The organism is Thalassotalea fusca (assembly GCF_053485835.1).
The window spans coordinates 288,357-346,027 of record NZ_JBQRUN010000004.1 but is presented as its reverse complement, the minus strand read 5'-3'; the positions used below and the strand labels follow the sequence as shown (position 1 = coordinate 346,027).

Here is a 57,671-nt window from a genome sequence, read left to right as displayed (position 1 = left end):
AGTACGTGAAAAGCTACCAGAAGGTTTTCAACGTAGTGAATTCTTATTAGAGAAGGGCGCAATAGACATGATTGTTGATCGCAGAGATATGCGTGATACATTGGCACGTGTTGTGGCTAAATTTACTGGTCAGGTTAGTCCGGTAAACTGATTATTCGCACACTAGCCAATAGTTAACTACTGCTTACATTAAACGTAGTATATATATGACACATGAAATTCAAAGCCACTCACAAGATAAAAGTCTTGATGAGTGGCTTTCTTATTTAGAGTCAATTCACGCTGTAGAAATTGACTTAGGTTTGGCAAGGATTAGCCAGGTTGCTGAGCGTTTGGCAATTGATCTATCTTTTAGCAAAGTGATCACTGTTGCGGGCACTAATGGCAAAGGCACAACGTGTGCATTTCTCGAAAATGTTTTGCTATCAATGCAACACAGTGTAGCTGTTTACTCATCCCCTCACATTGAGCGATTCAATGAAAGATTAAGACTAAACAAAGCTAATGTTGAGGATATGCCATTAGTCAGTGCATTCGAACAAATCGAGCAGGCACGTGGTGACATATCATTAACCTATTATGAATATACTACTTTGGCCGCGATGTTAGTGATGATGGCGCAACAACCTGAGTACATCATCCTCGAGGTTGGATTGGGCGGTCGCTTAGATGCCACAAATTTAATTGATGCTAATATTGCCGTAATTACAACGGTTGATCTTGACCATCAAGCGTTCCTTGGTACTGACCGAGAATCCATCGGATTTGAAAAAGCCGGCATTTTCCGTGCTAAAGGCATAGCCGTTATTGGAGATTTATCCCCTCCAAACAGTGTCATATCGCATGGTGAACAGTTGCAGGCAACTATGTTGGTCAGACAACGTGATTTTGATGTCGCTATCGACGAGAATCTTGCTGTTTGGCAATGGCATGGTGGGGATATTGTTTTTGATGAGCTGCCAATGCCACATATCCCTCTCGACAATGTGGCTACTGCTATTCAAGTACTAAGATCGCTAAAACTTCCTATCAATAAAGAGATTCTAGCGTCGAGCATTGCCTCAACAAGCGTTGACGGCCGCACAGAATTGTTCACGACTTCAACATGTGATGTCATGCTTGATGTTGGTCATAACCCGCTAGCTGCAAGGTATTTAGCAAATGTTATTGCTAATGCGCCTTATGACAAAGTACATGCGGTTTTTTCGTTATTAGCTGATAAAGATTTACCAAATACTATTGAGCCGCTATTACCATATATTGCATCGTGGAATGTTGCTAAACTAGATTGCCCACGTACGCGTACGGCCGAAGAAATGTTAAGTGTTATGAATCCTTTAGGCGCGAATGTTAATTGCTTTGACAATATAGAAGATGCCTATAGAATGACAGTTAATCAGGCTGGTACTAGAGATTTAGTGTTAGTTTTCGGATCATTTTTTACAGTATCTGCAATAAGAAAATTGTTGGTTTAGGAGTTATTTTGTCTACGCCTTTTCAGAATAGATTGGTTGGTACGGTTATTGTTGCGGCATTAGCGATTATTTTTCTGCCTGATATTTTAGATGGCGATAAGCAATCGTATCAGGAAGAATTTGCGAGTATCCCACAGGCACCTTCTGTTGATATAAAAACCGAGAAAAAAAGCTTTCCTACGGATAAATTGGCACAAATCCCTCAAGATGAGCTGTCAGACGAAACTGCGTTGGATGATAACGAAGACATTGCTCAACTCGATTCGTCAGTCGTTGATAAAGGTGGTAGTGATACCGTTAAAGTAGCAACGCTTGAAAAAGAAACTAATTTCTCATCAGCAAATGCAGCAACGGCTGAACAGACCATTGAAAATAATTCACGCAAGCTGCCTGAAAAGTCAGCGCCTCGTGAAGCTTGGGAAATCCAGCTTGGCAGCTTCCGCCATAAGAAAAATGTTGATGAGCTCGTAACCAAGTTAAGAAATAATGGCTATACCGTATTTACTAAGCCCATTAACACTAAGAGTGGTCAGCTAACGAAAGTCATTGTTGGCCCTGAATTTTCTAAAGTAACGCTAGAAAAACAACTGCCTGAATTAAAGAAGTTAACGGGCGTGCAAGGAAAAATTTCCAAGTTTACACCAACAAAATAACAAAAATTAATGGTTAAATAGGTATGCATTCTGTTAGAATGCGCGCCTCTAATCAATGAGAAAGCTCTGTTTATGGTTTGGATAGATTATGCCATTATAACTGTTATTGGCATATCAACACTTATTAGCTTAGTACGAGGTTTTGTAAAAGAAGCCGTGTCCTTGGTTATATGGGTGACCGCGTTTTTTGTCGCTAGTTCTTTTTATCCCAACCTGTCTACTCTACTTACGAACATCTCTGACCCACTACTGCGTAATGCCGCATCTGTTGCTATATTATTTATTACCACGCTGATACTAGGCGCCATGGTAAATTATGTCATCGCTCAGCTTGTTTCTAAAACAGGCCTGTCAGGCACAGATCGCGTACTTGGTATCGTGTTTGGTGCACTGCGTGGTGTACTCATAGCCAGTGCCGTCCTATTCTTTATGGATGCATTTACGCCTGCGTCATCGAGTTCATGGTGGAGTGAGTCTCAATTGATACCAGAATTTACATTAGTTATTGAGTGGTTTTTTGAATATTTAAAGCACTCATCCAGTTTTCTGAATAAAGCTTAATTCGGCGGAGAATAAGTTCATGTGTGGTATAGTTGGCATTGTTGGTAATTCACCAGTTGGTCAGTCTTTATATGATGGTTTAACGGTGTTACAACATCGTGGTCAGGATGCAGCAGGTATTGTGACCATTCACGATAATACCTTTAGATTGCGTAAAGCAAATGGTCTCGTTAAGGATGTTTTTCATACGCGCCACATGATGCGCTTACAGGGTAATATTGGTATTGGCCATATTCGTTACCCAACCGCAGGAACATCGAGTTCTTCGGAAGCTCAACCTTTCTACGCGAATTCGCCTTTTGGTATTTCGCTTGCGCATAACGGTAACCTAACAAATGCGGAAGAGCTAAAAGATTGGTTGTATACAAACGCTCGTCGCCACGTTAATACAACATCAGACTCAGAGTTGTTGCTTAATATTCTTGCACACGAATTACAGCAAGCAGGAAATATTGAATTAACGCCAGACGATATTTTTAGTGCGGTCACCAATGTGCATAAACGCATTCGTGGAGCATATGCTTCAGTAGCGTTAATTATTGGTCATGGCATGGTTGCTTTTAGGGACCCTAACGGCATTCGCCCTATGGTGTTTGGTAAAAGAGAGACTGAAAACGGCACTGAATACATGGTGGCTTCTGAATCGGTAGCACTTGATGCCAATGATTTCGAATTTGTCAGAGACGTAGCACCAGGTGAAGCGATTTTCTTTACTGAAAATGGCCAGTTGCACAGTAAGCAATGTGCTGAAAATCCTAATTTCTGCCCATGTATATTTGAGTATGTTTACTTTGCTCGTCCAGACTCTACAATCGATAAGATTTCTGTTTATGGCTCACGTGTTGAAATGGGTAAGAAGTTAGGCGAGAAAGTAGCGCGCGAATGGGCTGACGAAGATATTGATGTAGTTATTCCAATCCCTGAAACTTCTTGTGATACTGCACTGCAAATCGCACAAACGTTAAATCTTCCTTATCGCCAAGGCTTTGTGAAGAATCGCTATATCGGCCGTACGTTTATCATGCCTGGCCAAGAGCAACGAAAGAAATCCGTACGTCGTAAGCTCAACGCTATCGCAGCCGAGTTTAAAGGAAAGTCTGTGTTGTTAGTTGATGACTCAATTGTACGCGGTACAACTTCAGAGCAGATTATTGATATGGCACGTGCAGCAGGCGCTAAAAAAGTATACTTTGCCTCTGCGGCACCAGAAATCAGGTTCCCAAATGTTTATGGTATCGATATGCCAAGTGCAAATGAATTGATTGCACATGGGCGTGAATTAGATGATATTTGTGAATTGATTGGCGCTGATAAGCTTATCTTCCAAACAATTGATGATCTCAAAGAAGCGGTAGGTATCGCTAACCCTGATATCAAAATGTTTGAAACGTCAGTATTTAATGGTCAATACGTTACTAATGACATCGATCAAAGCTACCTAGAACGCTTAGATGCACTGCGTAACAATGAAGTAAAAGAACAGTCAGATAAAAATGCCGATTCAATTATCGACATGCACAACGAAGGTGCAGAGTAATTGAAAAGTGTCAACCTTATTTAGGACGGGTCAGACACAATAAAAAAGGCACATCAGTGCCTTTTATTTTGTCTTAAGATTTATTGGCAAAGCTATCTGATGTAATCAGAACCGAATCCCATACCAAACATGATGGCACTAGCAGCCATAAGTGTTACGAGCAGCACTAGACCACAGGTTACAACAGAGCTGGCATAAATAAAGCCTTTTTCCTCTGGAATGTTCATCATGATAGGAACCCCAGAATAGAGTAAATAAACTGAATAAGACAACGCTCCTAAACCAGCAAGTGTCATAAACCACAATACAGGATAAAGTGCGGTTAACCCGACCATTAACAGTGGTGTTGCTGTATAAGCGGCTAATTCCAAACATTGTGTGAAATCAGGTTTTGCATCAAAAGTTACCGCCATCCATTGGATCAAATAAGCTAATCCAAATACGCCTATTACTAAGCCAGCATACATTGCAATTGACATGAGTAGTGCGGCATTCTCGGGTAGTTTGATTAAATCACCGACACCAATTGACCAGCCAATATGTGCGGTCGCAAAATAACTGCATATAGCAGGAATTAAGGCTACAACCAAAATATGTATTAGGCTGTAGGCCAAGCTCTCGTGACGCTTTTCGATAGTCTGCCATTCTTCTTTTGGGTGTGCATATAGCCCCCATATATGATTTAGTATCATAGTAAACCCTCTTGCTGTCCCCAAAATACGCTAATTGTGGTTGATATATAGTGAACTAAGTGATTGGTAAATAATTTAGTTCGCTAGATACGAGTTATTATTATCCACTAGCGTGTGCTCTCAACGTTGTTTTTATTATTGTTGATGATCTATTTATGAAATATGTCGAACAATTCGTCAAGAGTTGTTTGTATTTTGTGCTTAAAAAGTGTCTGTTAATACTATTTAGGAATGGAAAGGCGAGTTTTTATGCAATCATTAACTTATTTTAAGTCTCACTACTTTGAAAATTTGAATGTCAAAACCAGCAACGCTTTCATTCGTGCTGTAATAAGTGATATTAACTCGGTGGCCAATTAACGAACGGTATTGTTGTTTACGCTTGTATTTAAAAGGCGTAGAAACATTTTCAACCATTATGGTATTGAGTATCCATTCTCCTTCTTCGCGTTGCACGTGACTAGTTACTTTTAAGGCGTCACTGTGGATCAAGTCTTTATGTTGTGCTGTGAGTTTACTTGTTGCTTTGTTCATAGAGGTTATTTCTTTGACTTATCAGAACTAACACTGGAAAGATGTAATGTCAGCTTTTAAAATAGCCCTAGTTAAAATTAATGATTTCTATTATGCCTCATTCTTTGTTACTAAAACCAATCTTATCTTTTCTCCAAACGGAAACTCCAGAACCATGGATAGAAAAGGCTAAGCAGCCAGAAAATCTACCTGTGTTACTGACAGATCACATGATATGTGAGCTCAAAGCAGGGCAAACTGCGATGTGGCTTATTCGAAAATATGCGGCGGACAAACAAAGTAGTCAATCTTTGCTTGAGTGGTTGCAACCCTATGAAAAGTTCGTTTATCGCAAAGAGGGCAGTTTGGCTTCATTGAAAGCTCATCAAAAGTTCTCTAAAGCGATTGCGCCGAAAAGTACGTGTACATATGGCCAATCGTTGATTGATAAGATGGTTCTACTCATTAAAGAAGAGTTGCATCATTTCTATCAGGTATTAGAAATTATTGAGGCAAGAGGAATTGCATATGAAAACATCACTGCTAGCCGCTACGCCAGTGGTATGATGAAACATGTGCGAACGCATGAACCCGCTATTCTTATCGATAAGCTCATTTGTGGAGCATATATTGAAGCGAGATCGTGTGAGCGATTTGCTAAATTGGCACCACATTTAGATGATGAGTTAAATAAGTTTTATGTGTCGTTATTAAGATCGGAAGCAAGACATTTTGAAGACTATTTAACGCTTGCTCAGGAAATTGCTGGCGAAGATATCAGTGATCGAATTCGTTTATTTGGTGAAGTAGAAGCGGAACTTGTCTCATCGCCTGATAACGACTTTAAGTTCCACTCTGGCGTCCCTGCTTAATCAATAGGATATTGTGCTACGCCATTACACACTTATTGCGGCCTGTTGATTTTGCTTGATATAAAGCCTTGTCGGCACTATTGAAAACATCATGCCATTCTTCGCCGCTAGAGCGCTGTGCGATGCCAATAGATACTGAAATCGAAGGTAAGTAGGCATTGGTTTTTCGGTGTTTTAGCTTGAGTTCTGTGACGGCATTGCGAATATTTTCAGCTATCGCTTTACCGTATGACTTGTCTTTATTCACAAACAGCACCAGAAATTCTTCGCCGCCATAACGCACTGCAAAATCGTCTTCAATTAGGAAATTTTTAATAGTATCGGCCACCCGTTGTATCACTTTGTCGCCAATGAGGTGACCATAGTTATCATTAATACTTTTAAAACGGTCGATATCAATAACTAATGAAGTATGCGTGCTTGCGTCATCTAAATCGTCAAGTTTTTCATCGCAACCTCTGCGGTTATATAACCCTGTCAAGTTGTCAAATAGGGCCTCCTGACGACTCGCCTCAAGTAATTTTTTTATTTCGGCTAGTTGTGAGCGGGTCTGAGAAAGTTCAGAGAGTAACGCTGTGTGTTGTTCTCTTGACTGGCAAACTGAGCTTTGCATGTAATGTACGAGTTTTAATAACACCTCGCTTGACACTTGACCTTGATTACTTAAAGTGTCATTTACTTTATTGAGATTACTTTCAGTCTGCGTCTCACAAGCAACCTGTTGCTCTATATAATCAATGGTATCTTTCAAGGTCGCATCAAATGGCGTAAAGAACTGATTTTCTAGATTGTTGGTGTGGTTAATATGGTCCAAAAACAGTGACTCAAGAAACACTCCATCAACCGTGTTATGTTGAACAAGTTGCTGGTCTATTTTTTTCGATAATGATTCGCTTTCACCACTGTGGTACAAGTAAACAACACTATAATTAATCGGGTTTGGCGCGATGTTGTGAGAAGATAGGAATTTCAGCGCCTTGTCGCTATGGTTCTTAGCAACAGTGGGGGATGCGTTGGTAAACATGTATACCTCAATGAATAAAATTTATAATTATTAGTGTAGAAAATAAAAAGCGAATTGCTCAACGTATTCTTAATTCAGTTAAAAGTTTCCAATAATTTATCGTTTGGATGATTGTTATAGTTTTTAATTCAATTGGAATTAACTGTTGGAAAAATCTTTAGTTATTAGTTCGATATTGTCAGGTTGAACCCGCAAAATTGAGCCTTGTTCATACCAATCTCCCAGAACGATACGCTTCGCTTCTTTTTGTTCTACGCTGATTTTATGAATCGCAGGCCTATGGGTATGGCCGTGAATTAATAGATGTGTTTGATACTTTTCAAAGCAGTGGATGACTTCGTTGGGGGTAACATCCATGATTTCAATTGGTTTAAGGTGAGTTGCTGCTGCACTCTTTTCACGGTAATTCTGGGCGATCTTTCTTCTAATGAATAATGGCAAACTTTTGATAATGCCTTGCCACCACCATGTACGAGATTTACGGCGAAATGCTTGATAGTCAGTATCGAGCGTACATAAAGTATCGCCATGCATTATAATGATTTTTTGTCCGTAAAGTTCAATGAGTGCTTCTTCAGCCAGTAATGTCATACCGCTTTTTTTGGCGTATTTTTCACCAAGTAAAAAGTCGCGATTACCATGGATGAAGAAAATATCGACACCTGTGTTTTTTAACTTGCGTAATGCGTCTGTAATGTCATTTAAAAACACAGAATCGTCATCGTCGCCTATCCAATACTCAAAAAGGTCACCGAGAATATAAAGTGCTTCTGCTGCAGGTGCATCATTTTCGAGAAATGACAAAAAACAGGCCGTGATGTCTGGCCTGTTTTCTGTAAGGTGTAGGTCGGCGATGAAGTAAGTAAAAGGGGTTGCTACTTCAGCTGACATAAAAACTACTTTTCGATACTTGCTGACAAGATAACAATTTCTTCTGTCGGCACATCATCATGGTAGCCTCTACGGCCTGTTTCAATGACGGTCATTTTATCGACAACATCCATGCCTTCAACAACTTCGCCGAATACGCAGTAGCCCCAACCTTGAATAGACTCATTTTTGAAATCTAAGAAATCATTATCAACTAAGTTGATAAAAAATTGTGCTGACGCAGAGTGTGGATCTTGTGTTCTTGCCATTGCTAATGTGCCGCGTTTATTACTTAGACCATTATGAGCTTCGTTCTTAATTGGTGCGCCTGCATCTTTTTCTTCCATACCAGAAGCAAAGCCACCGCCTTGCGCCATGAAACCTTTGATAACACGGTGGAAAATCGTACCTTCGTAAAAACCATCTGCTACGTATTTTTCAAAATTAGCTGCAGTAACCGGTGCGTTTTCATGGTCTAATTTTATTTTGATATCGCCTAAGGTTGTATTAAATGTAATCATCTTAATATTCTCATTTTTTTGAATGAGTGAATTGTAACGCATTACGGAATTCTGTAAAGGGAACTGGTGATTCTACTTGACGCATAAGGTACAATGGCGAAAAATTCATTCTTTCATAGAAACTATATTAAAGGAACGCTGTTACTTATGTTGCAAATATACAATACGCTCACTCGTCAGAAAGAGACATTTACCCCTCTAGTCCCCGGTAAAGTTGGCTTGTATGTTTGTGGTGTTACGGTATACGACTTGTGCCACATTGGTCATGCTCGCACTTATATTAGCTTTGACAATATCGCTCGCTATTTACGCTTCAGCGGATATGACGTTAACTATGTCCGCAATGTGACAGACGTCGAAGACAAGATTATTAAGCGTGCACAAGAGCGTGATATTAGCTGTGATGAACTTGTTGACAACAATATTGCCGAAATGTACAAAGATTTCGATGCATTGAAGATGAAACGCCCGGATATTGAACCGCGCGTGACAACGCATATGCAAGAAATTATCGACATGATTGTCACTCTCGTAGAAAAAGCTAATGCGTATATCGCTGATAGCGGCGATGTACTCTTTGATGTGACTAGTTTTGAAGCCTACGGCAAGCTTAGTGGTCAAAACCTTGAGCAATTGCAGGCTGGTTCACGCGTTGATGTTGATGAAACGAAGCGTAACCCGCTTGATTTTGTGCTGTGGAAAATGGCTAAACCTGGTGAACCAAGTTGGGATTCACCTTGGGGTAAAGGGCGTCCAGGGTGGCATATTGAATGTTCTGCAATGAATGCTAAAGAACTAGGTAGTCATTTTGATATTCATGGCGGAGGCTCTGATCTACAGTTTCCTCATCACGAAAATGAAGTTGCACAAAGTTGCTGTGCACTAGACACGCCTTATGTGAACTATTGGATTCATACTGGCATGGTGCAAGTTGATCAGGAAAAAATGTCGAAATCGCTTGGTAATTTCTTCACGATTCGTGAGGTATTACAAAAATATGACGCTGAAACTACGCGTTTCTTCTTAACGTCTGGTCATTATCGCAGTCAGTTGAACTATTCTACCGACAACCTAGAGCAAGCACATGCATCTTTAGAGCGCATGTACACCGCACTGAGGGATGTAGAGCTGATTGACAACTTTGAGCTTAATCGTGAAGACGCTCATGTGGTTAAATTTATTCAAGCAATGGATGATGACTTTAATACGCCAGAAGCAATTGCTGTATTGTTTGAGTTAGCCAAAGAGTTAAATGTTGCTAAAAAAGCGAAAGATACCAATGCGAGCTACCTTGCATCGACCTTGATTGCTTTAGCCGATGTGATTGGCTTGTTACAGCTTTCGCCAACTGAGTTTCTTCAAGGCTCTCATGATGACGATGAAGTTGCTGAAATAGAACGACTCATTGAGCAACGTAATACCGCACGTGCTGAAAAGAATTGGGCCATGGCTGATGAAGCGCGCGACAAACTCAATGCGCTAAATGTTGTTTTGGAAGATGGTCCTAATGGAACAACGTGGCGAAAAGCGTAAACGTTCTTAGTCAGACCAAAAATAAAAACGCCAGCAAATTGCTGGCGTTTTTGTATGTACGAAACCTGCTGAATGCTTAGGCCTAGTTTTCGTTATATTCTTCGCATGCAATCAAGGTGTTTTCTATAAGGCTGGCAACTGTCATTGGTCCAACGCCACCAGGCACTGGTGTAATGAAAGATGCGCGCTCTTTGGCTACATCAAACTCAACATCACCAACAAGTGCGCCACTGTCGAGTCTATTGATACCCACATCGATTACAATAGCACCTTTTTTAATCCAATTTCCTGGGATAAATTCTGGCTTACCAACGGCGACCACGAGTAAATCTGCATTGCTTACTTTAGTTTTCAAGTCTTTGGTAAAGCGATGTGTAGTTGTTACAGTGCAACCTGCAAGTAATAACTCTAGTGTCATCGGTCGACCAACAATGTTCGAAGCACCAACCACTAATGCATCTAGGCCATGTGTTTTAACACCGGTTGACTCTATTAATGTCATGATACCTTTAGGTGTACACGGTCTTAATCCTGGCTGTCTTAATGCAAGTTTACCTACGTTAGAAGGGTGGAAACCGTCGACATCTTTTTTAGGTGCGATTCTTTCGATAACAAGGTTAGCGTCAATGCCTTCAGGTAAAGGAAGTTGCACTAGAATGCCATCAATCTCATTGTCATTATTTAACTCATCAATTAACGCCAATAGTTCTGATTCAGAGGTTGTATCAGGTAAATCATAAGAGCGTGAAACAAAACCAACTTCTTCACAAGCACGGCGTTTACTACCAACGTAAACTTCAGAAGCAGGATCATTGCCAACTAATATTACGGCTAATCCTGGCGCGCGCAAACCGTTTGCACTACGAGCGGCAACTTTATCTTTAACAGTATTTCTAAGTTGTTGTGCGATGGCTTTGCCATCAATTAGTGATGCTGACATAATTTCCAATAAGGGCTTAAAACAAATGACCCGCGTATTCTCGCATAACTTGTAATTGAGTTGTAGATTGATTTGTCATAATAAGGAGGATTGTTCACCATTTTTAATGTGTAGAATAATGAACACCTTTAAAGGTCGTATGCTTTGCTGGCTAAAATATACCTAAAACGAATGGTTTTTTGAGCAGTTCCGCCTGTGTTGCTGTAAAAGTGAGCGAACGCCATCTTTTTTTGAAAAAGTGTTTGACGCGCGCATGGCAACTCGGTAATATCCGCACCCGTTGAAAGCACAGATGCTTTTAATGATTAAGTCGGTGATTAGCGCAGCTTGGTAGCGCACTTGGTTTGGGTCCAAGGGGTCGTAGGTTCAAATCCTACATCACCGACCACTTTCTTTTGAAAGTGCCTTCTGTAGGTAATGTGCGCCCTTAGCTCAGCTGGATAGAGCAACGGCCTTCTAAGCCGTGGGTCGCAGGTTCAAATCCTGCAGGGCGTGCCATTCAGTGGTGGCTGTAGCTCAGTTGGTAGAGCCCCGGATTGTGATTCCGGTTGTCGTGGGTTCAAGTCCCATCAGCCACCCCATTATATATATCGGTGATTAGCGCAGCTTGGTAGCGCACTTGGTTTGGGTCCAAGGGGTCGTAGGTTCAAATCCTACATCACCGACCACCTCTCTTTTACGAAACATGCATTAAAGCTACTTCAGCTTGATATTATCAAACTCTTTTTCGATAAAACTGCTTATAATTTGGCTGTTTAGTGCCTTAATTGTCGATTATTTGAAATTAATTTGCATACATGCTCGACTCTTTAGCAAAGCATCGCTATAATTTTGCGTCACAATTTTCAATCTAAACGGGATTTATCCGGGCTCATACAGCTATTGCTAAGGGCTTAAAGCGAGATTCATATCCCGCTTACAATAGATAGATGCGTTAATGAAGGCGCAAGAAGCGCAAATTATTGAGGTAAGTAAATGCAAGTTTCAGTTGAGACTACACAAGGTTTGGAACGTAAGTTAACTATTTCAGTTCCGGCAGAAAAAGTAGATGTTGAAGTTAAGAATCGTCTTCGTCAAATAGCTAAGACACAACGTATCAATGGTTTCCGTCCGGGTAAAGTACCTCCATCAGTTATTCAAAAGCGTTACGGTAAAGCAGTTCGTCAAGAAGTTGCTGGTGACGTAATGCAGCGCAATTTTGTTGATGCAATTGTAGCTGAAAAAATTACACCTGCAGGTCGTCCTGAGTTTGTTGCTAAAAGCAATGAAGATGGGAAAGATTTAGAATTCGAAGCAACATTTGAAGTTTATCCAGAAGTGGCATTAGCTGGCTTAGATAAAATCAAAGTAGAGCGTCCAGTTGTTGACGTAACTGAAAGCGACGTTGATGAAATGTTTGTTACTCTTCAAAATCAACACAAAACGTGGAAAGAAAACAAGCGTAAGTCTAAGAAAGGCGACAAGCTGACGATTAATTTTGTTGGTCGTGTTGACGGTGAAGAATTTGAAGGCGGTAAAGCTGAAGGTTTTGAATTAGAACTTGGTGCTGGTCGTATGATCCCAGGTTTTGAAAAAGACATTATCGGCATGAAAGTAGATGAAGAGAAAACAATCACTGTTACTTTCCCTGAAGATTACCATGCTGAAAACTTAAAAGGTAAAGAAGCAGAATTCGATATTAAAGTATTGAAAACTGAAGGCCCTGTATTACCTGAAGTGAATGACGAGTTTGCTGAACTATTTGGTGTTAAAGAAGGCGGTGTTGAAGCGCTTCGTGAAGAAGTAAGTAAAAACATGGCTCGTGAACTAAACCAAGCGGTAAAAGCTAAAGTTAAAGAGCAAGTTATCGAAGGTTTATTGGAAGCTAACGAAGTTGACGTACCAAAAGCATTGGTTGCTCAAGAAATTGACGTATTACGTCAACAAGCTTTACAACGTTTTGGCGGTCAAATGGATCCGAAAAATATGCCACAGCTACCTGCTGACATGTTTGAAGAGCAAGCAAAACGCCGTGTTAAAGTTGGTTTGTTACTAGGTGAAGTTATCAAGACAAACGAACTTAAAGTAGACGAAGCTAAAGTTAACGAATTGATCGAATCTGCAGCATCTGCATACGAAGATCCAACTGAAGTAATCGAATACTACAAATCGAACAAAGAAATGAATCAACAAATGCAAAATGTTGCGCTTGAAGAGCAAGCAATTGACGTATTAGTTGAGCAAGCTGCTGTTAAAGAAAAGAAAGCAACTTTCAAAGAGATCATGAATCCTGAAGGTAAATAAGCTTTTTAATTTGACATTAGCTTAAGCAATGGCTTAAATGGCTTGTATGGAAACATACAAGCCATTTTTTTATAGAAAGGAAAAGTAGTTGTTTACATCTCTAAATAATTCACACGATATCAGTAATCTGACTGAAAGCGCTTTGGTTCCTATGGTAGTTGAACAAACTGCTAAAGGGGAACGTTCTTACGATATTTATTCTCGATTACTTAAGGAAAGAGTAATTTTTCTGTGCGGCCAGGTCGAAGACCACATGGCGAATTTGATTGTTGCACAATTACTTTTTTTGGAATCAGAAAGTACTGAGAAAGATATTTATTTATATATCAATTCACCAGGTGGCTCTGTAACTGCTGGTTTAGCAATTTACGATACTATGCAGTTTATTAAACCGAATGTTAGTACGGTGTGCATAGGGCAGGCTGCCAGCATGGGAGCATTTTTGCTTTCAGGTGGTGAAAAGGGCAAGCGTTATTGTCTGCCTAATTCTCGTGTTATGATTCATCAACCACTAGGTGGTTTTCAAGGGCAAGCTTCTGACTTTGAAATTCACGCAAAAGAAATTTTGTACATTAAAGAGAAATTAAATCGATTAATGGCTGATCATACGGGACAACCGTACGATAAAGTTGCCGAAGACACAGATCGTGATAATTTCTTAAGCGCAGAAAGTGCGGTTGAATATGGTTTAGTTGACGCCATATTAAGTCAAAGAGAAGTTAAGTAATCCTAGATAAATATTGTTATCTGGATAATTTATGAAATACTTAACAGTAATGAAGTCCGAAATATTAAGTTTAGAGGTACCGTATGACCGATGTTAAAAAAGGTGACGGTGAAAATGGTAAATTACTGTATTGCTCGTTTTGCGGTAAAAGCCAGCACGAAGTGCGAAAATTAATTGCAGGTCCATCGGTTTTTATCTGCGATGAATGTGTCGAGTTGTGTAATGACATTATCCGCGAAGAGATTAAAGAAATTGCACCGAAGCAAGACAAAGAAAGCTTGCCTTCACCAATTGAGCTAAGATCAAGTTTAGATGATTATGTTATTGGTCAAGATCATGCCAAAAAGGTGCTTGCTGTAGCGGTATATAACCACTATAAGCGATTGCGCAATGGCGATTCTCATAACGGTATAGAACTTGGCAAAAGTAATATCCTGTTAATTGGCCCAACAGGTAGCGGTAAAACGTTATTAGCTGAAACATTGGCGCGTTTGCTTGACGTGCCATTTACAATGGCTGATGCAACCACGCTAACTGAAGCCGGTTATGTTGGTGAAGATGTTGAAAACATCATTCAAAAGCTATTGCAAAAATGTGACTACGATGTCGAGAAAGCACAACGCGGTATTGTTTACATTGATGAGATAGATAAGATTTCTCGCAAATCTGATAATCCGTCAATTACTCGCGATGTTTCGGGTGAAGGTGTACAACAGGCGTTGCTTAAATTGATTGAAGGCACCATAGCGTCCGTACCGCCACAAGGTGGCCGTAAGCATCCACAGCAAGAGTTCTTGCAAGTAGATACATCTAAGATCCTATTCATTTGTGGTGGTGCATTTGCAGGGCTAGATAAGGTTATCCAGCAACGTAGTGAAATTGGTACTGGTATTGGTTTTGGTGCAGAGGTGAAAAACTCTGATCAAGGTAAATCCTTGACCGAGCGTTTTCAGGAAGTAGAACCAGAAGATTTGGTTAAATACGGTTTAATTCCTGAATTTATTGGACGTTTACCTGTAGTTGCTACGCTAAGTGAGCTTGACGAAGATGCCTTAATCGAAATTCTTCAGGCACCAAAAAATGCACTAACGAAACAGTTTAAAGCGTTATTTGATATGGAAAACGTTGAACTGGAGTTTCGTAAAGATGCGCTGCAAGCAATCGCCAATAAGGCCATGATACGTAAGACTGGCGCACGTGGTTTACGTTCGATTGTTGAAGGTGTATTACTTGATACCATGTATGAACTTCCTTCTATGGAAAATGTCAGCAAGGTAGTGGTTGATGAAACAGTGATTAAAGGTGAGTCCAAACCGATCATCATTTATGAAGCACCGCAGGACCAAGCTGCATCGGATAGCTAAATTACCGATAGCATCATTGATAAAGGCAACGCGAGTTGCCTTTTTTGTGTCCAAAAACGATGAAATTGTCCTTGCTACCATGATTTTTTTCAATCGCTTATTGAAAGCGTGTTGACTATCCCCATATACTTTTTACGTTTGGTCAAAAGACCACTTCAAAATTTATATTTCCAAGAGAGCCTCAAATGTCAGAAGAAGTGCTTGCTACTACCAATGTCAAAGAAATTCCTGTATTGGCGTTACGCGATGTTGTTGTTTATCCGCAAATGGTTATCCCATTATTTGTAGGACGAGAAAAGTCTATCCGTTGTTTGGATATAGCAATGGAAACCGATAAGCAGGTTTTCCTCGTAGCTCAGAAAGATGCTGCAATTGACGATCCCCAAGCTGAAGATGTTTACCAAACAGGAACGGTTGCAACAATTCTACAGTTACTTAAATTGCCTGATGGTACTGTTAAAGTGCTCGTAGAAGGTGTTAAACGCGCTCATATAGAAGAGTTTGTTGAAACAGAGCGCTATTTTACGGCCAACATCAATTATCTTAAATTAGAGCACGATACAGATGACGATATTGAAGTGTTGGTACGCTCTGCAGTGTCTCAGTTTGAAGGCTATGTAAAGCTTAACAAAAAAATACCGCCTGAAGTTCTCACGTCTGTATCGGGTATCGATGATCCTGAACAACTTGCCGACACTATGGCAGCACACATGCCATTGAAGCTAGCTGACAAACAAAAGGTGTTGGAAATTCAAAATGTCGCTGAACGTTTAGAGCATTTAATGGCGCTAATGGAAGGCGAAATTGATTTGCTTCAGGTCGAGAAAAAAATTCGCACTCGTGTAAAGAAGCAAATGGAAAAGAGCCAACGCGAGTACTATTTGAATGAGCAAATGAAAGCGATTCAAAAAGAACTTGGTGAAATGGACGATGTGCCTGATGAAGCAGAGCAAATCACCAAGAAGATAGAAGAAGCGCAAATGCCAAAAGAGGCGAAAGAAAAAACACTCGCTGAATTGCAAAAGCTCAAAATGATGTCACCAATGTCAGCGGAAGCGACAGTTGTAAGAAGTTACATTGACTGGATGACAAATGTTCCATGGAAGAAAAAGACTAAGTTAAAACGCAACTTAAAACTCGCCGAGGAAATACTCGAGAAAGACCACTATGGTCTGGAAAAAGTTAAAGAGCGCATTATTGAATACTTGGCGGTTCAGCAACGTGTATCGCAGCTGAAAGGGCCGATACTTTGTTTGGTAGGACCTCCAGGGGTTGGTAAGACTTCTTTAGGGCAGTCGATTGCTAAATCTACAGGGCGTAAATATGTCCGAATGGCATTAGGTGGTGTTCGTGATGAAGCGGAAATCAGAGGTCATCGTCGCACGTACATTGGTTCGTTGCCAGGTAAACTCATCCAGAAACTCGCTAAAGTAGGCGTTAAAAACCCGCTGTTTTTATTGGATGAAATCGATAAGATGGCGTCGGATATGCGTGGTGATCCTGCTTCAGCCTTGTTGGAAGTGTTAGATCCAGAACAAAACAACAGCTTCAACGATCACTATCTTGAAGTTGATTATGACCTGTCAGATGTCATGTTTGTTGCAACATCCAATAGCATGGATATTCCTGGGCCTTTACTTGACCGTATGGAAGTTATTCGTTTATCTGGCTATACGGAAGATGAAAAGCTTAACATTGCCAAGCGTCACCTTTTAACTAAGCAAATCGAACGTAACGGTTTGAAGGCGAGTGAAATTGAAGTTGATGATAGTGCGATTATTGGCATTATTCGTTATTACACGCGTGAAGCTGGTGTTCGTGGTTTGGAGCGAGAAATTTCGAAACTATGTCGTAAAGCAGTAAAATTAATTTTATTAGATAAATCTATTAAGAAAGTCACGATCAACCAAGATAATCTATCAGAGTTCCTTGGTGTACAACGTCATGATTATGGCAAGGCAGATGACCAAAATCGCATAGGTTTAGTCACTGGACTTGCATGGACTCAGGTGGGTGGTGAATTGCTCACTATCGAAACGGCATCTGTACCAGGTAAAGGCAAGCTTACCTTTACGGGATCGTTAGGTGATGTTATGCAAGAGTCTATTCAAGCTGCAATGACTGTTGTGAGAAGCCGCACAGATAAGCTACGAATCAATGAAGATTTTCATGAGAAACGTGATATCCATGTGCATGTGCCTGAAGGTGCTACGCCTAAAGATGGTCCGAGCGCAGGTATTGGAATGTGTACAGCCTTAGTTTCGAGTTTAACGGGCAACCCAGTCAAAGCAGATGTTGCTATGACCGGTGAAATTACACTGAGAGGTGAAGTTCTTGCGATTGGTGGGTTGAAAGAAAAGTTACTTGCGGCTCATCGTGGTGGTATTAAAACCGTCGTGATTCCTAAAGATAATGAGCGTGATTTGGCTGAAATTCCTGAAAATGTTAAAGCAGACTTGGCTATTCACCCTGTAAAATGGATAGACGAAGTGCTTGATATTGCATTAGAACATTCAGTGGAACGATTGAAAATCGACGCATAAATACACAAGTTTGTTGATTTTTTGTGTAAAAACATAAAAAACACAAAAAAAATCGCAAAAAAATGCAATTATCGCTTTCCAAACGCTGAAACTGTGGTAAGTTATTGTTGCTGAATTTGCTAGACCCCTTTAAATATACGGGCTTAGTAAAATATAAAGATTAAATTACTAAATATAAGTTTCTTTAACTCAGTGCTTGATGTTCAAAAAGAAGCTTGCTATAAAAGCTTCTGCAGGACGCTAAATACAATAGATAGCGCTGAATAATAACAAATGAAGGGGAATATACTGTGAATAAATCTCAATTAATCGAGAAAATTGCTGCGGGTGCTGACATTTCTAAAGCAGCGGCTGGACGTGCGTTAGATTCATTTATTGAAGCTGTGACTGAAGAATTGAAAGGCGGCGAGCAAGTTGCTCTAGTTGGATTTGGTACTTTCTCAGTACGTGATCGTGCAGCTCGCACTGGTCGTAACCCACAAACGGGTGCAACTATTGAAATTGCAGCGGCTAAAATCCCATCTTTCAAAGCTGGTAAAGCTTTAAAAGATGCTTGTAACTAATTAAGTAATTTCTTAGTAGTAAAAAGACCACCTTCATAGGTGGTCTTTTGTTATCTATGATTGTTAAATTCTTGCTAAATGAAAAAATAAGTGCATTTGTGAAAAATTAGCCAATCTTGACTTCAAGCTAAGCTGTCCATCTGTTAAAATCGCGCGCAAGAATTTAAATACACCTACGTGTAAAGAGAAGAAGATGTTAGAAAATATACGAGAGAGTTCTCAAGGATTGGTCGCTAAAATCATTCTTGGTTTTATCATATTAACGTTCGCTGTGGCAGGTATTGGTAGCTATACCAACTCTGTTGATACTTCAGTGGCTGAAGTAAATGGCGTTAAGATATCACAAAGTGAATTTGATAAAGCGTATCAATCACAGCGTAACCGCATGGCGCAACAATTCGGTGAAATGTTTGAAACGCTATCGGCAGATCCTAGCTACATGGCAAATTTCAGAAAGGGTGTGTTAGACAATTTAATCAGCGAAACTTTGGTTGACCAAGCTGCAAAAGACTTGGCAATACGTATTTCTGATGCTCGCATTAAAGAAACCATTCGTACTATGCCAGAGTTTCAAGTAAATGGCGTATTCGATAATAATCGCTATTTAGCGTTAATCAATCAAGCTGGTTTTTATCAGTCGTCTGATTTCCGTGATTATTTACGTGTAGAAATGGCGAGAAGACAATTAACGCAAGCGCTATTAGCTACTGAGTTCAGCGTACCATACCAGCACGAACAGCTGACAAAGTTACAGAATCAAAAAAGAGATTTAAAAGTTGCGCAAATTGCTAGCGAACAGTTCAAGACTGATATTGCGGTCACTGACGACGAAATTAACCAGTATTTTCTAGCAAACCAATCGCGTTTTGAGACGCAAGAAAAAGTTAAAGTAGATTATATCGCATTAAACGTTGCTGATATTGCTACAACGGTTTCAGTGTCAGACGACGAAATTGAAACTTACTACCAAGAAAACATGGTTAACTACCAAAAAGCACCTCAACGCCGTATTTCACATATTCTTATCGAAGGTGAAGATGATGCAGCGCAAGCGCAAGCACAATCTTTGCTTGAGCAAATTAAAAACGGTGCTGATTTTGCTGAAATGGCGAAGCAACATTCTGCTGATACCTTCAGTGGCGAAAATGGTGGTGATTTAGAATGGTTAGAGCCTGGTGTGATGGATCCTGCCTTTGATGAAGCAGCGTTAGCGTTAAATAATGTTGGCGATGTTAGTGAAGTGGTTAAGACTGACTTTGGATTTCATTTAATTCAGTTAACTGAATTTCAAGAAGGTAACTTGAAAGCATTAGCTGATGTAAAAGAAGATATTCATGCAGCCTTGAGCACTAACAAAGCACAAGATAAGTTTTTTGAATTACAACAAGAAATGGCGCGTTTAAGCTTCGAGTTCCCTGATTCGCTTGAAGATGCAGCAGGCGCAGTAAATGTAGAAGTGAAAACAACTGATTGGTTAAGTCGTTTTGGTAATGCTGCGCCATTTGATAATGCTAAAGCAATTGAAACAGCGTTTTCAGATTTAGTCTTACAGGAGCAACTTAACTCTGACGTTGTTGAAATTAACGATGACTTAGTAGTTGTGATGCGACTTAATGAATATCAAGCTGCTAAAGTTAAGCCGCTAGCAGAAGTGTCTGATCAGATTAAAGAGTTATTAGTTGCTCAAAAGGCAGCTGAGAAGGCACAACTTGCTGCAGATGAGTTGCTAGCTGGAGTGAAAGCAAATAGCGATGTTACTGCTCAATTAGCAGCGCTTGGAGCAACATTTGAACAGAAAGCCGATATCGCGCGTTATGGTTCAGATGTTGATGCAGCAATAGCTAGAGAAGCGTTTAAGTTACCACACCCAGCCGAAGGAAGTGTATCTGCGGGTACTGTGACTATGGGCAATGGTGACTTAGCGATTGTTGTGGTTGAGAATGTATCTATCGATGATAGTGTTGAAGTTCCTCCAACGTTCGCCCAGCAACAAACACAGCAATTAGCGCAATCAGCTTATAATAATTTTGTTGATTCTCTTAGAGAAAACGCAGAAGTTAAGCAAAAATCACTCGTAGTACAAGATAGTCAGCTATAACGAGAGTTAAGCGTTGATGTTGAAAAGGCCCGCAAGGGCCTTTTTTAGTTTTGAGGTGTCTTAATACCTTAACAATTAGCACTTTGAATTGAATTAACTGTTAGCGTCTATTAACTATTTGTTTAATCGTTCGTGAGCTTAACGGTGCAATAAATGCAGTTGTTGGCTCATAATGAGCTTTTTGGTGTACTTATGCTTTGGCGATTTAAGTACGTCTGCCGTCTTACCTTTTTCTACAATGTTCCCTTTACATAAGACCATCATTTGATCACTAAAGTGACGCACAATGCCTAGGTTGTGAGAAATCAGAATAAAAGCTAATCCCATTTGTTGTTGAAGATCTAAAAGTAAGTTTATCATTTGAGATCGTAATGAAGGATCTAGCGACGCAAGTGCCTCGTCTAATATAATGACTTGCGGTGACAAGATAATGGCCCTTGCAAGCGAAATACGCTGCTTTTGACCACCTGAAAACATGTGAGGGTAAAAGTTCATATGCTCAGGTAGTAGACCCACTTTTTGAAGTGTCGTACGTATTAACTCAGTTCTTGCTGCTTCGTCTAACTCTGTGTTCAGGTAGAGTGCCTCATCAAGCAACTGATGAATTGTTAAACTTGGATTGAGTGTCGTGCCAGAATCCTGAAATATCATCCGTACATACTGACAACGCTGACGGAAATTTCCCGGCTGTAGCGTTTGGCCATTTAACTTGATCTGACCTGTTGTCGGTGTTTCAGCGCCTACTAATAATTTGGCTAGCGTTGACTTGCCTGAGCCAATTTCGCCAACAATCGCTAGCGTTTTGTACGCGTCTATTTCAAATGATACTGGCGCAAGCGCTTGAAAAGTCGACTTTGAAAACCACAGCCTAGACAGTGAGTACTCTTTGCTTAAGTCGTCAACTTGCAATAGGGCTGTCATCTAGTAGGTTCCTTTTAGTGAATAATGGCAACTCACTTGATGGCCATGGTAGTTCTTAATTTTGGGTGCAATAACACAGGCTTTTTGCGCACGCGGACACCGAGGACCTAAACGGCAACCTATGGGTAAATGTTGCAGAATAGGAATACTACCCGGCAACGCCATTAAACGCGATTTTACGGGAATATCCAGATTGGCCTTCGGGCTACTGTCTACTAGCGCTCTAGTATAGGGGTGAAATGGCTCATTGAATATTTGGGTGGTTGTGCCTGCTTCAACAAATTGGCCGCTATACATTACAGTAATGGTATGAGTCCAATGTGTCACGTTTTCTAAATCGTGGCTGATCAATAGTACAGACATGTTTTTGAGCTGGTTCAAACTGGCAAGCAAACGGAATATTTGCCCTTGGTTGGTTGTCTCCATTGCTGCTGTTGGTTCGTCTGCAATAAGTAATATAGGCTTTCTAGCTAAAGCCATCGCTATCATTACACGTTGGCATAATGCCTCTGTGAGCTGATGAGGGTAGCTTTTTAAACATGCTTGGTGGTGTTTTATACCGACTTTATGTAATAAATTTATTGCCGCTTGCGCTCGCTGCTGTCTACGTTGCCAGAAAAAGCCAGATAGCTCTGTGTCAGATACTGCTTCTTCGAGTTGCTCACCAATCGTCGCTGTAGGGTCCAAACAAGCCATAGGCTCTTGAAATATCATGGCAGCATCTTTTGATATTACTTGTTTGCGCTCTTCTGGCGAAAGGCGCATTAAATCATTGCCACGCCAGTGAAACCGATCGGCATCCACATGCCATTTGTCATCAAGCACGCCCATGATCGCCTGAGCCAACAATGACTTTCCGGAACCAGATTCTCCAACCAAGCCACGAACTTCGCCTTCTTTCATTGTTAAACTTACTTTATCGACAGCTAATATGGTGCCTGTTGTGGTTTGTAATTCAATGGATAGGTTGCGAACATCAAGAATATTCATTAGCTTTCCTTACGAACCTTTAAGGCGTGTCGCATGCCTTCACCGACCAAGTTGGTGGCAACAACGGCAAATAAGATGGCTAGCCCTGGCAGGTAAACAGTCCAAGGGGCAATGTAGAAATAACCAATACCATTTGCTAGCATTGCTCCCCATTCCGGCATAGGAATTGGTGCTCCGAGCCCAAGAAAGCCTAATGTCGCTATATCAAGTATGGCCGCTGATTGCGCTAATGTCGCCTGACTGATGAGTTTTTCAATGATGTTAGGAAATATCGAATAGTAGACAATCCGAATATTACTCGCGCCGTCGAGTCTTGAAGCAAGCACATAATCTTTGGCGAACTCCTCTTTAACTGCATTGCGAGTGGTGTGTACAAATTGCGGAATTAATACAATGACGATTGCCCACAATGTATTGTTCAAGCCCGGGCCAAGTATTGCTACTATTACGATAGCTAAAAGTAACGAGGGAATAGACAATACAACATCTAAAAAGTGATTTAAAAAACTAGACTTAAACCCAGACGTTAGTGCAGCTAATGACCCTATAACAACGCCTACACCAAGTGACAACACGACAACAATAAAACTCAATCCAAAGGTCAAAGAAGTACCGTGCATTAAGCGTGACAGCATGTCTCGACCTAGATCGTCTGTGCCTAAAAGAAAGCTCACATTGCCATCGTCATTCCACGCTGGAGGGAGTAGCAAGTGATCAAGATGATTTTCAATGGAAGAGTATGGTGTAATTAAAGGCGCAAATATTGCGAGAACGACCAAAAATAAAAAACAACTAAAGCCAATCATCACGACCGGTGTCGATTTGAAATTTAACCATAATTGTTCAATCGGGGAAGGAAACTCTTCCTCTTGATAAATCTTATCGCGTGCCATGCTTAGAATCTCGCGCTATCGGGTTTAGTGCTGCGTAAATAAAATCTATGACGATGTGCACGATAAAGATAAAACTTGAAAGCGCTAACAGTCCGCCTTTAATGGCGGTGTAGTCTCTTAAGTAGACACTCTCAATTAGCCACCTACCAATACCGGGCCAATTAAATATCATTTCAGTAATCATGGTAATCGTGACAATGTTCGCAAATTGTAATCCAACATCTCTTATTACTTTTACCATAGCGTTGCGAATAGCATGATGGTAAATGATTTGACCAAACGTTAACCCTTTCGCTTTAGCCGCTTTTATGTAGTGAGTTTCTAATACTTCCATCATCGCACTACGCGCTAGACGCATAAATATGGTCGCTGGAGCCAGTGCAATGACCGATGCCGGTAAGATAATATGTGCAAAAGCATCTGAGAGTGCTTGCCATTTATATTGGTTATCGCTCATTAGAATATCGATCAATAAAAAGCCCGTTTGGTGCTCGATTTCGTATAGCAAACTTAATCGTCCTGAAGATGGTAACCAGGCGAGCTGAATTGAAAATATTAAGATAGCTAATAGGCCCAACCAAAACACAGGAATTGAATAACCGATCATTGAAATAGATAGGGTGATATTGTCAAAGGGCTTTCTATGGTTGATCGCTGCTATGAATCCAATTGGAATGCCAAGTATCATGGCGATGAATAATGCAACTAGACTCAATTCTATCGTAGCGGGTAGGTACGACATGATTTCATCAATAATAGGAAGTTGGCTCGACATTGAAATGCCCATCTCACCGGAAAACAACAATTTAATATACGCCCAATACTGCGCAAAAATGGATTGTTCCGTTGCGTAAACTTGAGACAGTTGTGCAAGCTGATCGCTTGAAGCGTATGCATGACCCGATAGATTAATGAGTTGGTTGCCAGGAAACAGAAAGCTCATGCTAAATGACAAAACTGTTAGCACTAACATAGTAAACAAAAACAAATTGAGTCGTCTGATGGTAAACAAAAACATTTAGTGTTTACTCACTTTATAAAAGTCGATACCGCCAAAGGCATTCAACAGTTGGCCTTCAATGTTATTTGCCCGTGCCTGAAACCGCTTCGCGTGTGCAATAGGGAGTAACGGCAGCTCTTCTGCTACTATTTGCAAGGCTTGAGCGTAATAGGCTTTTCGTTGCAAAACATTCGTTGTTTCTAATGACTGCTGAATAATTTTGTCAAATTCACTATTACACCAAAATGTTCTGTTATTACCTGTCATAGAAGAAGCACAGCTAAGTAGCGGACTAAGAAAGTTATCGGGATCTGGGTGATCTGCCGACCATCCTAATAGCACCGCTTGATGTTCCCCTAAAGTCAGTCTGCGTAAAAATAAACTCCATTCAAGCGAGTTCTCTATCGTGACGCGAATGCCCACGCGCTGTAAATCTGCTTGAATCAATTTCGCCATTGCTTCTGCATTGGGGTTGTAACTACGTTGAACAGGCATCGCCCATAGTTCTATTTCAAAACCCTCGGTATAACCCGCTTCAGCGAGCAACGCCTTGGCTTTATCTGGCGAAAATTCAGGTGTTCTAATACTAGGATCAAATGCCCATGACGTATTTGGTATGATGGTCGTTGCTTCTTCGGCTGTACCTGCGTATATCACGTCAAGTATCGCCTGTTTATTGATAGCGTGTGCAACTGCACGACGAACAAGTTTGTTATCAAATGGCGCTCTTAATGTATTAAAGCCAAGATAACCAACGTTAAATGAAGTCACTTCATCCAACTTAAGATCAGGATGTTGAATGATTTTTTCATGTTCAATTGGGTAGGCGATGACATCACACTCGCCAGTAAGCAACTTAGTGAGTCGACCTGTATCGATAGGCGTAATGTCAAAAATGAGTTGTTGTAAAGTCGATGGCCCCATCCAGTATTTTTCATGTGGCACATAGCGAATATGCGAACCCGAACGATATTCCTTTAATTTGAAAGGCCCGGTACCTATGGGAAAACTATCAATATTGTCAGACATATCGTGTTCGATAAGCTGTTGTGCGTATTCTTCAGATAAAATAACAGCGAAATCGGTAGCGAGGTTGGCTAATATGCTGCTGTCTGCACGCTTTAGAGAGAATCTGACTGTGTACTCGTTAATACGTTCAATGCTTTCAATCAGATTGCTAAATTCAACACTTTGGAAAAAAGGGTACTGTGCGCCAGATACCTTGTGGTAGGGGTGCTCTTCATAAAGAATACGGTTGAAGCTAAAAATCACATCATCGGCATTTAGTGGCCGAGTAGGCGTAAAGTATTCCGTTTGATGAAAATGAACATCATTTCGTAGGTAGAAAGTGATTTTTTTACCATCTCGCGTTACATGCCATGATTTAGCTAACGAAGGTCCAATGGTATTATCTGGTCCTTGAAATGTGATGAGACGGTTATAAAGCTGGTTGGCTGTCGCGTCAATCGTCATGCCTGAGGTAACTGTCTGCGGATTGAAACTTTCAGGTGTGCCTTCACTACAATAAATCACACTGTTACTGCTTATAGAGGATATTTCATCATTCGTACACGCACTTAACAACACAACAAACGGCGTGACTAAAAGTGAAAGAAGACGATTACAGTTGAAAGTGCCCATTCGCTTATTTTGCCTATTCTTCAGCAGTATTGCCATCTAATAAGTTGTATTTTTTCAAATATCCTCGCAGCTGGTGATATGTTAATTGCAATGCGTCAGCAGTTTTCTTTTGATTATATTGGCAGTTCTCTAACGCAGATTTGATCAAATCTACTTCAAATTCCTGTGATAACTCTTTTAAGGACAATGGAAAGGCGTGCTTTTCAGTTGTTTTTTCTTGTTGTATTGTTTGACTTAAATCTGAGGTTGCGGTTGGTGCCGCAACTTCGGCAGGTATCTGACTTTGCACTTGAACGACGCGATCTTGGGTTTTAGTGCGTTGAGAAGGCCTGTAAGGGGATTCGAATGGGTCAATAACCAACTCGTGTACCGGCAAATGGGGATTGTTGCAACGATATACACTTCGTTCAACCACGTTTTTCAATTCTCGAATGTTGCCCGGCCAATGGTAATCTAACATCGAACGCTTTGCTTTTTCAGTGAAACCACTGAAGAGCTCAAATTCGAGTTCCCTAGCCATATTAATGGCAAAGTGTTCTGCTAATACGAGGATGTCTTCAACGCGCTCTCTTAATGGCGGTAAAGTAATAACATCAAACGCCAAGCGGTCAAGTAAGTCTGCGCGAAACTCACCAATATCTGCCATTGAAGGTAAGTCTTCATTGGTCGCCGCAATAAGCCTAGCGTTGGTTTTGATTGTGCGAGAGCCACCAACGCGTTCAAATTCACCGTATTCGACGACGCGAAGCAGCTTTTCTTGGATTAACCCTGAAGTATTAGCAACTTCATCCAGAAATAACGTGCCATTATCGGCGCGTTCAAATCGGCCTTCATGGCGTTTATTTGCACCGGTAAATGCGCCGCTTTCGTAGCCAAACAATTCACTTTCAAGTAAGTTTTCATTCAATGCGGCACAGTTTAACTTAAGGTAGTTTTGATCCCAACGCTTCGACAAATAATGAAGGCGCGCGGCGACAAGCTCTTTACCTGTTCCCCGTTCACCGATAATAAGCACTGGTTTACTTAAAGGAGCAATCTGCGAAATTTGCTCAAGTACCTCTAAAAAACTATTCGATTGACCGATTAAATTATCTTGTTGGGCAAAGCGAGACATTTGATTCCTAATTATTAGTGTTTTTCGCTAATAAATAGTTTATTTCATTAAGAGGAATGATAAAAGTGGTTTTTGACAAAAATATTTTTATTTATAAAACAGTGTGTTAAATTAATTTGCAAACTTGGCTTGATCCATGAATACCATTTTACAAGTTCACGAATTTTCAAAATGAGGAAGTAACTATGGGTATTTTTTCGAGATTTACCGATATCATTAATTCAAACATCAACAGCTTGTTAGATAAGGCTGAAGATCCTGCAAAAATGGTTCGCCTGATTATTCAGGAAATGGAAGATACTTTAGTAGAAGTACGTTCAACTTCGGCAAAAACGCTTGCAGACAAAAAAGAGCTTTCTCGCCGCGTTGCACGCTTTGAAAAAGAAGCGGAACAATGGCAAGAAAAAGCTGAGTTAGCGCTAAGCAAAGGTCGTGAAGATTTAGCGAGAGCGGCATTAGTTGAAAAGAAAAAGTGTGCAGAAAATGCCGCTTCATTAACTGATGAATTAACGCATGTAGAAGAACACATTAGCAAGCTTCAGGATGAAATTTCACAATTACAAGAGAAGCTTGCAGACGCTAAAGCTCGCCAAAAAGCGATTATTATGCGTGAAAAAACGGCTAGTTCACGGTTAAAAGTTAAGCAAAATATCGACAGCGATAAAGTAAACGATGCACTTAGCCGTTTTGACAGCTATGAACGTAAAATAGATGATATTGAAGCGCAAGTAGAGTCATACGACATGGGAAGTAAATCGTTGGCTGACGAAATTTCAGAGCTTGAGTCTGATGAAAAGATTGACGATGAATTAGCTCAATTGAAAGCTAAAATGAAAAAAGGCAAAGGGTCTAAGTAATTTAGCTTAACTAATCAGCGCTAATAGGGGGAAGTATAGTGGAAGAGATTATCATGGCACCGGTTATCATTTTTATGATACTAGTTGCACCTTTATGGGTGATACTACATTACCGAAGCAAGAAGCAGATCAGCCAAGGTCTTAGTGAAGAAGAATACGCACAATTGTCAGAACTTTCTGAAATGGCAGACAAAATGGCAGACCGAATTAAGACACTTGAAGCTATTCTGGATGCGGAAACCCCTGATTGGAGGAGTAAAGTATGACCTTTAAACGCAACGGCGAATTATTTCGAAATACCAGAAATGGTAAAATAGCCGGGGTGTGTGCAGGGGTAGCAGATTACTTCGGATGGGAAACATGGTTAGTCAGGATATTGGTTGTTTCAGGTGTTTTGTTGGGAATGGGTTGGTTTATCGTAATATATATCGCCGCCTGGTTTATATTAGATAAATCTCCTTCGCAAGCAAAGCCAAGCCCTAAATCGTTCCAAAAGGACGAAGATGCTTCGATAGACGATATTGCGACAGAGTCGATAAAAGTAAAGTCTCGAATATGGCAAGCTGGCGAGCCACCTAAACAAGCATTTAAAGATATCAGGCGCAAATTTACGACACTAGAGCATGAGTTGCGGAAAATTGAGCGTTATGTAACTTCACCGGAATTTACGGTATCGAGAGAAATCAACAAACTATAAAAGAGCGACTTCGGTCGCTTTTTTGTTTTCATCATGACAAAAATAACATGTGTAATTTATCTAAATTTGATCTGTCACTACACTCTTGGATTTTTAGCCGTTATATTAGTAGTCTACGAATTTTGGTATCTCGCTGTTGCGGAGTGATTGGTAGTCAGAATGGCAATCTTTAAAAAAGAACAACTTAATAATATAAAACGAACAGCAAATGAAATCGTTAATCGTACTCTCGATCAACATATCAACCTTGCCGTAACAGGGCTAAGCAGAAGTGGGAAAACAGCATTTATAACGTCACTTGTGAATCAACTGCTCAATCACAATAGTGAATCACAACTAAGTTTTTTCGAACCTATTCAAAGTCAACGATTTATCGCAGCAAAGCGTGTTCCCCAACAACACTATCATATTGGGCGATTTGACTATGAAAGTGCCATGTCGGCTTTGACAAAAGAAGAGCCGGACTGGCCTGTGCCAACCAAAGGCATTAGTAAGATACGTCTAGCGATAAAATATCGTCCTGACTCTGGCTTATTCAAATATGCCACAGACACAAGAACGCTTTATGTTGATATTACCGATTATCCTGGAGAGTGGTTATTAGATTTACCTATGCTAGATCAAACGTATGAAGAATGGTCATTGCAGATGGAGTCACTAATTAATGACGAACATAAAAGCACTGAGGCGAGTGATTTTTTTGCCAAACTCAAAATGTTGGATCCTTTTGCAGCGGTTGATGAACAGTTGCTTTCTGAATTGGCTGAAGATTACACTCAACTGCTTCTCAAGCTTAAGAATGAAAAAGGCTATTCTATCATCCAACCGGGACGGTTTGTGCTCCCTGGGGATCTAGCGGGTACACCTTTGCTGCAGTTCGTGCCGTTTTTGGGGTTCAATGACATTGATGTTGAACGATATCAGTATGCTAAAGAAGATTCGAATATTGGCATGTTGAGAGCCAGATTTTTGGAGTACAAAGAGCGAGTAGTAAGAAAATTCTACAAAGAGCACTTTGTCAACTTTGACCGTCAAATTGTGCTAGCTGACTGCCTAACGCCACTAAACAAGGGCGCCGAGAATTTTCGAGACTTGCAAAAAGCGATGGAAATGATCATGGAAAGCTTCAATTATGGAAAAAGCAGTCTATTAAGTCGACTTTTCTCACCTAAGATAGACAAGCTGTTGTTTGCAGCGACAAAAGCAGACCACATTACGCCAGAACAACATAGCAATCTAACTTCCTTGCTTAATCAACTTATTCATCGAACAAAGCAGCACTTAGGCTATGAAGGCGTTGAAATGAAAACGATAGCACTGTCTTCGGTCAAGGCGACGTTGGCAGGAAAAGGCCGCCATCAAGGAAATACTATTCCGGTCATTCAGGGCTATATCGAGAATCGAAGTAAATTAGTGACGGTGTTCCCCGGGGAAGTGCCCTCTCAATTACCTGACGTGAATTACTGGCAGGACAGTCAGTTTAATTTTATGAGCTTTATGCCTTATCAGGCAGTAAAAGAACACCAAACACTTCCACATCTGAGGATAGATCAGGCGTTACAATTTTTGCTTGGAGATAAAATGAAATGAATGAAAAAGAAACAAAATATCAACAGCAAATCTTGTTTGATGAGGTCCCAAAAGTTGCGGAAAAACAAGAACAGAATACGAATTTAGTTACATCACAAGTCATCGTCGAAAACGAAACATGGCAAGAAGATGAACTTCACGTAGAAACGCAACTGGAACAAGCGCTGCCGAAAAGTAAACCTCGATGGTTATGGCGGCTAATTGCCGTACTGCTTCCAGTACTGCTAGCGGTTGAATTGGTGCAGTTCTTTATTACTGGATTCGAAAGCAGCCCTATAATCACTTCAATTTATGCAATTGTGTTTACCTCAATACTAGCGCTGGCAGGACGCTTCGGTTTTAAGGAGTATTTGGGGCTTAGACAACTTAAACGGAGCACAAAGTTAAGAGAAATGATAGCGATCGCAATCGATAAGAAACAAAGTGAAGAAGCGGTCAAGCTCTGCGATAAGATACATGCCCGTTTACCATGTGACCTCACGGTAGAGTATGAAAATAAGTGGCAAAAAAGTGCAAAGCAGGAGCTAAGCGCAGAAGAGATCATAGCGCTGTATGATCAACAAGTACTCACATCGGTCGACAAAAAAGCACTTGATGTCATTGCTAAGCATGCGACCGAGTCTGTTGTTCTGGTGGCCGTGAGTCCTGTAGCTATTATCGACATGGCACTGATCTTTTGGCGAAACGTTAAGATGCTGGACGAACTGGCACACCTCTATGGTATTCATCTAAGCTACTGGAGTAGAATTCGTTTAATTAAACAAGTCTTTGTAAATATGGCATATGCTGGGGCATCTGAACTTATTGCTGATGTAGGCTTGGAAATGATCGGTGCAGATATCCTGGGCAAAGTGTCGGCGAGATTTGCTCAAGGTATGGGGGCGGGGATGTTGACAGCTAGACTCGGTTTAAAAGCCATGCATGAGTGCCGCCCATTAGCGTTTACAGGAAACAAACCCAAACTTACCGATGTCAGAAAAGCCATTGTTAAACGGTTAGGTAACATCAAAACTAAGTAATACTCTCTGGTTGAGATTTTTGAGATACAGCTATTTAGTGTTATTTTATGGGGTGTGATGTTATCTTTGTTATGTTTACTTTACGTTGTTTTTTGTGGTGAGGTAATTTGCCGCAACGTGCTGTGATGACCTACTGAATAAATATCGCTTAAGATTAGTCTAACTAAAAAAGTGCACTAAAGTTAATGTGTACCAAGCGAACCACAGTCAGACAAATACAATCAAAATGACAATCGTGTCTGGTTGCTGTGACAAGTAGATTTGAAGGTTACAACATGTCAAAGTCGAGTAAGTACGTATCGAAGTCACCGGATGAGAGTGGCTTTATCCAGTGGACAGATGAAGAAAATCAAATATGGCAAGAGCTTATTTCTCGCCAATTGAAATGTATTGAAGGCGTAGCCTGCGATGAATATTTTGAGGGACTTGCCAAACTCAATTTACCAACAGACAGAATTCCTCAGTTAGATGAGGTGAGCGATGTATTAGAAGGTGAAACGGGCTGGCGTTGCGAGCCAGTGCCAGCGCTTATAGGCTTTGGCCAGTTTTTCCGTTTACTGTCTGAAAGAAAGTTTCCTGTTGCTACGTTTATTAGAACGAGAGAAGAGTTTGATTACTTACAGGAACCTGATATTTTCCATGAGATTTTCGGCCACTGCCCACTATTAACTAATAAATCGTTTGCCGATTATACGCAAGCTTATGGTCAAATGGGTCTAATGGCGTCGAAAGAAGATAGAGTGTTTTTAGCTCGATTGTACTGGTTTACCGTTGAGTTTGGTTTATTAGATACACCTGAGGGATTACGCATCTACGGAGGGGGGATTTTATCTTCACCTAGTGAAACTCAGTACGCGATTAATGATAATTCAGTAGAGCGTAAGCCACTGGATATACTTGAAGTGCTACGTACACCATACCGAATTGATATATTACAGCCGATCTACTATTTGTTGACTAAAGTGAGTGATCTCGACGAAATTAGAAAACACTCCATTGAAGAAATCATGGCGATGGTAGAACAGGCTAAAGAATTAGGGTTATTCCCTGCAAAATTTCCACCTAAAGAAACAAAAGAAGCGAGTTAAGGAGTTAATAATGTCGCAATTATCTGTACAAAAATGTGAAGCATGTCATGCTGATGCGCCAAAAGTAAGCGATGAAGAATTACATCAATTAATTCGCGAGATTCCAGATTGGGTTCCAGAAGTTCGTGATGGCGTTATGATGTTAGAGCGCGTATATAAGTTTAAAAATTATAAGCTAGCTTGGGCATTTGCGAATAAAGTGTCTGAATTGGCGGAAGAAGAGTTTCATCACCCTGCGATTTTATTAGAGTGGGGCAAAGTGACAGTAACGTGGTGGACGCACGCAATAGGTGGCTTGCACAAGAATGATTTTATCTGTGCTGCGAAAACAGACACACTACTGTAATATTTAGTTACACTAATAATGCTAAGCCTCCTAAATAAGGGGGCTTTTTTTTGTCGTAAAAAATAGTTTACAATAGGGTTTTCCCCAGTGGTCACCCAGAGGTGAGTCGAATGCGTTTAGAAATAGGTTGTCAGGATCGTGTTGGTATTGCGCAAGAAGTGCTTGGTATTTTTGTTGAACGAGGAATCGATCTTAGAGGTATTGAGTTAAAACAGCCTGGCAAAATTTTTATCAATATTCCCGATTTAGAGTTTTCTGAACTACAAACTTTCATGCCACAACTACGTTTAATTGATGGTGTAGTAGACGTAAAAACAACGCCTTATATGCCTTCAGAACGCGAACGTAATGAGCTCGCAACGCTTATTCGAACCTTTCCAGATCCGTTTGTTTCAATAGATGCTAAAGGCAATATTCGCTTGATTAATACCATTGCAGCGTTGGCTATGGGCTGTAATGAAGACGAAATCGTAGGTGACCATGTAAGCCTGTGGCTGAAAGGGTTCAACTTTAATCGTTGGCTAGACAGTGATGAAGTGTTAGCACAAACGCGCCGATTGAAATTTCAGGATGAAGATTACGTTGCTGATATCATGCCGATTCATGTCTCAGATACCTCAGGTGACCCTGTGCTTGCTGGCGCAGTTTTAATCTTAAAGTCTGAAGCGCGGTTGGGACAGCAAATCAGTGCATTTAAACAAGCGAATGAGAATAACTTTGCAGGAATTCAAGCCAGCAGTGGGGCAATGCGAAAAGTTATCCGTGAAGCTAAGCGAATGGCTCTGTTAGATTCATCAATTCTTATTGTTGGCGAAACAGGCACAGGAAAAGAGCTTATTGCAAAAGCTTGCCATGCGGCGAGTGATCGCGCTGACAATCCATTCATGACTTTAAATTGTGCAGCGTTGCCCGACGATGCGGCTGAAACTGAGTTGTTTGGGCAAGGGAAACCCAACACTGAAAGAAGCAAACGAGGACTATTTGAGTTAGCAGATGGCGGAACCATCTTTTTGGATGAAGTAGGGGAAATGTCGCCTAAATTGCAGACGAAGCTTTTGCGTGTCATTCAAGATGGGATCTTCCGGAGAGTTGATGATGAACAAGAAATCACCGTCAATATTCGTATTATTAGCTCGACAAATTGTGATCTATTAAACATGGTGCAGCAAGGCGAGTTTAGAGAAGATCTTTACTATCGCCTCAATGTACTTGGCTTGAATATCCCTTCGCTACGCGAACGTCGTTCAGATATCATTCCGCTCGCTGAATTTTTTGTTAATAAATTCGGCCAACGCATAGGCAAATCAAATATTTCACTGTCAGATGATTGTCGCGATTTTATTGAACACTATCCTTGGCCAGGCAATGTTAGACAGCTTGAAAATGTGTTAATTCGAGCCGTGTCTTTAATGGAGGGGACTGTCGTTATGACCTCACACCTACAGCTGCCTGCATACACACGAGAACATGGCTATTTGGAACAGGAATTCGAAGGAACGTTAGACGCAGCGGTCAAAAACTTCGAAGCAGATTTATTACGAAAATTATATCCTGCTTACCCAAGCACCCGCCAGTTAGCGAAGAAGTTAGGACTTAGTCATACGGCAATTGCAAACAAATTACGGGAATATGACATCAATAAGAAGACTGTGAAAATTTAACAACTTACGTCGCCAAGAAGCTGTAAACATTTAACAACAAAGCGCTCTACCAATAGTTTAAGATAGTTATTGGGATGAGCGCTTTGATCTATTAGACTTCTTAAATGTTCCCTGATGGGATAAAGACAATAAGAGAGATTTTTATGAAACTTTATGGATATTGGCGCTCATCAGCAGCTTATCGCGTTAGAATTGTTTTACACCTCAAAGGTATACCTTTTGAATCGATCCCTGTGCATTTAGTCAAAAATGGTGGCGAACAGCACAGTGAAGACTACACTTCACTCAATGCAACTCATCTGGTGCCAACACTTGTAGACGGAGACGTCGTATTGAACCAGTCAATCGCGATTATCGATTACTTAGATAGTGTTTATCCGCAAGCGAATATATACCCAAAAACTGCTGTTGATAAGGCACAAGTTCAGGCGATGGCGCTCGACATAGCTTGTGAAGTTCACCCGCTCAATAACCTTCGCGTTCAACAATACTTGGCTAATGAACTTTCAGTAGGTGATGCTGAAAAGCTTGCATGGACCCATCACTGGATGAAATTAGGCTTCGCTGCTTTAGAAGAAAAATGTGCTAAGTATGCAGGTAAGTATTGCTATGGCGATGAGGTTTCAATGGCTGATATTTGTTTAGTGCCTCAGGTATACAACGCCAATCGATTTGGCCTAGATATGAGTGAATATCCTAATATCGTAAGAATTGTCGAAAACTGTAATCAACTAGAAGCATTTAAGCTCGCACTACCTGAAAACCAGCCAGATGCTCAATAAATTGGCTGTTTAAGAGTAATGGCAGTGATTTGATTATTTGTTGCTGCCACTGCGTAATTTACAAAAAGTTATACTTTAAAGTGAATTCCTGCTTGCATGCTTTGTCAAAAAGCGGTGCAATGGAAGAAAGTATTTTTTAATTTTCTTTTGTCTTGTTGAGACTTAGTACATCTAATCGTAACTATTCGTGAGCTGTCTGGTTATAGATTAAATACGACATTTCAAGCGGATGCAAAAAACGTAACTAGTTAGGCTACATAGTTAGAAAGAAGACAAAAGCGCTGTGCAAATATTTTTCAGTTTTAAAAGCAATGAGAATGAGCAAAGGTGAGTATGAACGAAACGCAAGAAGTACATTCTGAATCTACAAGCAATTCAAACTGGCTTATTCCTAGCATTATTATCGCATTGGTTGTGGTAGGTGCTGGCTACTGGTTAATTACATCAGATGAGCCTAAGGACGAAGTGAAGCCGCAAGTCGTTGAGCAGGCATCTGAGCCTGTGCCACTCGATGAGCCGACAGTAGATGATAGTCTGATCGAAAATGAGCTGCCTGAACTATCTTCTAGCACTCCACCTCCTGCAGAGTTGGTGGAACCAGAGCCTGTAATTACTTTGCCGTCATTAAATGAGAGTGACGCATGGCTTAAAGAAAAACTTCCGTCGATTACATGGCGTAAAGAGTTACTCAAACTTCTTATCGATGAGGACATCATTCGTCGCTTTGTCGTATTTACTGACAACTTCGCACAAGGGACGATTGCATATGAGCATAGCCCACTAGTTAAGCCAAATATCGGTTTTACCGCAAGAGAAGTAAAGTACGAAACGGGTGATGTTGAATTGCTGTGGGATGAATCTGCTACGCGTCGGTTTAGTTTATATGTTGATTTACTTCGTTCTATCGATAGCGATACTTTAGTACAATGGTATTTCGAAATGAAACCCTTGGTTGATGAAGCTTATCGTGAATTAGGTTACCCAGATGAAGAATTCACTTATGTATTGCAAGATGCAATAGCGCGGGTTTTAGATATGGAAGTACCCAAAACGGAACTTACTTTAGAGCGTCCTAGTGTGATGTTTAAATTTGCTAATCAAGATGTTGAAGCAATGGATGATGCGGACAAGTTGTTGTTGCGTCTTGGCAAAGATAACTTGTTAGTAATAAAGTCAATATTGTTGGAAGTGAATGAAAAATTAGCGAAAGAGAATAACTAGTGTATGAGTTCAATGCATGTACCAGAGCATATTCCTAAACGTCAAAGTAAATCACTACAAGCAATTGGTAACTTTGTCTTAAAGTGCCTTGGTTGGTCTGTTCAAGGGCAGCTACCAGAGCAGCATAAGAAATTAATTCTATCTGTAGCGCCTCACACGTCTAACTGGGATTTTGTTGTCGCGATTGCGGTAATGCTCTCTCTCGACATTAAGGTAACATTCCTAGGTAAGAACAGTATTTTCAAAGGGATTTTTGGCAAGTGGCTTACCAGTTTGGGAGGGGTAGGTATTGATCGTGCACATCGCCATGGCGTTGTGGGTCAAATGGTTGAACGATTTGCAGCTCAAGAATATATGTTACTTGCTTTAGCACCTGAAGGAACGCGTAGTAAAACCAAGGAATGGAAAACAGGATTCTTACATATGGCTAAGCAAGCGCAAGTGCCCATTGTTCCTGTTGGATTAGACTACAAGAAAAAGCAAGTTTTGTTCCTACCACATCATTTTGTCGTAGGGGAGATTGAAGAAGAGTTGATCGCAGTAAAAGCAATGTACACACCGTTTTGTGCAAAAAATCCTCACTTGGTGTAGATTTTATTGATTGTACTTGCAACTCAACAATAGTTTAGCGATAATTCGCGCCGCCTTAGGGCAATCTATGGTGACCCTTTCGGTCCCTTCGCAATGATACTCTGTGAACTCGGCCAGGTCCGGAAGGAAGCAACCGCAGCAGACGACTCATGTGCCGGAGTGTGGCTGATTGGGTTGCCACCCAATAAATACCTCCCCTATATATTTCTATATCGCTTGCCCATTTAACTTCAATTAAACACATTAGAAATGTGCGCATGTGCCATGTTAATACTGCAATGCAAATTTGGGGTTGAGTTTATATATCGCCTTGGTAAGATTGTACAAAAGAACAACAAGGAATGGTCGTGTTAGAAGCTGTAGCTGTCTCCCAAAAATTATCCAGAGAAACCTTTAACTTACTACCGGGCAAAGTGATAGATGTACAGATTAATCACCCTGTTACAATAAGGATAAAAACTACGCTAGTCGGTTATGAGGTGGGAAAATACATCATTCTCAAATACCCCAAAGTGGCATCTTCAGCGAATTATAACGATGTTCTGGTGCAAGGTAATGTAGCGATAGTGCGTTATTTAGTTGAGGGTGAAAAAGGATGTTGTTTCGCTTTTCGTTCTACCATTCGTTGTATTTCGCAACATCCAGAAAAGTTCATTTACTTGAGTTATCCCGAGGAAATAGAAAACCGTGAACTTAGACAACACCAGCGGGTGTCAACCAATCTCCCAGCGGCAATAACCCTAGGAAATGATTTCAATGGTATTTCGAAAATCACTGGGGTGATAAGAGATATTTCACGTAATGGGTGTGGTTTTTACTTTGTCGCACACAACGACAATATCACTGTTCATAAACGGGATGTATTTATTACGATTAAGCAGCCAGACAATCAGATCATTAAGATTAGTGCGAGTGTGTGCAATAGTAGGAATGAATGTGGCACTGTTAGCGTAGGTATCAAGTTCAATGAAAACGATAAGCAAGTTCAGGCTTTATTTGAACAATTGCTTATCGAAAGTCATCTAACGTAACTAGGTTGAAAAGTCGATAGAGGCTATTCGGCCTCATGCGTTTTCATAAACTCTAACGCCTTTCTCACCGCTACCTTAACATTATTTTCCATTTCAAACCTTTCTGAGGCGGGTAAATAGAATGCCATATCGACTTCATGTCTAATATAGCGAGAAGGTAGTTGATTTAATACGACACATGTTAAGTCAGCCATAAAATCACTGTCATATTTTTCTTCAAGTTTGAGCGTAGCAAAATGTTGAATGACAAGTTTTTCATAGTAGTTATGAATGTCGTCAGATATTTTCATAAAAGACTCCTCAGTTATTTCTACTCTAAAGCCTAAATGCTAGAATTTCAAAAAGCGAGTATTAATTGTAATTTAATCGAAATCGTAAAATATAAAATAATATTAGACCAACCAGCCAGTATCTTATTGCTTTTCTTGTTGTTCTATTTGCCTTTCAATCATGCTAATTGCTTGACGACAGCGGCCTAATCTTTGGTGTAAGGTTAATATCTCTTGTGTAAGTTGGCTTTGCGGTCCGTTACCTGTCGAGTTGAGGTGACGTTGTTTTTCTTCAAGCATTGCAACCAGACGTCGCTCGAATTCATGTGTTTCCGACAATTTTGCATATAGCGTTTGAATTGGTTGTAATACCCTTGACATAGCTTGTTTAAACCTAGCTTTACCAAGGTGATCTTTTCGATATTTATCAATGGCTTTTAAACTGTCTTTAGCGTTCATCGCCTTGATGATCGCTGCGCACTGTAGCTCTATCTTCTCTACCTGAAATGCAAGAAAACTAAGTTGCCCTTGTTGAAGCAATTGCTCGGCGTGTTGAAGCTCTTTTTCTATTTCAGTTACATAAGGGAGAAATAATTTACTTCTGCTCCTAAAGCACTCTTGGTTGAATAACTGATGCTTTGGGCTTGTGCTGTTATTTCGTTGAGATGCATTTTGGTCGAGTTCCCTTGCTTGTACATAGAGCTTTCGTAGCAGGTTTCTAATCTTATCTATCGCTAACTGTGCTTTACTTCGTTGCATCGCTATAACCAAGCTTGATACGCGAGATTCGCAGACATTAAGATGACGATGGTGATAAATACAGGGCGGATAAACTTGCCACCAAACTTTATTGCTGAATGAGCGCCAACCCAAGCGCCAGCCATAATAAACAATCCCATTGCCAAGCCTAGAAAGACGTTAACATAGCCGAGATAAAGAAAAGTTAATAAACTGCATGCATTACTTACAAAGTTTGTTGCACGTGCTAAACCGCAGCTTAACATAATGTTGATTTTGTATAGAGCACTTGAACTTGCCGTCCAAAATGCACCGGTGCCTGGGCCCGCAAGCCCATCATAAAATCCTAGTATTAATCCTTGAGTGCTCTGAATTAGTTTCAACTGCTTAGATTCTACAGGCAATTTACTGTCGTTATATACAACGTTTTTGGCAAGTAGCGTATATATAGCTGTGATGATGATCAGAATAGGAAGATACTTTTCTAAAAATTCAATTGTTAGAAATGAAACAATCAGCGTACCTATAACTGCACCTATAGCAGTGGCGATAAGTGAAGTTCGCCAAAACTTTGGATCAAACAGTTTTTGCCGATAGAACGTAAAAGACGCAGTAAAGGAACCAAATGTTGCAGCGAGTTTATTTGTCGCAAGTGCAATATGCGGTGGTAGTCCCGTTGAAAGCAATGCGGGTACGGTTAACATACCTCCACCGCCAGCAATAGCATCGATAAGCCCTGCTAAAAACGCAACGGTACACAGAATAAACCAAAGTTCCACACTGAGGATTGGCTCTATCAAATCGACGCCCTAAGTTGTATCAAAAAATCGCAGCGATTCTACCACATTATTATGCGAGTTTGTTTTAGAATTTTTCATCTTTACATAACAGCACTTAGGGTTGCACAAATACTTAGAACAAATTTGAAAGCATTAATGTTAACGATTTCATTTAACTTCGTTTTTACATCATTTTTATTTATTTTTGGCGAAAAAAAAACAACTGTGTCAACAAGTTCAAGTGCAGGCTACAATTTTTTTAAATAATTTTCTTAGACATGTCCGAAAAAGTTTACGAAAGTTTATGACGTTGGTGTTACCTATTGAATTATATGGTTTTTTATTTTTCAGGTGATTCTTTGTTTTACACAGGATTATTGTGATTAAATTGTCAAATATTTAATGTTTGTTTTCTTTATCTTATTGTTTTTTCAGTGTTTTGTTTATTATGGTGAAAGCTGGGATAACGTGGTAGGCTTGATATGTGTTGAAAAACTTCTCTCATGTTGGTTATTCTTTTTATTTCAATGTGTTATGTTGGTTCTGTAAGGTGTTTTTCGGTGTTTCGTAGTGTCAAGTTACGTAACACTGTGTTGACCCACATTATAAATAACGTTTACTATCAAGTGAGATTGAAATAGCGGCATGCTATTTCTTACAAGAAAAACAAAGCAATATAGCTTTGGTTTAAAAACATTAGAATCACGCAAAGTGGTCTAAGGGAGAAAAAATGTATAACAATAGCAAAATAGCTAGAGCTGTTCGTTTAGCTATGTTCGTAGGAGCTAGCTCGGCGGCTGCAATTGCTACACCAACATTCGCTGCTGAAGAAGGTGCAGATGTTGAACGCATTGAAGTAACTGGTTCACGTATTAAGCGTTCAGAGTTTGAATCTGCTAGTCCAATTTCTGTATTCGATTCAAAACAAATTCTTGCAACTGGTGTTACCAGTGTTGATGAATTCCTAAAGGACATCCCTGCGTTTTCGGGCTTCCAGTTAGGTGCATCAACAAACAACGGTAACGACGGTCAAAAGAAAGTTGATTTACGTGGTCTTTCTTTTAACCGTACGCTAGTGCTTATCAATGGTCGCCGCCAGGTGGGTGACGTAAATGATGACGGTGCAGTTGATATTAACTCAGTACCAATCGGTATGGTTAAGCGCATTGAAGTACTAAAAGACGGTGCTTCTACAATTTATGGTGCTGATGCAATCGCTGGTGTTGTAAACATAATTCTAAAAGATGACTTTGAAGGATTTGAAATTACAGCTAACTGGGGTGCAGGTACGGAAGATGGTCAAGCTGAGAACTTGGGCATTTCAATGGTTGCTGGTACCGCTAGTGACAAAGGAAGCTTCACAGTTGGTATGGAATATAGCCGCCAACATGAGATGAAGCAGGCTGAAAAGTCTTGGGCGACAGAAGCCTTATACCCACAATTACAAGATGATGGTAGTTTCTTAGCTGTAGGTGCAGGTTCATCTAACAGCCGTAAGATTACTATTTTTGACGCAGGTGCAATTGCTGCAGCTGGTGGCAGTACATTTATTGTAGATGAAGCAACAGGTCAAATTAGACCATTTGGTAAAGATTTTAACGGCAATAATGTAAACGATACCTATAATTATGCGCCAGTTAATGCTTTGATTACGCCAAATGAGCGTTTTCAATTTGCTGCGAATGGTAATTATGAGTATATGGACGAACAACGTGTATATATGGAAACATTATATACACGCCGTACTTCACACCAGCGTTTAGCTCCTGACGCATCATTTACGACAAATGATGATATTCAATTAGTTCCAGCATCTAACCCATTTAACCCATTTGGCGATAATGCGAATAACCCTTACGGTATTAGCGGAGAAGACGTTCGTATTAACCGTCGTTTCGTTGAGTCAGGCGGTCGTTTGTATCAACAGTCTGTTGATACATTCCGTATGGTGTTTGGTTTAGACGGTTACATTGATGATACATTTGGTTATGACGTATCATTCACATACGCTGAAAACGAATCTGTACAAGAAACAGGCTTCTTGCATCGCTTAGACAGATGGCAAATCATGGTTAACCCAGATATGTGTTCAGCAAATGCCGATTGTGTGGCTGCAGGTGGCATGGAATTCAATCCATTCGCTCCATATGGCACTATTACTGATGATCAAATTGGCTATTTGATGGCAAACTCATTAAAAGATACTTCTTGGGGTCGTTTAATGTTGTTCCAAGCGGTATTCAGTGGCGAAGTTGAAAGTATTGACTTCGGTGCAGGTAGTCTTGGTTGGGCTGCTGGTTTTGAGCATCGCTATGAAAATGGCCGTTTCTCGCCAGATGAATTCATGGGTGAAGGTTTAACAACTTCAGGCGCTTCTGATCCACAAGAGGGTGGCTTCAAGGTTGATGAACTTTATGCTGAATTTAATATGCCAATCACGGATAACCTAATTGTTGACGCATCACTTCGTTATTCAGACTATGACACAGTAGGTAACACTACTAACTACAAAGTTGGCGTAGACTATCGATTAAATGATGCAATCAAGTTCAGAACTGGTTTAGCAACGGGTTTCCGTGCTCCTAACATTTCTGAAATCAACCAAGATTCAACAGCTAACTTCCCAGTTGTAGAGCCATGGTGTGAGTTTATGGATCGTCGTAACGATATTACTGAAACGATGCGAGAAAACTGTATCGCACTAGGTATGGCGACAGATGATTCATCTGAAATGGGCTTTGCATGGCAATCGACTGTTACTGAAAGCGCGCCACCAAAAGGTTCATTAAAGCCAGAAGAATCTGATACATTCACATTTGGTATGGTAATTGAACCTCTAGAAAACTTGAATGTTAGTATTGATTACTGGAGTATTGAAGTTGATAACGTTATTGGTATTCCAAGCTTCAATGACTTGTCATATAACTGTTTAGACTCTGTTAATATGAGTGCAGCTTCTTGTCAAGTATTTGAAGATTGGACAGGTGGCAACTCTCCATTGGCGCTACCTGGTACAGGTCTAGCGATTCCATCTGATGCGACGGTTACATACGGTAACTTAGGTAAGCTGAAAACATCAGGCTTAGATATTGACGTACAATATACTGTTGACGTCGATTTCGGTTTTGGTAACCAACTTGACCTACGTTGGTCTGCTACGCACACGTTTGAGCGTGAAGAAACTTTCGCACTAACTGGTACAACCGACACAATCGGTACTGCAGACGGTTTCGCTGTATATCCAGAACTTCGTATGAATGCATCAGCTAACTTAATGGGTGATGATTGGAATGTTCAGTGGTCAATGCGCTTTATTGGTGAAACAGAGGATGCTACACGTCCAGCTGCAATCACTGATGACCATGTAGCTGAAGAAGTTATTTACCACGATTTAACGGGTAGCTATACATTCGGTACAGTTTCGTTCTCAGTTGGTATTGCTAACTTAACTGATGAAGATGCGCCTCGTTTCCACAGTGCATTTAACGCGAATACAGAGCCAGGAATGTACGACGTAATTGGTCGTCGATTATTCGGTAGTGTTAACGTTAAGTTCTAATGAACTGGCTCTTTTTAAAGAGCTCAAATAATATGCTAAAAGCCCTGTCTTAAACGACGGGGCTTTTTATTGTGTGTTTTTCCCACTCTGATGTATGTTTAATACCAATCCGCATAAATAATTGCCCACTTGGAATGACATGGACAACATTAGAACAAACGAAATAAGTGTAGATATAGTTGTTCTAGGCTTTGGCATCCTGCGTCGCTCTACCTTCTGCATCTATGCAGAAAATTATGAAATTATCACTTTCTTGACATAGCTATGAACTGGTCAAATATCTATTTCACTTGGTATAAATAAACTATACTATTTGAATTTAGCGCTTCGTTTTAGTGCATTAGTAAGGCAATAGAAAAATTCTGCGATTTGGCGACTTCCTCATTTGTACGCCTAACCTAATGTAACCTCATAGGTAAATAAGCTACTCACTTAAAAGGTAAGCTAACGCGTCGATGAGAAAACATAAGATAGTGCATGTTTAAAGTACTACTAATCGCACATTTAATATTTTCAATTGAAAATTTCCGTTAATAACTGCAACAATTTGTTTCTATCGGGTCATGGTTGTTTGTTTTGTGCTCACCAAGTGCGTGTTTTGTACTAATTTAATACATATTGGTAATTAAATTTGACTTACTACGAATGAATTAGTAAAACATACAAAGTCAATATTTTCGTACTGAGGAACATATAGGATTATTTGATACTATCTTATCAGAAATTACTTACCAGCCTTAAGCAAGCTTGGTGGGTTGATGAGGTGTTACAAATGTAAGATTATTTATTTAACTTTTGTTAAATAAATAACCTTTTTTATATGCCTGGTTGACAGTTACGCTGTCCTTTGGGAATATTGCATGGTTTTATTACTAGAGAAATTAAAACTACAGCAGATTATTAGGTTTGCGTTAACAATAATTTTGTTATCTAAATTCAATAGCAATTGGTTGGGAACTATGTCCAAATTAAGCAAAAAAAGCCTTATCGCATCAACTATCGTTGGCGCCATGGCATTATCAGCAAGCAACGTTGCTTTCGCTGATAAACTATCTGATTTACAAAGTGCTGAAGAAAAAATCTTCAAAACGTCTCAAAAATCTCAAGCTAAAGTGAGCAGCATTTATGAGCAAACAATAGAGTTAATCGGTGAGTACCGTAACACTGTTGACGAAGCTGAACTACTTAGCAGCTACAATGACCACGTACAATTAATGGTTAATGACCAACGTGCGAACATTGCATCACTTGAGAAACAAATTGCTGGCATCGATAAGATCAAGCAAGGTGTTGTTCCTTTAATGTACAAAATGATCGATACATTGGAAAAGTTTGTTGAATTAGACGTTCCAATGAACTTAGAAAGTCGTAAAGAGCGTATCGCTAACTTACGTAAGATCATGGCTGACTCTAACGTGACGACTTCTGAGCAATTCCGCTTAGTACTTGAAGCGTACGAAATTGAAGCAAACTACGGTACTATTTTTGATGCATATCAAGCTGAGCTTGATTTAGGTGACCGCACTATCACTGCTGATTTCGTTCACATGGGTCGTGTTGCATTGGTTGCTCAATCACTTGATATGAAGAATGCTTGGGTTTGGAACAACAATTCACGTTCTTGGGAAGCGTTGGGTGATGAGTACTTGAAAACCGTTACTGACACTATTCGTATGGCACGTAAGCAACTTCCAATGGACTTAACTAAACTACCAGTATTTGCAGCAGGAGCAAAATAATGAAGAAAGTTATTAATTTTGTATTACTAGCTGCAAGCATGTCAGCTGGCCTTACAAGTGTCGCACAAGCTAACGACCTTGATAAGCTACTTCAACAAGTAAAAGCTGACCGTATCTCAGAAGCTAAAATTGACAAGAAACGTGAAGCAGAATTTATGGCTGCACGTGCTGACAAACAGGCTTTATTGAACAAAGCAAAAGCTGAGTTGAAAGCACAGCAAGAACGTAACAAGCGTTTAAACAAAGAATTTGCTGATAACGAAATCACGCTTTCGCAAAAAGCAGTTGAACTAGACAACGCCAAAGGTACTTTAGGCGAAATGTTCGGTGTTAGTCGTTCGGCAGCAGCTAACGCATACGGTTCTGTTACAACTTCGATTGTAAGTGCTGAATTCCCAGGTCGTGGTGAGGTACTTAACCGTATCGCTAACTCGAAGGAAATCCCAGCGTTGGAAGACTTAGAAGAGTTATGGTTTGCACTTCAAACAGAAATGACTGAATCAGGTAAAGTTTCTCAGTTTACAACTGAAGTGACTCAACTTGATGGTTCTAAGTCACAAGAATCTGTTACACGTATCGGTACTTTTAACTTAGTATCAGACAACGGTTTCTTAAATTACAACGATGAAGTTGGTCAAGTTCAGCCACTAGCTAAGCAACCTGCTGGCTACATTGCTGAAACAGCATCTTCATTCTTCAACACTTCTTCAGGTTATGCGCCAGTATACGTTGACCCGTCACGTGGTGCTATCTTAGCGCTTGAAACACGTAAGCGTACGTTGATGGAATTCTACCATCAAGGTGAAGAAGTAGGTTACGGTATCACTATCCTACTAGTAATCGGTTTATTGATTGCATTAGAGCGTATGGTTGTTCTAGGTGCTATGGGCGCTAAAATCAAAGCTCAACAAAAAGACCTTTCTACACCAAACGAAAACAACCCACTTGGTCGTTTATTGAAAGTTTACCATGACAACAGAGATGCTGATGCTGAAACGTTAGAGCTTAAGCTAGACGAAGCTATCTTACGTGAAACACCAACTATTGACCGTGGTATCAACCTAATCAAGATGTTCGCGGCTATCGCGCCACTTATGGGTCTATTAGGTACAGTTATCGGTATGATCATGACGTTCCAAACGATTACATTGTTCGGTACAGGTGACCCGAAAATCATGGCAGGTAACATCTCTCTTGCACTTGTAACTACTGCACTAGGTCTAATCGCAGCATTGCCACTAATCCTAGTTCACAGCATCGTTGCTGGTCGCAGTAAAGCGGTTCTTCACAAGTTAGACGAGCAAAGCGCTGGTTTAATTGCTGAAATCGCTGAGAAGGAGTCTAAATAATGTTATTCCTGATAGAGCTTGTTGAATCTGTCAGGAGTTTTATTGCAACTGGCGGTAATGTACTTTACTTTGTCGCCTTTGCTCTCTTAATGATGTGGATACTAATGATTGAACGTTATTGGTTCCTTGCGTCTACTTACCCATCTCTTAGAGATGGCATTATTGAAAAGTGGAATGCGAGAGAAGATACAACGTCATGGTATGCACATCGTATCAGAGATACATGGATCTCCGAAGCGACAGAATTACTTGAGCGTAATATGCTTACAATTAAAACCTTAGTGGCAATGTGTCCACTGATTGGATTGCTAGGTACTGTGACAGGTATGATTTCAGTATTTGAAACTATGGCACAACAAGGTACAGGTAATCCACGTCTAATGGCGTCAGGTATATCGATGGCAACAATTCCGACAATGGCGGGCATGGTTGCAGCATTATCAGGCGTATTTTTTAGTTCAAGATTAGACGCTAAAGTTAAATTGGCCAAGGCTAAACTGGTTGACAGTTTACCTCACCACTAGAGAGAAATTGATATGGCACGTAAACGTATTCGTGAAGAAGAAGAAGCGGCAATTGATATGACGCCGATGCTAGACATCGTATTTATCATGCTAATATTCTTCATTGTTACCACTTCATTTGTTAAAGAAGCGGGTATTGAAGTAAATAAACCCAAAGCGGCTAATCAGACTAAGCAAAAGTCAGCAAATATTTTCATCGCGGTGAAAGATACTGGTGAAATTTGGTTAGACAAACGCCGTGTGGATGTTGAGCGTGTTGCAGCGAACATTGAAAAATTGTTAGCTGAACAACCAACTGATGTTGTAATCATTCAAGCTGACAAAGATGCTAAACACGGCATTGTTGTTAAGGTAATGGATGCTATTAAAGACGCGGGCATAGACCGAATTTCTATCGCTGCAGCTAAGGGGTAGCAATATGGTTCGCTTTTTAGTATCAATACTACTAGGCGCAGCTGTAACTTTTGCATTATTCGTATTCATGGCCTTCCTTGTTTCTAGCGGTGATAGAAATAAGGAAGAGCAACAAGAGAATATTGTAGTAGAAGTTAACACTACGCCGCCTAAGTCGGCTGCTGAAACACGTAAGCGTGTTCCGCCGCCACCACCACCGCCGCCTAAAACGCCGCCTAAGCCTCAAGCACCAGAGCCTGAGCCAAGCAATACAAGTGGTGGCATCTCGTTTAACATGCCTAGCTTAAATCTAGGAGGTGCTTCGACGGGCATGTCGGCACCAGGTGCAGGTTTTGGTAGAGATGGTGATGCAACACCAATCGTTCGAATTGAGCCTAAGTATCCAATACAGGCTGCTCGTGATGGTAAAGAAGGGTGGGTAAAACTATCTTTCACTATCAATGAAGTAGGTGGTGTTGAAGATGTTAAGGTTATCGACGCAGAACCTAAGCGTATTTTCGACAAAGAAGCGCGTAGAGCGTTACGAAAGTGGAAATACAAACCAAAAGTTGTAGATGGCAAACCAGTACGTCGTCCTGGATTAACAGTACAATTAGACTTTACGATGGATGGAGGTAATTAGTTATGAGTAAGTTAATTACATCAGCGCTTGTGTGTGCATCAATTGCACTTGCACAACTTCCACTGTCTGCACCAGCTCAGGCTGGTGCCGCAGCGGCCGAAGAAAAGCCTAAGCGTAAAGTTCAACTGCCAAGTCCGTCAGTGGGTAAGAAGGTAGGTAAAGCGTTTGAAGCGTATTCAGCTGAAGATATTGATGGTGCGATTGTCATTTTAAAAGATATCGATGCTAAGCGTGACTATGACGTTGCCTACGTAAATTACTTTACTGGTCAAATGTATGCCATGAAAGCGAAGGGTAGTGAAGCCTTACCGTATATAGTTAAAGCGATTGAGCCTGATATCTTGAATGAAGCAGATCACGCAGGTGCTTTAAGACTTGCAGCTGACTTGTCTTCAATAGAGGAAGATTTTGCAAATGCGATCAAGTACTACTATGAATGGATAGCATTTACTGGTAAAGAGGATGGTGATGTCTATACGCGTATTGCACAAGCCTATGTAGCTAATAAGCAATTAGATAAAGTCATTGATCCGGCAGATAAAGCGATTGCTGCTTATGGCGATAAGCTTAATCAAAACCCATATATTCTTAAAGTCACGTCTTATTATGAACGTAAGATGACGAAGGAAACGATTGGCTTATTGGAAGATATGGTTCAAATGTTTTCTAGTGAGAAAAAGTGGTGGGTAATGCTTGGCCAGCTTTACATCATGGAAGAGAAGTATGAAAAAGCACTGGCAACGTTAGACCTAGCCTATAAACAAGGTTACTTGGAAAAAGAATCTGAGATGAAAACCTTGGCAAGTCTATATGCACAAAGTGAAATGCCATACAAATCTGCGTTGATTCTTGAGAAGCATATCGCATCTGGATTAATTAAGCGTGATGACAAAAACATCGCTTCGTTAGCCAACGCTTGGCATGCTGCGTTAGATATTGATAAGGCTGCTAAATATTATGGTGAACTAGCTAAGATGACTAATCTTACTAAGCACTATGAGAAGCAAGCGGTGTTATTTAAGCAAGACGAGCAGTTTAAACCAGCGATTGTTGCCTACAACAAAGCGTTGGAAGGTGGTTCTAAAAACAAAGGCACAATTTATATGGGACTAGCAGAATGTCATTTCTACCTAGGTCAATATAAAGAAGCACATTCGGCAATTGTGAAAGCTGCTGATTATCCTAAGACAAAGCGTGCAGCAACTTCTTGGGCTTCATATATCAAAGAAACAGCACAACGTAAGAAAGTTAAGATTTAATCACTTAGTTACTTAATTGTGTTGAAAAAGCCGACGAAAGTCGGCTTTTTTTTGCTTTAAACATGACCCGTCCTAAATAAGTGTCAACCTATACCAGGACAACACAACATCGACTTTGTAAATCACGCTTCCTGCGAGATCTACCACAATATTCTTCGTATCCTAGCCAAGGAAAAATAAAGCTACTAACAACGGAGTGAAAGTTTACTGTAATTTTAGTGTAAAATATTTGTGATTTTTGCATCGTATTCTTGATCTTGATCAAATAACGCTGTTAAAAAAGCAGCAATTAGGCTAGAATGCGCGCCGATTTATACGTAGTTTAGGAAGTTCACAATGTCTCACGATGAAAATTTCAAAGATAGCTCATCAATTGTTCACTTAGTTTTGGCCCTTGGCGCACTAGTAGTGTTCCCACTATTACCAACCGTTATGGGTTGGTTCACAATGTTAAGATAACCACTTTATGATTGATAATCGTAAAGTACTTGTCGTTGACGACAAGCAACACGTGCTAGATACCGTGAGAATTTGGTTAGCAGAGTGTGGCTTAGTCGTTGACACAGCTTCAAATGGACTTGATGGTTTAGAAAAAGCGAGCAAAGGTAATTACCGATTAATCATCATTGATCACCTAATGCCGCTAATGAATGGACTACAACTAGCCAAAAACCTTAAACAAAAAGAACTTACGGCAAATATTCCATTGTTGTTCATGACCACGCAAGACGTCAAAAGTATTAATGACTCTACTGATGTCAAGAACTTCATCAGTATTGTTGAAAAACCTCTCGATAAAACAGAATTCTTTACTGTACTTAGCCGCTATTTACCTGAAAATAGTCTTAAACAGTCACTATAATTTTTAATGATTTTCCTTTATCCTGTACGCTTATAATTTTTATTACAAGTTACACAATGACGGAATCACAGTTAAACATTATTAAAAATGCTGTCCGCGACATTCCTGATTATCCTAAACCGGGTATCCTGTTTAGAGATGTCACAGGAATCTTAGATGATGCGACAGCTTTTACTCTTACCATTGATATATTAGCAGACAAATATAGAGATCTTGGTGTTACCAAAGTAGTTGGTACAGAAGCTAGAGGCTTTTTATTTGGAGCTCCACTTGCGCTAAAACTCGGCGTTGGTTTTGTACCGGTACGCAAACCTGGCAAGTTACCTCGTGCTACCTTTGCTCAAGATTATGAACTTGAGTACGGTACTGATACCTTAGAGATTCATCAAGACGCGCTAACTGAAAATGACAAAGTGCTAATTGTAGATGACTTGTTAGCAACTGGCGGTACAATCGAAGCGACCACGAAGCTAATAAGAAAGCTTGGCGCAACTACGGAACACGCCGCATTCGTAATCTCGTTACCAGATCTTGGTGGTGAAGATCGCCTAGCCAGACTCGGTTTAGACACTTATTCTCTACTTCAATACGAGGGAGATTAAGACTCTTATGAGCTATCAAGTACTTGCCAGAAAGTGGCGTCCTAAATCATTCGCAGAATTGGTTGGACAAGAACACGTTGTTACAGTGTTAACGAACGCATTGCAACAACAACGATTGCATCATGCGTATTTATTCACTGGAACACGCGGTGTAGGTAAGACAACGATAGCTCGTATTTTTGCTAAAAGCTTAAACTGTTTACAAGGTATCACAGCTGAGCCTTGTGGCACGTGTGATGCGTGCGTTGACATAGATAATGGACGTTTTGTTGATTTACTTGAAATTGACGCTGCGTCTCGCACTAAAGTAGATGATACGCGCGAAATACTCGATAACGTTCAATATGCGCCTACCAGAGGACGTTTTAAAGTCTATCTGATTGACGAAGTGCACATGTTGTCACGTAGTAGCTTCAATGCGCTACTAAAGACATTAGAAGAGCCGCCAGAACACGTAAAATTTATTCTCGCAACCACTGATCCCAAGAAATTACCAATCACGGTGCTTTCACGTTGTTTGCAGTTTCATTTGAAATCGCTAACTGTTGAGCAAATCAGCCGTCAACTTGAACACATTCTTACACAAGAAAGCGTTACCAATGAACCAGCAACACTTAGCCTGTTAGCGAAAGCTGCACAAGGCAGTATGCGTGATTCGCTTAGTTTAACTGATCAAGCTATTGCGCAGGGGCAAGGGCACTTAACGGTTGCCAATGTTCAACAAATGCTCGGCGGTGTTGACCAACATTGGGCATACAAGATTCTCATTGCTTTATTAAAACAAGATAGCAAAGGGCTTATGGCGCTTTCATTAGAAATAGCATCTTATGCCCCAAGTTACAGCAGGTTGCTTGCTGAAATAATTCAGCTCCTTCATCAAACAGCGCTCGCGCAAATTGTTGGTGTTAAGTTTGATTTATTACCTGAGCACAAAGCACTGATGGAAAAGTTTGTCCGTTTAATGTCACCGGAAGATGTTCAGTTATATTATCAAATCGCGTTAAACGGTCGCAAAGATTTACCCTATGCAATGGACGAACAAGCGGCGTTTGATATGGTGCTGTTACGTATGTTGGCATTTCGCCCTGAAGCCAATAGTACGACTATTGTTGCTAGTGGAGCTGTATCAGATGAAGTGCAACAAGAAATTGATGAACTAACACTATCCGAAAGTACACAGCTACCTTCAGAAATTGCTAATCCTAAAAATAATTCGAATGCTGAATTAGCCCAGAACGATACCAGCTCTGCCGAAAAGTATACCCTTGAAGGAGGTATAGCAGAAAACCCAATTGAGACTACTGCTACCATCGAAAATATAGCGGTTGATATTCCTAGCGAGCAAGAGTCGTTAACTAGTGAACATCACCTGAATCAGCCGGACAATGAAAGTGCTAATCAAAGCGCTAATCAAAGCAACGAGGCACTTGCTGAACTCGATTCACAAATGGCTGCACTTGAAGCGCAGGCCGGCGATATGATGCTTGATACACCGAATTTAGCGGCAACAGCAAGTAATCAAAACTTGCCGGAGGTGGAACTCGCTGCTGAACTTACGGAACAAGCCAGTGTTGAACAAACACAGGTTCAGCACAACGCTGCCTCGTTAGCACCTTCAAATATGCTTAGTGAGGCTCATGAAGAAGAAAGTTCTTCTACAGATCAGCCTGAAAGTAATTCGTCAAATCAATCAGCTTCAATGGAGCCTAATGTTGAGTCAATAAGCAATGAGCATCAGCAAGTTGACCAGCAAGCACACACTCAAATTGAACCACTTCCGGATTCATCTCCCGTTGCTGCGGTATTAGCATCCAGAAATATGCTACGTAGTCGCAAGAAAGCATTGGAGAGCGACGGAAAAAAGTCTAACGACGCAGCAAAGCGTCAAAACGATGAGGTGCAACCACTCGAGATCCCTGTAGATGTCCCGAGTATAGAAACGTTGCCAGAGCAGCCATATCAACCGGAAATCATCGACCCTGCGGTAGTTACTAAGGCTAATCAAATTGACAAGTGGGCGAATATGATTGATTCGATGTCGTTGGGCGGCCGGTTGCGTCAGCTCGCTATTCATTCGACCATTTCCGAAAACTCGACAGATGATTTATTGTTATTGCAATTGGATCAATCGACCAAGCATTTGCAAAGCGATGCTGCACACAAACAATTAGAAGCGCATTTGTGCCAATTGCTCAATCGCGAAATAAAAGTAGAAATTGAAGTGGTCGAGGCGACTCAAGATGATCCATTTCAAATTCAAACAGATATTAATGAAAAACGCTATGATTATGCCAAAGATCTGCTACTTAACGACGACATCGTTAATCGATTACAGCAAGAATTTGATGCAGTACTGGACGAATCCACTATAGCTGCGAGATAATAGCAGCAATACAGCTATTAATTTAGCCTTGAACTTTAGCGCGCAACCCTCTATTGTTGCGACATCTGAAATGCGGAGTAAGAATTATGATGAAAGGTGGCATGGGCAACTTAATGAAGCAAGCCCAACAAATGCAAGCAAAAATGCAAAAAGCGCAAGAAGAGCTTGCTAACATGGAAGTAACTGGCGAAGCCGGTGCTGGTATGGTTAAAGTAACAATGACTGGTAGCCACAGCGTACGCCGCGTAGAAATCGACGAAAGTTTGATGGAAGACGACAAAGAGATGATCGAAGACTTAGTAGCTGCTGCATTTAATGACGCAGTACGCCGAGTTGAAGAGCAGAACAAAGAGAAAATGGGCGCTTTAACGGGCGGCATGCAAATGCCTCCAGGCTTCAAAATGCCGTTCTAAGAACTGCGATATAAATCATTAAAAACAGCGCCAATTGGCGCTGTTTTTGTTTGTGATATAAGTACAAGCTACATTTTTATCTTAGTTATCGTTATGCCTTGGCGTGACACATGCACATTACAATCCGTCTATCAAAAAATTTAGCGCTACCCAAGTAGCGCTATCATCCGAAATATTTGCTTAGCGTCAAATTCGTTGAACGAGAGATTATCAAGACCTGCTATTTTTCGTGCCAAAAAAAATCCAATCAAAATCCTTGTTTTAACCAGATTCTCTCTATAGAGCGTAACTGGCATTTAGCTCTTATACTTAAATTAGTGAAATTTTTTAAAACCTGACACTTGTGTCAGAAAAATCTTCTGTTATAGTGATCGACAAATAAAATTGCAGCATTCTGTCTCACAAAAAACACAGAATTAGCTAGCGATACCAACAAATTCACGACAAAAGAGTGGATAAATTGTATGTCAGAGAGCAATATCCGATTCTTGCTAAATAACACCTTAGTGTCATTGCAAGATATCGATCCCAACATGACCGTGTTGCAATATTTGCGCGACGAGCGGTTTCAACCAGGCACTAAAGAGGGCTGTGCATCAGGCGATTGCGGCGCATGTACCGTCGTTGTGGCTGAACTTGATCAGTCAAACCCACAGCAACTTAACTATAAGTCGTTAAATGCGTGTATTGCGTTTATTGGCACTATGCACGGTAAGCAGCTCATAACGGTTGAACACCTTAAGCAAGGAGCACAGCTCCATCATGTGCAACAGGCGATGGTTGATAATCACGCATCTCAATGCGGTTTTTGTACGCCGGGCTTTGTCATGTCAGCATTTGCATTGCATAAGCACAATCCAAAACCAAATCGTGAAGAAGTACTTGAAGCGCTTGCGGGCAACCTTTGTCGATGTACGGGGTATCGTTCAATTATTGATGCTGCATTAGTGGCAAGTGATGCGAATGAACCAGACTCGTTTGCACAGTTCTATCAACAAACCGTTGAGCAGCTTACCGAGTTAAACAAACAATCGCATGCCGCACTATCACAGTGTGGTAAACAATATTATGCGCCAACAAGTGCTGATGATTTAGCCCAACATTTGTTAACTAATCCTAACGCGACTCTAGTTGCCGGTGCGACTGACTTGGGACTTACTGTCACGCAGAATTTAGACGAAATTGAACACTTAGTTTATCTGGGCAATGTCGATGCGCTCAATGAATTCGTTGAAAGTGAAAATGAATTTATTGTGGGTTCAGCCGTACCTTATAGCCGATTCACGCCTGCGCTTGCCAATGAATATCATGAACTGGGTGAAATGATAGAGCGGATAGGTTCGCTTCAAATCCGAAACTCAGGTACGTTAGGCGGTAACATTGGCAATGCATCGCCTATTGGTGATATGCCTCCAGCACTTATTGCGCTAAATGCGACGATGACGCTACAACAAGGCCGCTCCGAGCGTACTATAGCGGTTGAAGACTATTTCGTTGACTACAAGAAAACGGTATTGGCTGAATCCGAATTTATTAAGTCTGTCACTATTCCTAAAAAGAGTGCTAATCAGCATCTCAAACTATACAAGATTTCTAAACGCATTGATGATGATATTTCAGCAGTACTCGCTGCTATTAATATTACCTTGGATAATGACATTGTGTCAGATGTAAGTATTGCTTTTGGTGGCATGGCCGCCATTCCAAAGCGCGCTGTTCAATGTGAGCAGGCGTTAAAAGGAAAACCTTTTAATCAACAAGCGATTGATAACGCTAAATTGGCACTTACTCAAGACTTCACACCCATGACAGACGTGCGTGCTAGCGATGCTTATCGCATGAAAGTTGCACAAAACCTCATACAAAAATGCTTTATTGAATTACAAAGTAGACCTGTTGAAACGCGAGTGGTGAATTATGCGTAATCTAACTGATATTTCTCAATACGCGAATAACGTTAAGCCAACAGGCGAAAGCATCGGTTTAGGTGGCGTTGGTCGTTCGAAAAAACATGAAAGTGCCAGTAAACATGTAAGTGGTGAAGCGCAGTATATTGACGATAGACCAACAGCACGCGGGCAACTGCATGCAGCCGTTGGTCAAAGTACACAAGCACATGCCACTATTAAGAAGCTAGATTTAACTCGTGTGCGTAATGCAGAGGGCGTCATTGAAGTGATTACTGTCGACGATGTCCCCGGTCACACAGATATTGGTCCGGTCTTTCCGGGGGATCCTGTACTGGCTATCGGCAAAGTGGAGTATGTGGGACAGCCAATTTTCGCTGTTGCGGCAACATCACATGATTTAGCACGAAAAGCGGTTAAACTGGCCGACATTGAATACGAACCGTTAGAAGCTGTGTTGTCAGTGAAAGACGCTTTGAAAAAGCAACACTTCGTGCGTCCGCCATTTACCATGAAACGCGGTGATTCAACGAGTGCCATCGAAAAAGCTGCGCATCAGTTGTCAGGTGAAATCTCAATTGGTGGACAAGAGCACTTCTATCTTGAAGGGCAAGTCTCATCGGTAGAGCCAGCGGAAGACGGTGGCATGCATGTCTATTCGTCTTCACAGCATCCGAGTGAAGTGCAGAAGCTAGTTGCTGAAGTGCTCGATATTCCATTGAATAAAGTCGTAGTTGACACCAGACGCATGGGGGGAGGCTTCGGTGGTAAAGAAACACAGGCTGCACCATGGGCATGTTTGGCAGCGTTATTGGTACGTAAAACCGGACGCCCTGTAAAATTCAAACTGAGTCGTGCTGACGATATCGGCATGACAGGTAAGCGTCACCCTTTTGAAAACAACTACCATGTTGGTTTCGACGAAAACGGGCAAATCAAGGGTATCGAAATTACGGTAAACGGTAATTGTGGTTATTCGCCTGACTTATCTGATGCCATAGTAGATCGTGCCATGTTCCATTCAGACAATGCGTATTATCTTGACCAAGCCACCGTTACGGGTAATCGCTGTAAACTAAATACGGTATCGCATACCGCCTATCGCGGTTTTGGTGGCCCGCAAGGTATGATGACCATAGAAATGGTGATGGATGATATCGCGCGTTATTTAGGTAAAGACCCGCTGGAAATACGTAAGCTTAATCTTTATGGCAAAGATGAACGCAATGTGACGCATTATCACCAAACGGTGGAGCATAACAAGCTAGCTGAGTTAATTGAGCGTTTAGAGCAATCTTCTGAATATCAACAACGACGTCAGGCAATCACAGAATTTAATACCAACAGCCCAGTGTTGAAAAAGGGCATTGCCTTAACCCCTGTAAAATTTGGTATATCCTTTACCGTGCAACATCTAAATCAGGCTGGTGCGTTGGTGCACATATATACCGACGGTACAATCCATTTGAATCACGGCGGCACTGAAATGGGACAAGGGCTATTCACAAAAGTCGCGCAGGTGGTTGCCCATGAATTTCAGGTTGATGTGGAAACTGTGGGTGTTTCGGCAACACGTACTGACAAAGTGCCAAATACATCACCCACGGCAGCTTCGTCAGGTACAGACTTGAACGGAAAAGCAGCGCAGGCGGCAGCTCGTACAATTAAACAGCGTTTGATCGATTATGCCTGCGAAGCTTATCAAGTAACAGCAAGCGAAGTTGTGTTTGAAAACAATCATGTAAAAGTTGGCGAGCAATCATTTACCTTTGCTGCGTTTGTCCAGCAAGCGTACATGGCACGGGTTTCTTTATCGTCAACTGGCTACTATAAAACACCCAAAATTCACTTTGATCGCGAAACCGCCAAAGGCCGACCATTCTTTTACTATTCAACTGGTGCCGCGGTATCTGAAGTGATAGTTGACACGCTTACTGGCGAATACAAAACATTACGCACCGACATTTTGCACGATGTTGGCCACTCGTTAAATCCAGCGATTGATATTGGTCAAATTGAAGGCGCATTTATTCAGGGCATG

Annotated in this window: 53 protein-coding genes, 4 tRNA genes and 1 other RNA gene (2 of these 58 cut by a window edge); 43 read left to right on the top strand and 15 right to left on the bottom strand. The window is 40.7% G+C overall.

Annotation, left to right across the window (positions count from 1 at the left end; translation table 11 throughout):
• The 5 genes from accD to purF form a co-directional block, all read left to right on the top strand.
• A protein-coding gene (accD, locus tag ACSLUK_RS07645) for an acetyl-CoA carboxylase, carboxyltransferase subunit beta (RefSeq protein WP_448547945.1) crosses the window boundary here: on the top strand, positions 1 to 151 show its 3' portion. 707 nt of this gene lie to the left of the window's left edge; the window shows 151 of its 858 coding nt (coding positions 708–858); its start codon lies beyond the left edge, outside the window; its stop codon occupies positions 149 to 151.
• 55 nt (positions 152 to 206) lie between these two features.
• Positions 207 to 1,475, top strand: a complete 1,269-nt coding sequence (gene folC / locus ACSLUK_RS07640) for a bifunctional tetrahydrofolate synthase/dihydrofolate synthase (RefSeq protein WP_448547944.1) — start codon at positions 207 to 209, stop codon at positions 1,473 to 1,475.
• A gap of 8 nt (positions 1,476 to 1,483) precedes the next feature.
• The gene (locus ACSLUK_RS07635) at positions 1,484 to 2,128 is read left to right on the top strand and encodes an SPOR domain-containing protein (protein WP_448547943.1); all 645 of its coding nucleotides are present in this window, start codon (positions 1,484 to 1,486) and stop codon (positions 2,126 to 2,128) included.
• A 72-nt stretch (positions 2,129 to 2,200) separates the two neighbouring features.
• On the top strand, positions 2,201 to 2,689 hold the full coding sequence (locus ACSLUK_RS07630; protein ID WP_448547942.1) for a CvpA family protein: 489 nt from the start codon (positions 2,201 to 2,203) through the stop codon (positions 2,687 to 2,689).
• Between the two features lie 19 nt (positions 2,690 to 2,708).
• The gene (gene purF / locus ACSLUK_RS07625; RefSeq protein WP_448547941.1) at positions 2,709 to 4,226 is read left to right on the top strand and encodes an amidophosphoribosyltransferase; all 1,518 of its coding nucleotides are present in this window, start codon (positions 2,709 to 2,711) and stop codon (positions 4,224 to 4,226) included.
• 92 nt (positions 4,227 to 4,318) lie between these two features.
• Here purF and ACSLUK_RS07620 read toward each other — a convergent pair whose 3' ends face one another.
• Together ACSLUK_RS07620 and ACSLUK_RS07615 are read right to left on the bottom strand one after the other, a co-directional pair.
• On the bottom strand, positions 4,319 to 4,918 hold the full coding sequence (locus tag ACSLUK_RS07620) for a Yip1 family protein (protein ID WP_448547940.1): 600 nt from the start codon (positions 4,916 to 4,918) through the stop codon (positions 4,319 to 4,321).
• 258 nt (positions 4,919 to 5,176) lie between these two features.
• A complete protein-coding gene (locus ACSLUK_RS07615; protein WP_448547939.1) occupies positions 5,177 to 5,452 on the bottom strand; it encodes a hypothetical protein in 276 nt (91 codons plus the stop codon).
• A gap of 92 nt (positions 5,453 to 5,544) precedes the next feature.
• Here ACSLUK_RS07615 and miaE point away from each other — a divergent pair, with 92 nt between their 5' ends.
• Positions 5,545 to 6,303 (top strand): tRNA isopentenyl-2-thiomethyl-A-37 hydroxylase MiaE, encoded by a 759-nt coding sequence (miaE, locus tag ACSLUK_RS07610; RefSeq protein ID WP_448547971.1) that lies wholly within the window; start codon positions 5,545 to 5,547, stop codon positions 6,301 to 6,303.
• Between the two features lie 16 nt (positions 6,304 to 6,319).
• Here miaE and ACSLUK_RS07605 read toward each other — a convergent pair whose 3' ends face one another.
• The 3 genes from ACSLUK_RS07605 to ACSLUK_RS07595 form a co-directional block, all read right to left on the bottom strand.
• A complete protein-coding gene (locus ACSLUK_RS07605; RefSeq protein WP_448547938.1) occupies positions 6,320 to 7,327 on the bottom strand; it encodes a GGDEF domain-containing protein in 1,008 nt (335 codons plus the stop codon).
• A 138-nt stretch (positions 7,328 to 7,465) separates the two neighbouring features.
• The gene (lpxH, locus tag ACSLUK_RS07600) at positions 7,466 to 8,218 is read right to left on the bottom strand and encodes a UDP-2,3-diacylglucosamine diphosphatase (protein ID WP_448547937.1); all 753 of its coding nucleotides are present in this window, start codon (positions 8,216 to 8,218) and stop codon (positions 7,466 to 7,468) included.
• A 5-nt stretch (positions 8,219 to 8,223) separates the two neighbouring features.
• Positions 8,224 to 8,718 (bottom strand): peptidylprolyl isomerase, encoded by a 495-nt coding sequence (locus ACSLUK_RS07595; RefSeq protein WP_448547936.1) that lies wholly within the window; start codon positions 8,716 to 8,718, stop codon positions 8,224 to 8,226.
• Positions 8,719 to 8,865: 147 nt separating this feature from the next.
• On the opposite strand from ACSLUK_RS07595, the gene cysS reads away from it, so the two are divergent.
• Positions 8,866 to 10,251, top strand: coding sequence for a cysteine--tRNA ligase (cysS, locus tag ACSLUK_RS07590; RefSeq protein WP_448547935.1), 1,386 nt, complete (start codon positions 8,866 to 8,868; stop codon positions 10,249 to 10,251).
• 82 nt (positions 10,252 to 10,333) lie between these two features.
• Here the strand turns inward: cysS and folD are convergent, their stop codons facing one another.
• Positions 10,334 to 11,191, bottom strand: coding sequence for a bifunctional methylenetetrahydrofolate dehydrogenase/methenyltetrahydrofolate cyclohydrolase FolD (gene folD, locus ACSLUK_RS07585; protein ID WP_448547934.1), 858 nt, complete (start codon positions 11,189 to 11,191; stop codon positions 10,334 to 10,336).
• Between the two features lie 311 nt (positions 11,192 to 11,502).
• Here folD and ACSLUK_RS07580 point away from each other — a divergent pair.
• From ACSLUK_RS07580 to ACSLUK_RS07535, 10 genes are all read left to right on the top strand, one after another.
• Positions 11,503 to 11,579, top strand: a tRNA-Pro gene (locus ACSLUK_RS07580).
• Positions 11,580 to 11,612: 33 nt separating this feature from the next.
• A tRNA-Arg gene (locus ACSLUK_RS07575) sits at positions 11,613 to 11,689 on the top strand.
• Between the two features lie 7 nt (positions 11,690 to 11,696).
• Positions 11,697 to 11,772 (top strand) — tRNA-His (locus tag ACSLUK_RS07570).
• Positions 11,773 to 11,782: 10 nt separating this feature from the next.
• Positions 11,783 to 11,859: transfer RNA gene (locus tag ACSLUK_RS07565), tRNA-Pro, on the top strand.
• A gap of 307 nt (positions 11,860 to 12,166) precedes the next feature.
• A complete protein-coding gene (gene tig, locus ACSLUK_RS07560; protein ID WP_448547933.1) occupies positions 12,167 to 13,474 on the top strand; it encodes a trigger factor in 1,308 nt (435 codons plus the stop codon).
• 118 nt (positions 13,475 to 13,592) lie between these two features.
• The gene (gene clpP / locus ACSLUK_RS07555; RefSeq protein ID WP_448547970.1) at positions 13,593 to 14,201 is read left to right on the top strand and encodes an ATP-dependent Clp endopeptidase proteolytic subunit ClpP; all 609 of its coding nucleotides are present in this window, start codon (positions 13,593 to 13,595) and stop codon (positions 14,199 to 14,201) included.
• Between the two features lie 83 nt (positions 14,202 to 14,284).
• Positions 14,285 to 15,565 carry an ATP-dependent protease ATP-binding subunit ClpX gene (gene clpX, locus ACSLUK_RS07550; protein WP_448547932.1) on the top strand — a complete coding sequence of 427 codons (1,281 nt, stop codon included), beginning with the start codon at positions 14,285 to 14,287 and terminating at the stop codon, positions 15,563 to 15,565.
• Between the two features lie 185 nt (positions 15,566 to 15,750).
• Positions 15,751 to 18,108, top strand: a complete 2,358-nt coding sequence (lon, locus tag ACSLUK_RS07545; protein WP_448547931.1) for an endopeptidase La — start codon at positions 15,751 to 15,753, stop codon at positions 18,106 to 18,108.
• Between the two features lie 290 nt (positions 18,109 to 18,398).
• The gene (gene hupB, locus ACSLUK_RS07540; protein WP_085299093.1) at positions 18,399 to 18,671 is read left to right on the top strand and encodes a nucleoid-associated protein HU-beta; all 273 of its coding nucleotides are present in this window, start codon (positions 18,399 to 18,401) and stop codon (positions 18,669 to 18,671) included.
• A 193-nt stretch (positions 18,672 to 18,864) separates the two neighbouring features.
• Positions 18,865 to 20,769, top strand: coding sequence for a SurA N-terminal domain-containing protein (locus ACSLUK_RS07535; protein WP_448547930.1), 1,905 nt, complete (start codon positions 18,865 to 18,867; stop codon positions 20,767 to 20,769).
• A 138-nt stretch (positions 20,770 to 20,907) separates the two neighbouring features.
• Here the strand turns inward: ACSLUK_RS07535 and ACSLUK_RS07530 are convergent, their stop codons facing one another.
• Genes ACSLUK_RS07530 through pspF form a run of 6 tightly spaced genes read right to left on the bottom strand, consistent with a single transcriptional unit; the run spans position 20,908 to position 27,328 of the window.
• Positions 20,908 to 21,690 (bottom strand): peptide ABC transporter ATP-binding protein, encoded by a 783-nt coding sequence (locus ACSLUK_RS07530; protein WP_448547929.1) that lies wholly within the window; start codon positions 21,688 to 21,690, stop codon positions 20,908 to 20,910.
• Positions 21,691 to 22,680, bottom strand: coding sequence for a peptide ABC transporter ATP-binding protein (locus tag ACSLUK_RS07525; RefSeq protein WP_448547928.1), 990 nt, complete (start codon positions 22,678 to 22,680; stop codon positions 21,691 to 21,693).
• Positions 22,680 to 23,573 carry an ABC transporter permease subunit gene (locus ACSLUK_RS07520; RefSeq protein ID WP_448547927.1) on the bottom strand — a complete coding sequence of 298 codons (894 nt, stop codon included), beginning with the start codon at positions 23,571 to 23,573 and terminating at the stop codon, positions 22,680 to 22,682. The genes ACSLUK_RS07525 and ACSLUK_RS07520 overlap by 1 nt, the downstream gene beginning before the upstream one ends.
• Positions 23,560 to 24,591 (bottom strand): ABC transporter permease, encoded by a 1,032-nt coding sequence (locus ACSLUK_RS07515; protein WP_448547926.1) that lies wholly within the window; start codon positions 24,589 to 24,591, stop codon positions 23,560 to 23,562. The genes ACSLUK_RS07520 and ACSLUK_RS07515 overlap by 14 nt, the downstream gene beginning before the upstream one ends.
• Positions 24,592 to 26,214, bottom strand: a complete 1,623-nt coding sequence (locus ACSLUK_RS07510; RefSeq protein ID WP_448547925.1) for an ABC transporter substrate-binding protein — start codon at positions 26,212 to 26,214, stop codon at positions 24,592 to 24,594. It lies immediately after the preceding gene.
• Between the two features lie 13 nt (positions 26,215 to 26,227).
• Positions 26,228 to 27,328, bottom strand: a complete 1,101-nt coding sequence (pspF, locus tag ACSLUK_RS07505) for a phage shock protein operon transcriptional activator (RefSeq protein WP_448547924.1) — start codon at positions 27,326 to 27,328, stop codon at positions 26,228 to 26,230.
• A 185-nt stretch (positions 27,329 to 27,513) separates the two neighbouring features.
• On the opposite strand from pspF, the gene pspA reads away from it, so the two are divergent.
• The 13 genes from pspA to ACSLUK_RS07440 all read left to right on the top strand — a co-directional run bounded on the left by pspA (position 27,514) and on the right by ACSLUK_RS07440 (position 38,211).
• The gene (pspA, locus tag ACSLUK_RS07500; protein WP_448547923.1) at positions 27,514 to 28,185 is read left to right on the top strand and encodes a phage shock protein PspA; all 672 of its coding nucleotides are present in this window, start codon (positions 27,514 to 27,516) and stop codon (positions 28,183 to 28,185) included.
• 53 nt (positions 28,186 to 28,238) lie between these two features.
• On the top strand, positions 28,239 to 28,451 hold the full coding sequence (gene pspB, locus ACSLUK_RS07495) for an envelope stress response membrane protein PspB (protein ID WP_448547922.1): 213 nt from the start codon (positions 28,239 to 28,241) through the stop codon (positions 28,449 to 28,451).
• A complete protein-coding gene (pspC, locus tag ACSLUK_RS07490) occupies positions 28,448 to 28,882 on the top strand; it encodes an envelope stress response membrane protein PspC (protein ID WP_448547921.1) in 435 nt (144 codons plus the stop codon). Before pspB ends, pspC begins: the two co-directional genes overlap by 4 nt.
• Before the next feature lie 159 nt (positions 28,883 to 29,041).
• On the top strand, positions 29,042 to 30,472 hold the full coding sequence (locus tag ACSLUK_RS07485; protein ID WP_448547920.1) for a YcjX family GTP-binding protein: 1,431 nt from the start codon (positions 29,042 to 29,044) through the stop codon (positions 30,470 to 30,472).
• Positions 30,469 to 31,491 (top strand): YcjF family protein, encoded by a 1,023-nt coding sequence (locus ACSLUK_RS07480; RefSeq protein ID WP_448547919.1) that lies wholly within the window; start codon positions 30,469 to 30,471, stop codon positions 31,489 to 31,491. Before ACSLUK_RS07485 ends, ACSLUK_RS07480 begins: the two co-directional genes overlap by 4 nt.
• Positions 31,492 to 31,766: 275 nt before the next feature.
• Positions 31,767 to 32,579, top strand: coding sequence for a phenylalanine 4-monooxygenase (phhA, locus tag ACSLUK_RS07475; protein WP_448547918.1), 813 nt, complete (start codon positions 31,767 to 31,769; stop codon positions 32,577 to 32,579).
• 10 nt (positions 32,580 to 32,589) lie between these two features.
• Positions 32,590 to 32,925, top strand: a complete 336-nt coding sequence (locus ACSLUK_RS07470; protein WP_448547917.1) for a 4a-hydroxytetrahydrobiopterin dehydratase — start codon at positions 32,590 to 32,592, stop codon at positions 32,923 to 32,925.
• Between the two features lie 110 nt (positions 32,926 to 33,035).
• Positions 33,036 to 34,586, top strand: a complete 1,551-nt coding sequence (gene tyrR / locus ACSLUK_RS07465; protein ID WP_448547916.1) for a transcriptional regulator TyrR — start codon at positions 33,036 to 33,038, stop codon at positions 34,584 to 34,586.
• Positions 34,587 to 34,729: 143 nt separating this feature from the next.
• Positions 34,730 to 35,368 (top strand): maleylacetoacetate isomerase, encoded by a 639-nt coding sequence (gene maiA, locus ACSLUK_RS07460; protein ID WP_448547915.1) that lies wholly within the window; start codon positions 34,730 to 34,732, stop codon positions 35,366 to 35,368.
• A 333-nt stretch (positions 35,369 to 35,701) separates the two neighbouring features.
• Positions 35,702 to 36,589 carry a DUF3014 domain-containing protein gene (locus tag ACSLUK_RS07455; protein ID WP_448547914.1) on the top strand — a complete coding sequence of 296 codons (888 nt, stop codon included), beginning with the start codon at positions 35,702 to 35,704 and terminating at the stop codon, positions 36,587 to 36,589.
• Between the two features lie 3 nt (positions 36,590 to 36,592).
• A complete protein-coding gene (locus ACSLUK_RS07450; RefSeq protein WP_448547913.1) occupies positions 36,593 to 37,180 on the top strand; it encodes a 1-acyl-sn-glycerol-3-phosphate acyltransferase in 588 nt (195 codons plus the stop codon).
• Between the two features lie 77 nt (positions 37,181 to 37,257).
• Positions 37,258 to 37,354: signal recognition particle sRNA small type (ffs, locus tag ACSLUK_RS07445), an RNA gene on the top strand.
• Between the two features lie 173 nt (positions 37,355 to 37,527).
• Complete coding sequence (locus ACSLUK_RS07440; RefSeq protein WP_448547912.1) at positions 37,528 to 38,211, top strand: PilZ domain-containing protein; 684 nt, start codon at positions 37,528 to 37,530, stop codon at positions 38,209 to 38,211.
• Positions 38,212 to 38,234: 23 nt separating this feature from the next.
• Here ACSLUK_RS07440 and ACSLUK_RS07435 read toward each other — a convergent pair whose 3' ends face one another.
• From ACSLUK_RS07435 to ACSLUK_RS07425, 3 genes are all read right to left on the bottom strand, one after another.
• Positions 38,235 to 38,501, bottom strand: coding sequence for a late competence development ComFB family protein (locus ACSLUK_RS07435; RefSeq protein ID WP_448547911.1), 267 nt, complete (start codon positions 38,499 to 38,501; stop codon positions 38,235 to 38,237).
• 123 nt (positions 38,502 to 38,624) lie between these two features.
• Positions 38,625 to 39,239 carry a primosomal replication protein PriC gene (gene priC / locus ACSLUK_RS07430; protein WP_448547910.1) on the bottom strand — a complete coding sequence of 205 codons (615 nt, stop codon included), beginning with the start codon at positions 39,237 to 39,239 and terminating at the stop codon, positions 38,625 to 38,627.
• Positions 39,240 to 39,241: 2 nt separating this feature from the next.
• Entirely contained in the window at positions 39,242 to 40,018 is a 777-nt protein-coding gene (locus ACSLUK_RS07425; protein ID WP_448547909.1) for a TSUP family transporter, read from the bottom strand.
• A 709-nt stretch (positions 40,019 to 40,727) separates the two neighbouring features.
• Here ACSLUK_RS07425 and ACSLUK_RS07420 point away from each other — a divergent pair.
• The 13 genes from ACSLUK_RS07420 to xdhB all read left to right on the top strand — a co-directional run.
• Positions 40,728 to 43,556 (top strand): TonB-dependent receptor plug domain-containing protein, encoded by a 2,829-nt coding sequence (locus tag ACSLUK_RS07420; protein ID WP_448547908.1) that lies wholly within the window; start codon positions 40,728 to 40,730, stop codon positions 43,554 to 43,556.
• Between the two features lie 959 nt (positions 43,557 to 44,515).
• Positions 44,516 to 45,295 carry a DUF3450 domain-containing protein gene (locus tag ACSLUK_RS07415; protein ID WP_448547907.1) on the top strand — a complete coding sequence of 260 codons (780 nt, stop codon included), beginning with the start codon at positions 44,516 to 44,518 and terminating at the stop codon, positions 45,293 to 45,295.
• Positions 45,295 to 46,644, top strand: coding sequence for a MotA/TolQ/ExbB proton channel family protein (locus ACSLUK_RS07410; RefSeq protein WP_448547906.1), 1,350 nt, complete (start codon positions 45,295 to 45,297; stop codon positions 46,642 to 46,644). Before ACSLUK_RS07415 ends, ACSLUK_RS07410 begins: the two co-directional genes overlap by 1 nt.
• Positions 46,644 to 47,168 carry a MotA/TolQ/ExbB proton channel family protein gene (locus ACSLUK_RS07405; protein ID WP_448547905.1) on the top strand — a complete coding sequence of 175 codons (525 nt, stop codon included), beginning with the start codon at positions 46,644 to 46,646 and terminating at the stop codon, positions 47,166 to 47,168. Before ACSLUK_RS07410 ends, ACSLUK_RS07405 begins: the two co-directional genes overlap by 1 nt.
• Before the next feature lie 12 nt (positions 47,169 to 47,180).
• Positions 47,181 to 47,582, top strand: coding sequence for an ExbD/TolR family protein (locus tag ACSLUK_RS07400; protein WP_448547904.1), 402 nt, complete (start codon positions 47,181 to 47,183; stop codon positions 47,580 to 47,582).
• A 4-nt stretch (positions 47,583 to 47,586) separates the two neighbouring features.
• Positions 47,587 to 48,204, top strand: coding sequence for an energy transducer TonB (locus ACSLUK_RS07395; protein WP_448547903.1), 618 nt, complete (start codon positions 47,587 to 47,589; stop codon positions 48,202 to 48,204).
• A gap of 2 nt (positions 48,205 to 48,206) precedes the next feature.
• Positions 48,207 to 49,463, top strand: a complete 1,257-nt coding sequence (locus tag ACSLUK_RS07390) for a tetratricopeptide repeat protein (protein WP_448547902.1) — start codon at positions 48,207 to 48,209, stop codon at positions 49,461 to 49,463.
• Positions 49,464 to 49,929: 466 nt separating this feature from the next.
• A complete protein-coding gene (locus ACSLUK_RS07385; RefSeq protein ID WP_448547901.1) occupies positions 49,930 to 50,325 on the top strand; it encodes a response regulator in 396 nt (131 codons plus the stop codon).
• A 56-nt stretch (positions 50,326 to 50,381) separates the two neighbouring features.
• Positions 50,382 to 50,927, top strand: coding sequence for an adenine phosphoribosyltransferase (apt, locus tag ACSLUK_RS07380; RefSeq protein ID WP_448547900.1), 546 nt, complete (start codon positions 50,382 to 50,384; stop codon positions 50,925 to 50,927).
• Between the two features lie 7 nt (positions 50,928 to 50,934).
• On the top strand, positions 50,935 to 53,310 hold the full coding sequence (gene dnaX / locus ACSLUK_RS07375; RefSeq protein WP_448547899.1) for a DNA polymerase III subunit gamma/tau: 2,376 nt from the start codon (positions 50,935 to 50,937) through the stop codon (positions 53,308 to 53,310).
• Between the two features lie 83 nt (positions 53,311 to 53,393).
• Entirely contained in the window at positions 53,394 to 53,723 is a 330-nt protein-coding gene (locus ACSLUK_RS07370; RefSeq protein ID WP_448547969.1) for a YbaB/EbfC family nucleoid-associated protein, read from the top strand.
• 464 nt (positions 53,724 to 54,187) lie between these two features.
• Positions 54,188 to 55,648 carry a xanthine dehydrogenase small subunit gene (gene xdhA, locus ACSLUK_RS07365; RefSeq protein ID WP_448547898.1) on the top strand — a complete coding sequence of 487 codons (1,461 nt, stop codon included), beginning with the start codon at positions 54,188 to 54,190 and terminating at the stop codon, positions 55,646 to 55,648.
• A protein-coding gene (gene xdhB, locus ACSLUK_RS07360) for a xanthine dehydrogenase molybdopterin binding subunit (RefSeq protein WP_448547897.1) crosses the window boundary here: on the top strand, positions 55,641 to 57,671 show its 5' portion. 336 nt of this gene lie beyond the right edge of the window; 2,031 of the gene's 2,367 nt are visible here — the first part of the coding sequence; its start codon is at positions 55,641 to 55,643; the stop codon falls past the right edge of the window. The genes xdhA and xdhB overlap by 8 nt, the downstream gene beginning before the upstream one ends.

Excerpts from the sequence above, each read along its gene's own strand:
- ACSLUK_RS07435 (WP_448547911.1), bottom strand. The coding sequence starts at position 38,501 with ATGAAAATATCTGACGACATTCATAACTACTATGAAAAACTTGTCATT.
- dnaX (WP_448547899.1), top strand. The coding sequence starts at position 50,935 with ATGAGCTATCAAGTACTTGCCAGAAAGTGGCGTCCTAAATCATTCGCA.
- ACSLUK_RS07605 (WP_448547938.1), bottom strand. The coding sequence starts at position 7,327 with ATGTTTACCAACGCATCCCCCACTGTTGCTAAGAACCATAGCGACAAG.
- lon (WP_448547931.1), top strand. The coding sequence starts at position 15,751 with ATGTCAGAAGAAGTGCTTGCTACTACCAATGTCAAAGAAATTCCTGTA.
- apt (WP_448547900.1), top strand. The coding sequence starts at position 50,382 with ATGACGGAATCACAGTTAAACATTATTAAAAATGCTGTCCGCGACATT.
- folD (WP_448547934.1), bottom strand. The coding sequence starts at position 11,191 with ATGTCAGCATCACTAATTGATGGCAAAGCCATCGCACAACAACTTAGA.
- pspA (WP_448547923.1), top strand. The coding sequence starts at position 27,514 with ATGGGTATTTTTTCGAGATTTACCGATATCATTAATTCAAACATCAAC.
- ACSLUK_RS07630 (WP_448547942.1), top strand. The coding sequence starts at position 2,201 with ATGGTTTGGATAGATTATGCCATTATAACTGTTATTGGCATATCAACA.
- ACSLUK_RS07455 (WP_448547914.1), top strand. The coding sequence starts at position 35,702 with ATGAACGAAACGCAAGAAGTACATTCTGAATCTACAAGCAATTCAAAC.
- pspC (WP_448547921.1), top strand. The coding sequence starts at position 28,448 with ATGACCTTTAAACGCAACGGCGAATTATTTCGAAATACCAGAAATGGT.
- folC (WP_448547944.1), top strand. The coding sequence starts at position 207 with ATGACACATGAAATTCAAAGCCACTCACAAGATAAAAGTCTTGATGAG.
- ACSLUK_RS07390 (WP_448547902.1), top strand. The coding sequence starts at position 48,207 with ATGAGTAAGTTAATTACATCAGCGCTTGTGTGTGCATCAATTGCACTT.
- ACSLUK_RS07535 (WP_448547930.1), top strand. The coding sequence starts at position 18,865 with ATGTTAGAAAATATACGAGAGAGTTCTCAAGGATTGGTCGCTAAAATC.
- xdhA (WP_448547898.1), top strand. The coding sequence starts at position 54,188 with ATGTCAGAGAGCAATATCCGATTCTTGCTAAATAACACCTTAGTGTCA.
- ACSLUK_RS07510 (WP_448547925.1), bottom strand. The coding sequence starts at position 26,214 with ATGGGCACTTTCAACTGTAATCGTCTTCTTTCACTTTTAGTCACGCCG.
- ACSLUK_RS07405 (WP_448547905.1), top strand. The coding sequence starts at position 46,644 with ATGTTATTCCTGATAGAGCTTGTTGAATCTGTCAGGAGTTTTATTGCA.
- priC (WP_448547910.1), bottom strand. The coding sequence starts at position 39,239 with ATGCAACGAAGTAAAGCACAGTTAGCGATAGATAAGATTAGAAACCTG.
- ACSLUK_RS07480 (WP_448547919.1), top strand. The coding sequence starts at position 30,469 with ATGAATGAAAAAGAAACAAAATATCAACAGCAAATCTTGTTTGATGAG.
- maiA (WP_448547915.1), top strand. The coding sequence starts at position 34,730 with ATGAAACTTTATGGATATTGGCGCTCATCAGCAGCTTATCGCGTTAGA.
- tyrR (WP_448547916.1), top strand. The coding sequence starts at position 33,036 with ATGCGTTTAGAAATAGGTTGTCAGGATCGTGTTGGTATTGCGCAAGAA.
- ACSLUK_RS07450 (WP_448547913.1), top strand. The coding sequence starts at position 36,593 with ATGAGTTCAATGCATGTACCAGAGCATATTCCTAAACGTCAAAGTAAA.
- ACSLUK_RS07620 (WP_448547940.1), bottom strand. The coding sequence starts at position 4,918 with ATGATACTAAATCATATATGGGGGCTATATGCACACCCAAAAGAAGAA.
- ACSLUK_RS07415 (WP_448547907.1), top strand. The coding sequence starts at position 44,516 with ATGTCCAAATTAAGCAAAAAAAGCCTTATCGCATCAACTATCGTTGGC.
- ACSLUK_RS07470 (WP_448547917.1), top strand. The coding sequence starts at position 32,590 with ATGTCGCAATTATCTGTACAAAAATGTGAAGCATGTCATGCTGATGCG.
- ACSLUK_RS07395 (WP_448547903.1), top strand. The coding sequence starts at position 47,587 with ATGGTTCGCTTTTTAGTATCAATACTACTAGGCGCAGCTGTAACTTTT.
- miaE (WP_448547971.1), top strand. The coding sequence starts at position 5,545 with ATGCCTCATTCTTTGTTACTAAAACCAATCTTATCTTTTCTCCAAACG.
- lpxH (WP_448547937.1), bottom strand. The coding sequence starts at position 8,218 with ATGTCAGCTGAAGTAGCAACCCCTTTTACTTACTTCATCGCCGACCTA.
- ACSLUK_RS07530 (WP_448547929.1), bottom strand. The coding sequence starts at position 21,690 with ATGACAGCCCTATTGCAAGTTGACGACTTAAGCAAAGAGTACTCACTG.
- pspF (WP_448547924.1), bottom strand. The coding sequence starts at position 27,328 with ATGTCTCGCTTTGCCCAACAAGATAATTTAATCGGTCAATCGAATAGT.
- ACSLUK_RS07385 (WP_448547901.1), top strand. The coding sequence starts at position 49,930 with ATGATTGATAATCGTAAAGTACTTGTCGTTGACGACAAGCAACACGTG.
- ACSLUK_RS07525 (WP_448547928.1), bottom strand. The coding sequence starts at position 22,680 with ATGAATATTCTTGATGTTCGCAACCTATCCATTGAATTACAAACCACA.
- ACSLUK_RS07420 (WP_448547908.1), top strand. The coding sequence starts at position 40,728 with ATGTATAACAATAGCAAAATAGCTAGAGCTGTTCGTTTAGCTATGTTC.
- clpX (WP_448547932.1), top strand. The coding sequence starts at position 14,285 with ATGACCGATGTTAAAAAAGGTGACGGTGAAAATGGTAAATTACTGTAT.
- ACSLUK_RS07515 (WP_448547926.1), bottom strand. The coding sequence starts at position 24,591 with ATGTTTTTGTTTACCATCAGACGACTCAATTTGTTTTTGTTTACTATG.
- ACSLUK_RS07520 (WP_448547927.1), bottom strand. The coding sequence starts at position 23,573 with ATGGCACGCGATAAGATTTATCAAGAGGAAGAGTTTCCTTCCCCGATT.
- purF (WP_448547941.1), top strand. The coding sequence starts at position 2,709 with ATGTGTGGTATAGTTGGCATTGTTGGTAATTCACCAGTTGGTCAGTCT.
- ACSLUK_RS07485 (WP_448547920.1), top strand. The coding sequence starts at position 29,042 with ATGGCAATCTTTAAAAAAGAACAACTTAATAATATAAAACGAACAGCA.
- ACSLUK_RS07615 (WP_448547939.1), bottom strand. The coding sequence starts at position 5,452 with ATGAACAAAGCAACAAGTAAACTCACAGCACAACATAAAGACTTGATC.
- ACSLUK_RS07410 (WP_448547906.1), top strand. The coding sequence starts at position 45,295 with ATGAAGAAAGTTATTAATTTTGTATTACTAGCTGCAAGCATGTCAGCT.
- pspB (WP_448547922.1), top strand. The coding sequence starts at position 28,239 with ATGGCACCGGTTATCATTTTTATGATACTAGTTGCACCTTTATGGGTG.
- ACSLUK_RS07400 (WP_448547904.1), top strand. The coding sequence starts at position 47,181 with ATGGCACGTAAACGTATTCGTGAAGAAGAAGAAGCGGCAATTGATATG.
- cysS (WP_448547935.1), top strand. The coding sequence starts at position 8,866 with ATGTTGCAAATATACAATACGCTCACTCGTCAGAAAGAGACATTTACC.
- phhA (WP_448547918.1), top strand. The coding sequence starts at position 31,767 with ATGTCAAAGTCGAGTAAGTACGTATCGAAGTCACCGGATGAGAGTGGC.
- tig (WP_448547933.1), top strand. The coding sequence starts at position 12,167 with ATGCAAGTTTCAGTTGAGACTACACAAGGTTTGGAACGTAAGTTAACT.
- ACSLUK_RS07595 (WP_448547936.1), bottom strand. The coding sequence starts at position 8,718 with ATGATTACATTTAATACAACCTTAGGCGATATCAAAATAAAATTAGAC.